Source organism: Rhizobium sp. LCM 4573, from assembly GCF_001854865.1.
In the GTDB taxonomy this organism is placed as follows: Bacteria; Pseudomonadota; Alphaproteobacteria; order Rhizobiales; family Rhizobiaceae; genus Neorhizobium.
Window position 1 is genome coordinate 1 of sequence record NZ_MDDW01000011.1, and the last position, 57,671, is coordinate 57,671.

The window sequence follows — 57,671 nt, forward strand, 5'->3', positions numbered from 1 at the left end:
GAGGTGAACAACTTCCTGGCCGACGGGCAGTATTTCTTCGTCGACATCCTGCGCGAAGGCATCGTGCTCTACGAGCTCGACGACCGGCCCCTGGCCGAGCCGAGAAGGCTTACTCCCGCCGATGCGCTCAGGGTGGCAAAGGAGCATTTCGAGAGAGTCTTCAGATACTCAACGTCGTTTGCCAAAGGCGCCAGGTTCTATCTTTCAGAGGGGGAACTAAACCTTGCAGTGTTCGAACTCCACCAATCTGTTGAATCCGCATACTCCTGCCTGCTCCTCACGCTCACCAACTACAGCCCACCGTCGCACAACCTCAAATTCCTGCGCGGCCTTGCCGAGGATCATGACCGCCGGCTCATCGAAGCCTGGCCGCGCGACCAGCACCGCTTCACCGCCTGGTACAACATCCTCAACGAGGCCTATGTGAAGGCCCGCTATTCGAAGCACTTCGAGATCACCGAGGAAGCACTCGCCTGGCTTCTCGAGCGGACGGAACATCTCCACCGCCTCGTCGAGACGATCTGCAAGGAGCGGTTGGTGGAATTGGAGCAGAAAAACGCATGAGCTGATGTCTTCGTCGCCGGGAATTCCGTTCGCTTCATAAGGACGTCACGCGACTGGTTAATAGATGCCAACGGTTCAAAAGCCGAGGAAGTATCCGATGTCCATCACATTCCCCGCCGGCATTACGCCTCCGACCCAAACCTCCCATGCTTCGTCGTTCGAGCAGAAGCTGAACGCTGCGAAATCCAGCCAGGTTCTGGTCGAATACCTGAAGGAAAACGGAAAGTCCGCGATCAATGCTCGCGAGCTCTCCGAGCTTGCGAACAACGCCAATGGAGGCGTTCCTTCCGATGTTTCGGCCGCTGCCGCCTATATGGTGCGCCATGAAGACGTCTTTGCCGCGATCGAGACCCACGACGTTGCCGGGGAGGATGGTCTTTCTGGCGTCTGGAATTTCGAATGGGCAGCCGCGGGCGGTCTTGAGGGCTCGTCCATCGAAGCCATTGCCGCCATGAGCGATGCTTTCGATCGCGCCATCAACGCCTCGGCGAAGATCACCGAGATCACCACCGAGAGCAAGACGGAACTCGACGCCACCAAACAGCGCGCGCAAAACTGATTTATCCAGAAACGGAACGCCGGCAAGGCACGAAGACCCTGCCGGCGACCCGTTCATGGACATGCCATTTCCCTTTGCGGCTATGCTGCCTAGATCTGCATGTCAGGATCGTCGAAGCCAACGATATCGGGCGTCGCGGCGACGACGTATTGCCCGTTCAAGAAAGCTAGAAGACGCTGGAATGCGCGGCCTTGCGCTTCCATCCGCGTAAAGCTTTCGAGGGCCGTCCAGTTCGCGCCCAGCATAAGTGTACTCTGACTAAGCTGGCTGAGATCGGCCAGGAAGGCGGCGCGCGGCACATCGAAACCGATATCCGTCAATGTCAGCCGCACCATCTCCAGCGACGGCCCCGATTCTTTGCCCGTTGCAGCCAGCGAAATCTGTCGAATGTCTTTGAGTGCCGCATTGCTTCCGGCGATCGATGCAAAGACGCTCCGGCTGGCCAGAAAGCGCTCATGCACATCGCGCAGTTTGCCGTCGAAGGAATAGGTCGCAAGATCGCGAACGGCGCGAAAAGCTTCCAGCCCTGTGTGTTCGAGACGCTCCAGCCGCGGCTCCAGATTGTCCAGAAAAGCCGACTGCCCCTTGAGGAAATCGATGAGCGCCTGGATCGCCTCCTCCTCGCCCTCTCCCCTCCACTTTATCCATTCGAGGCAAAGCGGGCCGGCATGGCGCAACAGGTCGGAATAGGCTTCGTCGATACGCTCGCCGAGCCGGACGAAGCCGCCGAGAAGAAGCGTCAGCAGCSCCTTCGCGCGCGATGGATTTTTGTCGCGATGGGCGAGTTGCGCCGCAATCGCCAACGCCAGCTTCGCACCCGCACCTATGCCGATCGCCTGGGCAAGGCCTGAAAAGATAGTGTTGTCGTTTGGTGTCGCCGGCGCCAGGATGACGGCGCTGATATCCTGCATCAGGCGGGTCGCCGCTGGATTGCGAGGGTCCTTGTCGATGGCGGCCGCAACCTGGGCGAGAGCCAGCGCGGTGCGCACCTCGCGCTGCCTCTCATCGATCCTGCCGCCGCGATCCTCGCCGCGGACCACCTGTTCGAAAATCGTCGCGACAAGTCCGGCTGCCCTGTCGAGCAATGCCGAGACCTGTTCAGGAGAAAGCGAGCGCATGGCCGCATGCAGCTTCTGCGCCGCGACGAAAGAACCCGATGCTGCGAGACTGTACTCGATGCCGGATGCAGCAGCTGCAATCGCCTGTCCTGATCCGGAGGCGGAAGACACAGGCGACGGCGAGCCAGGATAGGATATGGTCTGCCATTCGGCGGCGGCATTCGATGCGGCAGTCGTACGCATCTCCGCTGCCGGAGCGACCCGTGCCGGCGCTGCGAAGTCGCCCTGACCTTTCTGCTGGGACATGTCATCACGATCTTCCGTCCCGCCTACCTGAACCGGCCTGCCGGCATCGTCGATCAGGTTTTCAAACGTTGGCGGCGCGGGGTCGATCACGTCGGGCTTCGATGGCTGGACCCGTGCCAATGCATCTGCGACGACGGATGTCGTCAGCGCCGTGCCGGACAACCTTTGTCTGGCATCCGCCCCCAGCGAGCCCTGTTCCTTCTCCAGGTCTTCGATCTCGGTCCAGTTCTTCTTGGCAGTGCTGTCGAGAAAAGCGTCGCTCAGGCCTGCCAGACCATCGAGCAAGGGAAGCACCGGATTGTTCATGACGCACCCCCTCCATTCGTCACGAAGTCTCGCAGGATATCGAACGTGCCACGCAGCGCACCCACCTGGTCGAGCAGCAGCGGCACCAGGAAGATAAGGTACAATACCATCAGAAATGCGAAGAGCAGGTTTTTTACCGCCAGAGACAGATCGAAGACATGAAGCTGCGACGCCATGCGCGAYAGGAAAGCCATCATGATATCGACAATCAGGATAGCTATCACCAGCGGCGCGATGATGATGACGCCGATCTGCATGATACGGTCCAGGACACGCAGAATTCCCRCAAACGCCTCTGCGTTCAGAACGGGCGCGAAATTCGCCGCCGGCCAGAGCTGATAACTCCGGTAGAAACCGTCGAGCAGCAGCATGAAGCCGCCCGACATGAAGAAGAGCGCCAGCAGCGAAACGGTCAGCAGCGTCGCAGTGACGGAGGATTCGCCGGCCGCCAGCGGATCGACCAGCTGCGACATCGTCGATCCGCGCTGCAGGTCGATCAGGTCGCCCGCCACTTCGGCCGCCCAGAATGGGATGCCGAAGGCAAGCCCGATCAGAGCGCCCACCACCATTTCCTTGATGAGGAGGCCGGCGAGATCGAAGCTCGTCGGCTGACCGGTCACGGCAAGCTGCTGAAAGATCGGAAAGATCATTGGAAGCGAGATGGCGACGGCCACCGCCGAACGGATCATGCCCGTCAGGCCGAGCCGCATGAATGCCGGCGTCAGCATGATCATACCGAGCGCGCGGGCGACGGCGATCGAGGCGGCAACGAGCACCGGATAGGCGAATTCGGTGATCGCTGCCGTGATCGCCGCAAGGTTCATGGGCCTACCGCGTCAGCGAGGCGAAGCTGTCCAGCGAATGGCTCGCCAGAGCTGCGACCTGGACAGCGAGAAGCGGCCCCGCGAAGATAAGGACCAGCATGACCGCGACCAGCTTCACCGCCTGCGGCAATGTCTGGTCCTGTATCTGCGTCAGCGCCTGGATGAGGCCGACACTGATGCCGATGATGATCGCCACGCCAAGTGCCGGCGCCGAGACGAGCAGCACCGTCACCAGTGCGCGGTTCATTTCGTTGAGAAAGACCTCCTGCCCCATCGGCTATCCTCCATAGCTCAGGATCAGCCCGTGCATCAGGCGCGACCAGCCCTCCACCGCCACGAAGAGAAATATCTTCAAGGGAATAGAGATCAGCGTCGGCGACACCATCATCATGCCCATCGCCATCAGCACGTTGGCGACGATCAGGTCGATCACCAGGAACGGGATGTAGAGAAGGAAGCCGATTTCGAAGGCGCGTGTAAGCTCGGATGCGACGAACGCCGGGATCAGCACCACGAGATCGTCGTCGCGAAGCGCGGCGCGGGCTTCCGGCGACCAGACGCTTTCCGTCGCCTCGATAAAGAACTGACGCTCGCGCTCATTTGCAAAGCGCTTGAGATATTCGCGCAAGGGCTCAGCCAGCGTTTCTCCCACACTGCGCAACCCCTCGACGCTTTGGATATCCATCGTCCGGCTCTCGGCCGCACGGTACATGTTGCCCACCAATGGCGTCGTCACATAGACCGTCAGGATGAGCGCGATACCGTAGAGGACGAGGTTCGGCGGCGATTGCTGAATGCCGAGCGCGTTTCGGATGAGGAAGAGCACGACGGAAATCTTCAGGAAGCCCGTCATCGTGACAACCGCCAGGGGCAGAAGACCGATTGTCGAAACGACGATGATGATAGCAATCAGATTGGGCTGGAATTCGGTCATGATGTCGGGCTGCTTTATGCCGGGGCTGCGGGCAGGAGATGGAGGATACGCACGCCCATGCCGGCGCCGATCATGACGAGTTCGCCCCGCCCGATACGCCGGTTGTCGACAACGATGTCGACGCCGGTTTCGTCGAAATAGGAAAGGGGCAATGGCTGGCGCGGTTTCAGAGCATCGATCTCGCCGAGCGTCATCGTCGCACGGGCAAACTCGGCGACCATGTGCAGAACATGCGAACCGCCTTGTCCGTCGCATAGATCGGGCAGCGAACCGACCATGGCGCGGCGGCTCCTCGGGTAGAAGGGGCCATCCAGCTCGGCGCCATCCGACTGACGCCGGACGGAAGCGATCAGCTTTCCATCTACGACCACAACTGTCCTGTGGGTGGCAAGCATGACAATGTCACCAGGCCGCAAGCTCTGCAGTTCATCGATCGTCAGATCCTGCGATCCAGCCTCGACCACGATCTCGGTCCTGACCCCGGAAAGGTCCGCCGGCTCAGGTGGCTGGATGCGATCGAGAAAATCGGCGAAGACCTCGGCCAGCCGAAGCGGCAATTCCAAACGCAGCGRAAGCGGCCGTTCCTCGGCGACGAAAGCTAGATCCAGCATATACGGTAAATCCGTATCGTCGCCTTCGCCGAAGCGGATGTCTTCGCCAAGCCGGGTCTCCAGCAGGTGCAGAAGATCAAGCGCCGCCAGTTCCAGAAGCAGGGCACGCTGCGGCGGCTCCTCGTCGATCAGTGCGCCTTCCAGACCGAGCGGCTGCTGGAGCCATTCGATCAATGCCGCCGACAGGTGAGCGCGGCATTGATCGGCGCCCACGCGAACCGGGACAGCTACGGCATCTTCGACCGAAAACGGCTCTCCAAGATGGAGGCTGACTTTTCGCTCGCCGAGCAGGCATGCGATCGGCGTGCGCGGACGAGAAAGACGCTCCCGAAGGTCGGCCGGCGGCAATTCTGGCTGCGTCGCCAGCACGCTCACGACACTTGCTCCGCCGCATCCGGTTCCGAAATGGGCGCCCGTATCTCTCAGCATGTCAGCCGTGCCCGATCCGCGCTCATTTCTTCCGCGTCCTGTTCCGCTATGGCGTCGATCCTTGCTCGATCGACGTGGCGCAGCCGGCGTTCCGCCTCGGCGAGCTTGTCGCGCTCGAACAGGCGCCGGCGCCACTCCGCCTGCGCGGTGGAAAGCTGCCGCTCGCATTCGCCAAGCGCGGCAGATGCTTCATTCCGCTGGCCGATCAGGACTTCGCGTCGCTGGTCGGAAACACCGAGCAAGTCACGCCTGCGGCCGTATTCACCCGAAGGAAGGGGCTTCATCTGCATGGCTACCAGAAACCGCTGTTCCTGCTGGTCGATCTCATGGTCGTGAGCTTGGATTGCCGCCTCGGCTTCCGATAGGGTGCGCGACGCCTCCTGAAGTCGAGCCTCGGCGATCGATGCCGCAGCCTTCGCCCGCTCTTCGCGAAGAGAGCGCAGCGCCAGAAGTCGCGCGAGATCCGAAACGCCGCTCATCCGACGATCTCCTTCATCCGCTCAATTGTCGTCTGTATGTCGCAGATCTCGTCGGGAGCCTGACGCAGGAAGATTTCGATCGCATCGTGACGGGCAACAGCGGCATCCGCGCGCGCGTCGCTGCCTGCCTTGTATTCGCCGACGCGCAACAGAAGCTCGATGTCGCGATAGGCCGCCATGTTTTCGCGGATGGTGCCGGCAAGGTCACGATGTTCGGTGGAAACGACGCCGTTCATCAGGCGGCTTCGGCTTTTCAGCACGTCGATCGCCGGAAAATGGTTGCGCTGCGCAAGCTCGCCTGACAGCACGATATGACCGTCCAGGATGGCTTTGGTTTCCTCCGCCACCGGATCGAGCCCATCGTCGCCCTCGGTCAGCACGGTATAGAGCGCCGTTATCGACCCACCCTTCCCTGGTCCGGCTCTTTCGAGAAGGCGCGGCAGGGCGGCGAAGAAGGAGGGCGGAAAACCGCGCCGGGTCGGCGGCTCGCCCGCGRCAAGCCCGATCTCTCGCTGTGCGCGGGCAAAGCGCGTCACCGAATCCATCAGGAGCAGAACATTGCGTCCGCTATCGCGAAAATACTCGGCGACGGCGGTCGCGACATAGGCGGCCTTGACGCGCTCGATCGCCGGGCGGTCGGACGTCGCCACCACGGTGACTGCCTTCTTGCGCGCGCGCGCGCTCAGTTGCACATCTACGAATTCGCGCACCTCGCGGCCGCGCTCGCCAATCAGGCCGACGACGATCACGTCCGCCTCGGTGCCAGCGACAATTGAGGCAAGAAGTGATGACTTGCCCACACCCGGCTCACCGAAAATGCCGACGCGCTGGCCTCGAGCGACGGTCATCAACCCGTCGATCGCGCGCACGCCAAGCCGCAACGGATGCTCGATGATGTCGCGCTCCAGCGCATGCGGCGGATCGGCTTGCACGGGATAGGTCTCCGTTGTGGCCGGTATCGACGATCCGCCATCGAGCGCTCGTCCCAGCGGATCGATCACCCGCCCCAGCAGAGCCTCGCCGACCGGTACCCGCAAGGCCCGTCCAGTCGGGATGACTTCAGCACGCGCGGACATTCCCTCGAGATCCCCGATGGGAGAAAGGATGGCGCGCTCGTCTTCGAAACCGATGACCTCGGCGGGCACCAGCCGCCCGGTTATCGGATCGCGCAGATGGCAAAGCTCGCCGATACGCGCCTGCTGCAGGCTGGCGTGAACAATGACGCCGCGGATTTCGCGAACCCGACCGCGCGTCGGGCGCGTATCAACGGAGGAAACTGCCAGCGACAGACGCGGCAGGATGGATTCGAGATTGGGACCGCGCATCTGGTTCATGCGCCGCTCCGGCCCTGTTCGATCATGGCGGCGCGGATCGCATCGAGTTGCGTATCGATACCGACATCCATGCTTGTCGCCGGCGTCGTCACCACGCATTGCCGTGCGGAAAGATGCCGGTCGCCGGCCACACGAATGGTCATGCCCGTCGGGCCGAGCGCGGTCAAACGCTGCTGCACCTCGCCTACCAGCTCGGGCGCGACAWTCACCACGACAGCCTTTTCGTCGCGTAGCGTTTTCRGCGCCTGGCCTGCCGCACGCGCGACAAGCTCAGCGTCGCCGATTGTACCGATCACCCGCTCGACGATCTCGATCACCAGCGCTGCCACCAGAGGTTCGATTGATGCGAGGTAGCGCTGGACATCCGCCTGGGTACGCATGAGCAGGGCCGCGGCCTCGGCCTCGCCTGATCTGCGCCCTTCCTGACGTCCAGCTTCGCGCGTCTTGGCAACTTCGTCTTCGGCAGTTGAGCGAATGGCCGCCGCCTCGGCTTTAGCCCTTTCCAGGAACGCGAACCCGTCGATCCAGCTGGCTGCGTCCTCCGCCCGGATGATACGGGAGAGCGGCCGGTTCGGCATTTCCGTCATGCGCTATGGCCCGCATCGGACGCCAGGCGTCGCAAGAGAGCCGGTCCCCGTTCGATGATATCGGCATCGTCGGTCGACGGCACGGCGTGATCGTTCGGCCATTTTAGACGTACCCGCCGCGACAATGGCGCCGGCAGCGCCATGATCCAAGCGGCAAGGCACGCTTCGCCATCGTTGTTCACGGCCGCTTCCAGTCCTTCGAGATCGACCGCCTGCGGCCGATCGCCCGCAAGGTCCACATGCCGCCGGGCGTCTTCGAGCGCGTCTGCACCGAAGCGTTCGGCCAGGGCGGCCAGCACGGGACCACGGATTTCCCGAAGAAATTCCCGAGCGCGAAGAATGACGCCTGCATGCAAGGCGAGTCGTTCGAGGTCGTCGCGGGAAAGAGCGGCAAGAACCTGATCTTCGCGCATGCCGCTGCCATCGTCCATCTCGGTCAGATCGTAATGACGATAGAGCACACCCGCGAGGCGCGCGGAGAAACGGGGCTCGGCCGTCAGTCTTTTCGGCAAGCCGGCGGCGCCGACTGTGCGGAAACAAACCGCCATGCGATCCGGATGCAGACCTGCCGGCATGTCGTTCATCGGTAGCTCTCCAGCTGATAGGTTTTCTGCCCCCGCTGGCGCCAGATCACCGCTGCCAGGGCACCGGCGAACGCCACCACCAGGAATGCCAGGCCGCCGATTATCCACATCGCGCGCGATACGCTGGTTTCCAGAATCCAGAGGCCGAGGAAGGCGACCATCGGCTGCGTGGCCGAAGCCGGCTGCGAGGCAGGCGCGGCCACCGGCACGACAGACACCTTGTCATAGGAGAGGCCAGCGATACCGTTGGCGACCAGCGTCTTGATCTGCGGTACGAGCGGATCGATCTTCAGCCCCGCCTCATGCCGGATGAAGACCGAGGCGGAGGACGGCGAGGCTTCGCGGCGCAGCGGATCGTTGTCCGGCAGCACGATATGAATGCGCGCCGAGAGCACGCCGTCAATTTCCGAGACCGTTTTCGAAAGCTCTTCCGACAGCGCATATAGCATCTTGGCGCGCTCCTGCATCGGCGAGGCGACCAGGCCCTCCTGCTTGAAGACTTCGCCCATGGTGGCGAATGCCTGTTTCGGCAGCCCGGCATCCTCGAGCACGCGCACCGCTTCGGAGAAGCGGTCGCGATCGACGACCACCTTCATCTTGCCGTCTTCCTGCAGCAAGCGGCTCGCCGGAATGCCGTTCCGCTGCAGGGCCGCGACCATGGAATTGGCCTCGCGCTCGACGAGATTGGTATAGAGATCCTCCTGACAGCCGGATAGAACCAGCGCGCACAGGATGAGCGCCGCACCCATGAACCTGCGTAATAGCCCAAGAGCCATGGGAACGGCCAGGGAGCTGGTCAACCCCGGGATACGCGCGTTCATCACTGGCCGCGCAACAGCGTGTTCGCCGCGCCCGAGACTTGCGTCGTGCCGCGCACCACGAGCTGTGTCTCGATCGAGTGATCGAACATCATGCTGAGCGACTGGATCACCTTGTCCATCTGGCTTTGGTCAACCGGAATTGCCGAGTTCCGCGTCTGCGAAAGATCGGTCATGCCGGCACCCTTGGCGCCGGCGCTGACGAGCTCTCCGCCTGTCGCCTGCGGCGTGCGCTGCGTCAGGCTGCTCGCACGCTCGGCAAAGCTGCCGCTGCGTTCGAAAAAGCCCTTGAGGTTCTGCAGCACTTCCTGACCGAGCTGCGCCGGTCCAGCACCTTCCGGCAGAGCCTTGGCCTGGCTCGCGACGTGTTCAAACAGATTCTGGGTCGCCTGCGGCAACACATCCTGTACTGCTGTCGGCTGCGGCACGCCCGCAGCCACGATCGGTGTCGTCATGACTTTCGCTCCGAAAAGACCGCCTAATCCTCAGACGATTATTCGTCGGACATCGCCTCGTTGAGGATGTCGTTGGCGCGCGGCATGAGGATCATCTGGCCACCGATGGTGATGGCCCCCTCGATCATCATCTCTTCCATCTCGGGCGTCATCTCGCCGCTTTGCGCGTTGTTCACGGCCGCATCGAAAGCGGCCTCACCGCTGGACGTCGAAAACGAAACGGGGTCCACTCCGGAAACAGGGGGCGTTGCCATGCGTTGCTCCTCTTCTTTGGGCTGGGCGGCAAGCGAAACGCTTCCACCCGTCTCAAGGTCGAGCCGCCCGCACCTTGCGGGCAGCATTCTCATGGTCCGTACCGGACTGGTCGGCATCTGCCGGTCCCGTCGACACGACTTCCGTCATCACGCCGCCGCGAAACACACGCACGCGCGGGTCGTCCCCGGAGACGACTGGTTCGGGCTGCATGCGTTCCACGAGCTGTCCGACGACATTGATGTAAGCAGGTGGTCCTGACACGGTTATGACATTTCCGTTGCGTGCGGCGCGAAGCGTAAAACGCTCGTCGGCCAGACCAAGTTCGCGCATCTCACTCGCCACCACCTCGCCCCTCAGGCGACCCGCATCAAGAACGCGCGTCACGAATTCCTTGTCGGCGCTGACATGCAGCACGGAACCGTCGAAATACCAGGTCAGTCCGTTGGCCCCGGCCAGACGCTCCATGAAATCGCCGGCGGTCCTGGCTTCGATCCGCCCGCGCACTCGGCCGTTGACGGCATCGGACAGCACCAYGGGCAAACCGAGATTGCGTCCGAACTCGGTGAGCGCGACCCGTACGTCCTGATCGAGAACAACGTAATTATACGGGGAGTTGAACCATGTCGGCGCGGCATCGGCCGGCGCGGCAAAACTCGCCAGGGCAATCATCGTGCTTGCGGCGAGAGACAACCTTACGCCCGAAAAAACAGGCTTAGGCCGCCAGAAAACGGCGGCAGTCGTCTTCCACACTGAAAAAGGCGAAAACCGAAACCCCATGCCATAAGGCTAACGGATCGAACCGTCCGAATGAACCGGCCAATATGAAATTTTGATGAAATTTCACTGTCTCCGGAGACCTTAGACCATCGGGGCGAACTCAAACTTTGGGGCGCCTTCTGATATAAGATCGTGGCAGGAACCTGAACCGCGATGGTTTGATCCTGCCGCGCATGGCTCTCGAAGGAAGCTCCGCACGGATAGCCGCCTAGGTCAGGTTGGCTGTAAGCGCACTTCCGACAGTGCTAAGCTGGTAGCATGCAGTCTATAAGGGAGGCAATCAGGCGATGAGCTGGAAGTCGAAAGTGGTTGGGTGCTTTGGGAACACGGACTTTTCCTCACGCACTCTGGATGAAGGAAACACGAGAGACCTCATTCTCGAAGCGAAGATAGCAGGAGCCAGTTTCGAGGAACTCGAACGAGAGATGATCTGGAACCTATATCGCAGGGGCGCCACACGCGAACAGATGGATAAGCAGATCGACCACGCTCGCCGGCTCTGGTCTCCTTCGTGAGCGAGAGCAGGGCCGGCTTTAATCATTGAGACGTCCTGCAGGCATTCCTCCCTGCATGGCATAAATGCAGGTGCCTCGTCGCAATCAGCCGAAATCCGATAGGCGAAACGGCCGCCATAGTGAGACCCGTACCCAGTACATAACAGAACTCCCGTATTTTTTGGCTTGATCTTCCGCGGGTCTCTGTCTGGCTAGGCATCAGGGCGGACCGACAGCACCCTCTGCATCAACGCTACCTCAAAAGACCCTGTTGACTCATCCCTGAATGAGAACATAAATAGAACATTGGAGCCGCAATGCGGCGGTGCTCCCTATGAAAAGTTACAAATCAGAACGCGCTTCGGCGCGAAGGAGAGATCGTGCTGACGAGACAGCAGGAAATGGAAAAAGACGAAGCCCGCAACGCGCTGGAAGAAGTTCTTGCCTACCATGGAGGAGACGCCCTCGCCGCGGTCCAAACCTTGCTTGAGGACTGCCGCCACCTGCGTCATGAACTTGTACTTGCTGAGGGGGCGATGAGTGCCGGGATGACACGGGGCTGGCGCCCATCTTACGAGCGCAAATAATCGATGAAGGCTACACGAACCAACTCGAATAATGCCCCTCCATCCAGGCGAAAATTGCGACCAAAGTCCCACGCCAGATAAAGCATAGGTCCAACAAAGACACTCCAAGGGTTCGCGAATGGAACAGAGCTTTCTGAGAAATGTTCCAATTATAGCTTGCAGATAACTGGTTGCAAGCATGGCCAAACTCAGGAGAACGGCAATGAAAATCTTGAATACTGTTGTTGTATCTGTGCTCCTTGGAGGATCCGCACTTTCAACAACGCCGATACTTGCTCAGAGTAACTCTTCAGGCACGGAGCAAGGCGGCTCCGGAACCAAAGTCCTTCCCAAACAAGGACAAAGCGGATCGCAGACTCCTCCCGCAACGAGTCAGCCTGAAGCTCAGGGTCAAACGGGAACAACGTCACAAGGGCAAACTTCGACACCGCAGTCGGCCGAGGGCAATAGTCAGCCGAGTGAAAATCCGCAGTCTGAAACAACGACAGGCAGCGGTGGCGCTGAGTCCGGTTCTGGCGCAGCTTCCGGCTCTGGATCGGGGACAGGAACCGGTGGGAACGCTCAGCAGGAGCGATCCACGACATCGGGCAGTGAGGGGGGCACCACCGGCGCACCGGCGCAATCGGGCCAAAGCGATACCAGCTCAACCACAACAGAGACCTCCGGAAACGTGGAAATCACTACTGAGCAGAGGACGGAAATACGCAATGTGATCGTGGAGAGCGATGTTGAACCTGCAACTGTCGATTTCGATATCAATGTCGGCGTAGCGGTTCCGGAGACGGTGACGCTGCATCCGCTGCCACCTCGCATTATCGAGCTGGTTCCAGCCTACCGGAATTATGTCTACTTCATCCTTGCCGACGGTCGAATCGTCATTGTCGAGCCTTCCAGCCACAAGGTCGTTTACATCATCGCGTAGTTCTTCATCCCAATTCCCTTCGAACCTCGCTGGAACAAGCCCGAAGGGAATTGCCTCCGATCTGCTTTTCTGGACTACCTGAGATGAGAGGCTGAACACCTTTCATCGCAAAGCGATGATAAAGAGTGCGGATCCGCAAATTACCCATAGGATATTCGAGATTCATCCCGGGCTCAACGCAGCGCGTCGCTAGCTTGATCTATGTACAAGGGGCGCGATATCATTGTCTAAGAATGGCCATAGCATCTACGACTAATTGCGGAGTGCCTGCCGAAATGCTCGCCGACCACATCCAACTGCTTCAGCCGATCGAGCCGGATCAATTGGAAATATCAACGGCATAAATGTTGTAATGGGCGGGCAGATCCTCAGGAGCCACTGCCCGGCTGTTTTTGGATGCCGTCACCATCGACAACGACAAGTGGAACGGCCGCCGACACTTGGCCGTTGCTCATCCTTCGATTTCGCTTCGCCGGCCTTCCTCAGATATCCCAGTCGGACGATGCCACCGAACTGCTTGCCGCGGCCGACGCATCCTCCAGCGAGTATGCCCGGATATAGTCGACCTTGAGTTCTGCTCCGTCCTGCAGGGCAGCACCCGGAGTGCCCGCCGTACCGCCGACAGCAAGGTTCACCAGCATGTACATGGGGTCGTGCATGTCCGCCGGCGTATCGGCACGCGCGATCGCCACGTCGTCGAAATACCAGACGATCTGATCCTCGTCCCACAGCACGCCATATGTGTGGAACCCGTCCGTGCTCGGAACCTTGACGGCGCTCGTCTCGCTGGTACGCGAACCGGTCTCCTGCGTATGGACGGTGACGTGCACCGTATTCGGATCCTGGCCTCGCATCTCGACCACATCGAGTTCGGGCGGCCATGAGCCGTCCGCGGGCAGCAGCCAGAAGGCCGGCCACGTGCCCTGATCGGTCGGCATGTCGGCGCGGATTTCGAAGTAACCGTAGGTCTGGGCGAAGGAGGAATAGGTATTGAGCAGGCCGGATGTGTAGTCGTACCCCTCCACTTCCGCGCTGATCGCGTCCGGCGTCGGCGCTGCCGTGATCGTCAGCACGCCGTTGTCGACCGAGAACGGATTGACCGACGACGTCCCCGCATAGGAGGGATTGATGTACCACTGCAGCTCGCCGTTGTCGGCCAGCRTGCCGCCATGTTCGGGAGCCCACCAGAATTTCGCATCCCAGGTACCCTGGTCCCCGTTTCTCAACGACAGACTGTCGAATTCATCGGCAAATGTCAGCGAGAACCCGGAGCGGTCGAGCGTCAGCTGAAACTGGTCGGCGGTGAGCTCGGCGGCCGTCGTGTCGGCGAGAACGAGGCTTTCCCCCTCGCCCAGCGCGATCCTGAGATTGGCTCCCTCCTGGGTGGAACTGCCGACGATCTGCTCCAGCGACGAAAACGCATAGCCGTTCAGGCGGATCGTATCGTCGGCGCCGAAATCGGTGATGAGATCGCTGCCATTGCCGCGCGTGAATATGAAGGTATCGGCACCACCGCCGCCGGTCAGCACGTCGTTTCCGCCGCCACCGTCGATCGTCTGGCTTCCCGATCCGCCGGAAATGATATTGTCGATCTCGTTGCCGAAGGCGTAGCGGCCGTCACCGGTGACCCTCAGGTTCTCGAAATTCTCCGGAAGCGTGTAGCTCATCCAGGTATCGATGGTATCGACCCCGGCACCCGCGGCTTCGACCGCGCGGTTGATGTTCGAATAGAGATAGTAGATGTCGTCGCCCGTGCCGCCATACATGGTCACGTTCACGGAGCCGTCGCCCCAGATCGAGTCGTTGCCCGCCGTACCGTAAAGCTCCGGCCCGGAGCCTCTCGCGGAGAACCAGGCGCTTGAGGCGCCGCTATAGAAAAGCGTATCGCCGACGGCATTCTGTATCGATTGGGGCATTGTCTACTCCTTTGGTGATGGTCAATTTTCGAAGGCGCCCGTGCCTGCAACTTCTCCGGCACGGACGACGTTTGCGGCTATTCCTCCCTGAATGCGCGGGCCATCTGGTCGCTAAAGGGTTTGGCCAGATAGGCGAGAACCGTATGCTCGCTCGTGCGTATGAAAGCCTCCACCGGCATGCCGGGGACCGGCATCAGCTTACCGAGCCGCGACCACTCCGCCGGCGGCACCTGAACCCGGATGCTGTAGTAATTTTCGCCGGTACGCTCGTCGTTGCTCAGATCGGCCGCCACGCTCATCACCCGGCCCGTCAGCACCGGCGTGGTGGGCTGGTTGAAGGCGGAGAAGCGCAGTTCGACATCCTGGCCGACGCTCACCTGATCCCTGTCGCGCGGCGAAAGCCTGAGTTCCGGGGTCAGCGCATCGCGGTCAGGCACGATCCGCATGACGGGCTCTCCGGGTGTCACGACGGCACCGGCGGAATGGACGGCAAGCTGGTGAACGATCCCCGCTTGCGGCGAGCGGATATCGGTCTGCCTCATCTGGTCCTCGGCCGCGACCAGCCGCTCCGAATATTCCCCGGTTTCGGCCTGGGCCCGGCGAAGCTCGTCGGAGACCTCGCTACGGTGATCGTCACCGATCTGGATGATCTGCAGCTCCGTTTCGGCGATCTTTCCCTTGATTTCGGCCGCCGAGGCCACGAGGCTGCCGAGTTCGCCTTCGAGGTCTGCCGCCTCGCGTTCCAGCGCATAGACCCTGGTGCCGGGAATGACGCCCTTGGCCGCCAGCGGCCRCAGACTGGAAAGCTCCTTTTCGATGATGGTGATCGCCTTGCGCTTGCCCTCTTGCTGCGCCGTCAAGCCCTTGGCCTGCATGCCGAGCTGGCGTATGCGTTCGTCGAGCTGCGCCTCGCGGCCCTTTCGGGAGGAGCGCCGATCGGCAAAGAGCTTGCGCTCTTCCTCCATCACGCTCGCATCGGCCCCGGCCGGCGGCTCGGGGAAAGCGATCGTTTGCCTGCCGTCGCGTTCGGCGGTCAGCCGCGCGATACGCACCGAAAGCTCCCAGAGCCGTCTCGATACAATGGCGAAATTCGCGCGCATCTGCGTATCGTCGAGACGAATGAGCACCTCTCCCGCATCCACGTGGTCGCCGTTCTTGACGAAAAGCGCGGCAACCGTCCCGCCGCGCTGATGCTGGACCGGCTTCGGGTAGCTGTCGACGACGAGGGTCCCCGCGGCGATCACAGCTCCGCTGAGATTGATCGTGGCGGCGAGCCCTCCGAGAACGCCGACGAGCAGGATGATACCGGAGAGCGCCAGCATGGTCAGGCGGCGGATGGCGCGTTCAGCCAGAGGAGCGCGTGCCTTCATCATCATTCAGCCGCCTCCGCGCCGGCGCGAAGCAACCGGACTGCCGTGCCTGCGGCCTGAGCCGGCGCCGGTTTCAGCACCTTGTCCTTCGGGCCGAAGGCCTGCACCTGGCCACCGGCGAGAACCAGAACCTTGTCGACAGCGGCAAGCGCACTCGGGCGATGCGCGATCACCAGCGCGATCCCGCCGCGCGCCTTGATGCCGGCAACCGCCTGGACAAGTGCTGCATCGCCTTCCGCATCGAGATTGGCGTTCGGCTCGTCGAGAACCACGAGGAAGGGATCGCCATAAAGCGCGCGGGCAAGCGCGATCCGCTGCCTCTGGCCTGCCGAAAGTGCCGCCCCCTGCTCGCCGATCTCAGTATCGAAGCCATCCGGAAACCGGACGATCATCTCGTAGACGCCGGCCCGGCGCGCCGCTTCGATGATCTTCTCCGACGCGGCATCCGGATCGAACCGCGCGATGTTCTCGGCAACCGATCCCTGAAAAAGCGAGGCGTCCTGCGGCAGGTAGCCGATATGCTGCCCGAGTTCCTCCTCGTCCCATTGCAGCAGGCAGGCCCGATCGAGGCGAACATTTCCGCCAAGCGGCCGCCACAGACCGACGATCGCGCGTGCAAGCGATGATTTCCCCGATGCGCTGGGGCCGATGATGCCGATCGCCTCACCGGCGCTTGCCTCGAAGGAAACGTTACGGAGGATCGGTGTCTTCGAGCCAGGAGCTGCCAGGTGCAGGTTTTCGACCGAGACCAGTTCTTTCGGTCTGGAAAGAGCGACTTCCGGCCCCTTGACCTCCATCGCCGCATCGAGCGTCAGGAGCCGCAGCCAACTCTGCCGCGCGGCCACAAATCCGCGCCAGTGACCTATGGCGAGCTCCAGCGGCGCAAGCGCCCGGCTCGCCAGGATGGAACTGGCGATCATGATGCCACCTGTCGCTTCCTGGCGGATGACGAGGATCGCCCCCACCGCCAGAACCGCCGATTGCAGCATCATGCGGGCGATCCGCGAGAAGGTCGAAAGTGAACCGGTGATGTTCGTCGCGCGCAGGTGATTGACGAGATAGCGGTCGTTGATCCGCGTCCAGCGCGCGGCCAGACGATGGCCGAAACCCATGGCCGCCGCGGCGTCGCAATTGCGTTTGGCGGCTTCCGCGAAAGCGGAACGCTCGGCCGCGAATTTCGCAGCCTCCCGCGCCGATTTGCGCGACGTCACATCTGCCAGGATAGCGAGGGCGATAAGAAGCAGGGCCCCTGCCAGCGCCGTGACGCCGATCCATACGTGGAACAGAAAGCACAGGAAGAGGTAGAACGGGATCCATGGAAGGTCGAACAGAGCTGCCGGACCCGGCCCGGACAGGAAGCCGCGTAGGTCATCCATGTCCCGTATCGGCTGCAGACCCATCGAAGCAAGTCGGGCGCGCGAGGGAGCCGATGTAAGCGAGCGAAACACGGTCTTGCCGAGCCGTTCGTCGACCGACAGCCCGACCTGGGCGAGCAGCCTCAGACGGATGAGTTCCAGCGCGCCCAGGAATACGAAAAGCGTCGCAGCGATGACGATCAGCCCGGCAAGCGTGGGCATGCTGCGGCCGGGAATGACGCGGTCATAGACCTGCAGCATGAAGAATGAGCCCGTCAGGGCCAGTATGTTGATGACGGAACTCGTCAGCCCTATCCCGAGAAGCGCCGAGCGTAATGACGACAGGATGGTGAGCATGGAGGCACGGGGTGGATTTGAATCTGTTCCCGGCAATTGGGCCCTCGCTACTGATTGGTCGAAGGAACCGGATCACAGCCGTGGCGATGATCATGGCCCTGTTTCATCCTCAACCCTGCCGGCGGCAGAAGGAGAGGCTCGGGAGGCACAAGCGCGGCCAATGATGAAACAAATCCTGCCCGAGGCCAACCGCTCCATGTGCCATTCCTGGCCGTCGGCTGGACTATTGCGCTGCAGCATGAACGATAGGTGACAGTTTCAAGGCATTATGTATCGATTTGGGACGATGCTTCCAAACATCGGCAGGGAATCACCGTCCACTGAAACCGAAATGGGACGCATTTGCCGTTTACTATAATTTTTACGACCTAATTAACCTTTCGGTAGTGAATTGCCTCCGGGGGCAACGGAGATACAGCCATGCCATATGGAGCGATATTCATTGCAGCTCTCGCCGCCTGCATCCTCACCATCGCAGCGGTCAACGACGATGAGCCGATTGAACAAAAGCCTCGGGAACCCGGTGTCGCCCAATATCCCAACCCCTGATGCACCGATGATCCATCTTCCTTCCAGCGCGCTCAGCCTGGCCATGATGCTGGCGGCTTTGATGACGCCCGAGCGGGCGGCCGGTGCCCAGCCCTGCCGGGAAGAAGCCTTCGAAACGRCGAAATACGTCGTCTGCACGCTGGACCCCGCGAAAGCCGATCTGCGACTGTTCTGGAAGAATGGCGACGGCGAGCCGTACCGCCGTTTTTCAAGCCTGTCCGAAGCCGTGGCCGCCGAGGGGCGGACGCTGACATTCGCGATGAATGCCGGGATGTACCTGCCCGATTTCTCACCGATGGGACTTTACATCGAAAACGGCCGTGAGCTGCGGCCCGCCGATACGTCGGAGGTTCGGGGCTCGGCTGGCCAAATTCCCAATTTCTACAAGAAGCCGAACGGCGTGTTCTTTCTGGGTGAGACGGGCGCCGGCATAGTCGCGACGGAGGAGTTCTTGAAGCGCCGACCCAAGGCGCGGTTCGCAACCCAGTCCGGCCCCATGCTCGTCATCCGAAACAAGCTGCACCCGGCCCTCATTGCCGGATCCCAGGACAGAACCCGCCGGAGCGGCGTGGGGATCTGCGGCTCAGGCGGGGTTCGTTTCGCGATCAGCGAGGACAGGGTGAATTTCCATGACTTCGCGCGCCTGTTCCGCGACCACTTGAAATGCCCCGACGCATTGTTCCTCGACGGCGGACGAGGTGCAGGGATCTACAGCCCCGCCATGGACCGCAACGACTATTCCTGGCATGGCGGCTACGGCCCGATCTTCGGGCTCCTCGAATAAAGGCGAGACTGCGGCTAATCCCCTTCGACGCCCCGGCGCCAGTAGGACACGACCAGATGCTCGTGCTTTTGCAAACCGCGCTCGTTGCGGACATGCTTTCGGATGGCGCGGAAATCGTCGAACTCGCAACCGGCCCAGACATAGACCCTCTCTTCCCCGGAAGGGAACTCGGCTCCTTCCACGGCCGGCGGCAACAGGTTCGCCGTACCCGCCGGAATTCCCTTCCGCAACAGCCAGGTCACCTTGAGTCCGGCCGGGTGCCGGAGCGGCTGAACCTCGCCTTCGTCCGCTACTTCGATGAAAGCCGATCCCCTCGCCTCATCCGGCAGGGCCTCCAGCATCCGGCCGATCGCCGGCAATGCGGTCTCGTCGCCCGCAAAGAGATACCAGTCGGCGTCTACCAGACCGCCCCCGCCGGGCCCGGCGATCCCGATCCGGTCGCCGGGCCTTGCGCTTTGCGCCAGGCTGGACCCGGGACCCGCATCCGAATGAATGACGAAATCCAGATCCATCGTACCGGCCGTGACATCGACCGACCGCACCGTATATTTGCGGAAATCCGGACGCTTCGCCGGGTCGGGCCACTGGATGAGCCCATCGGGACCGACCGTCGGCCACTGGGGTTCCGCCGCATCCGAGCGTTGGACGAGAACGTTCAGATGCAGCGCATCCAGCGGCAAAAAGCGTTCCACTCGCTCTCCCTGAAGCGTCAGCCGGCGCATATGAGGCGTGACGTCCTCCACGGCTTTCACGGCCATGATCTCAAAATTGGGCGGACGGGAAATCTCATCGCCTGCCCCTTGCCAGGAAATGCGCGGAGACTGACCTTCGGCGAACTCGATAATGTGGGAGGCGATCGCCAGCCGGGTGAAATAGATGCCTTCCATGTCGGCCGCCTCGACATCGACCCGAATGGCCTCCCCGTCGGGAACGAAGCGTGCGCTGGAGGTCTTGAAGCGCAGCAGATGCGTGTCCCCCTCCTCCTCCAGTTCGGCATTGTGTTCCGTCATGTGCCGACAGACCGCCGCGATTACAATTTTCGGATCGGCGAGCTCGATGTGGGCCTGAGAAAAGAACCTTGCCACGTGCATCTCCGTTACTTTTGCGGCTGAGGTGTCGGCTCGACGCCGACGCAGAACGTCCCTTTCAGCGGGACGGCCAGAAAGCGGCGGTTGATCTCGTCGATTGTTCTTGCGGGATCGACATCCGTCATCGCCTCGGGATGCGCCCACTTGGCGAAGCATTCGAAGACGATGACATTCAGGGCCGAGATCGCGAGCTGATGCGAGACCGCGAAAGCGCGGCCTTCCCGCACCGCCGAGAGATTTTCGAGCAGGTTCCTGCTCGTGACACCCTGAAGCGAACGGCGCGCCGTCTCCTCATCGATGTCGCCGCCGAGAGCCAGTCCGCCCTGCGCCCCGAGATGGGGACTGCCGGTGCCGATATAGATGTCCGGATCGGAACCCACCACGAATTCCGGGCTGAGCTGGCTGTCGTAACCGGAGGCGATATCCGCGCCGATACTGTGTCCGCCCGCAAGCTCCAGATAATGGGAGATGCGATTGTCAGAGCCGGGCGTATAGCAACAGAGCGTGCCCGMATGCACGTCGATCAGAACTTTCGGCCGTTCGGCGATGCCGGCCAGGCGCTCGGCGACCTGCCGGTATTTTCCCCGCACAAAGGCGGAAAATTCGCGCGCCTGATCTTCCCTGCCGATCGCCTGGCCCAGGAGTTCCATGGAGAAGGCTGTCGCCTCCGCCGGGCCGCGCCTGGTGGTCTGCGGACTGTCGAGGAAAATCACCGGTACGCCGGCGCGCTCGAGCTGGCCGGCAATCTGCTCCCATTCCGGCTGCCAGAGACTGACAACGAAGAGATCGGGGCTGACGCCGAGGATTGCTTCAGCCGGAGCATTCGAAGGGACGACGCTGCCGACCTCCGGAATCGCATCGATTGCTGGAAACTTTTCCCGGAACGTCCGGTAGACGCCGCCGTCGATGCGACCAGGTCTTGCCCATCCGGCAATCCTGGTGACGGGATCGGGATCGATAAGGGCCAGATAATAGAGCAGCAGGCTCTCGTTGGTGACGATCCGGCGCGCCGGCGATGCGAGACGTACCTCGCGTCCCACCGCGTCCTTCAGCAGGATTTCGGCGCGCGCCGGCCCGATGCAGGCGAGCACCGCGATCACCGCCATCGTAAGCACGCTCATCGAAGGCGGGAGCGCCAGCAGCCGGCGCGCCCATCGGGAAACTGACAGGGCCGGCTGCGTTACCATGTGTATTTCAAGCTCGCGGTGATGGTCCGGCCGGCGCCGTAGTTGCAGCTTCCGCCGGTCAGGTTGAGGCAATGCGAGACATATTTCTCATCGAAGAGATTGCTGACATTCAGCTGGACCCTGGTGCCCTTGAAGGACGGATCGAGCGCGCCGAGATCGTATGCGGCGCCGATATCGACCAGCGTGCGTGCCGGGATACGCAGATCGTCCAGATAGGTGACGTCGGTCTGGTAGGACGACATGTAGCGGACACCGGCGCTGAGCGACAGGCCCTCGATCGCCGTCGGGCGATAGTTGAGCCAGAGGCTCGCCTGATGCTCGGGCAGGCGCAGAACCTCGTTGCCGACGGCGGCGGCATTGGTCGAGCGCAGAACCTCGGAGTCCGAATAGGCATAGGCGGCCAGAAGGTCGATCTCGGGCGTCAGTTCATACTTGCCTTCGATCTCGATGCCGCGGACGCGCTGCCTGCCGTCCTGGGCATAGGCGACCGGATTCGCCGGCCGCGGCCCGATCGGCGTCAGGGCATTTTCATGGTTCAGGTTGAAGAGCGAGAGCGTGATCATGCCGCGCCCCTCCGGCGGCTCGTACTTGACGCCGACCTCGAACTGTTCCGCCGTCTGCGCCTTGAAGGGATCGCCGGAGACATCCGTGCCCATCAGCGGCAGGAAGGCCGTGGAATAGCTCGCATAGGGAGCAAGCCCGTTGTCGAAGAGGTAGGTGAGGCCGGCACGCCAGGTGACAGCATTGTCCTCGGTTGCGACAGTGCGGCCATTGATCCGGTTTTCAGAACTGATATCCGACATGTCGTAGCGGAGGCCGAACGTGCCGAGCCAGCCGCCATAGCGGATCTGATCCTGCAGATAGAAACCGAGCTGGTCCTGTGTCTGCAATCCGGAGGCTGTTACCGGTGCTCTCGGATAGTCGAAGCCATATTGCGGATCGTTATAGTCGATGCCGGGAACGACGGTGCCCATGCCGGTATTGCCGAAATTGGTGCTGGAGAGGCCATGCACGTAATCGACGCCGAAAAGCGCGGTGTGGTCGGCCTCCCCCGTATCGAACCTGGCTTCGAGCTGCGTATCGACAGCAAAGGTCGACGTCCAGTCGTCGGAGATCGCCGTGACGCGGCTCAGATCGCTCGAGGGCCTGCCGGAAAAGGCGAAGGCCGGGTTGACCAGCACCAGATCCATGTTCTGGTCGGACCGGCCGTAACGAAGGTTCTGCCGCACAGTCCACGTCTCGTCGAAGGAATGTTCGAACGCGTAGCCGAGATGGAAGTAATCGCGGCGGAAGCCTCCCCAGTCCGGATCGCCGAGGAAGACGTCGCGCGGTATCTGCCCGGACGGATTGGGCAGCAGCGTACCGTAAGCGGGATAGAAGCGCGGATTGAAGACCGGATCGTCGTGCTGATAATAGCCGTAGAGCGTCAGCGACGTGTCGTCGCTCGGCGACCAGGTGAGGCTCGGGGCGATCATGAGCTGCCTGTCTCGCTCGTGATCGATCTGCGTCTGCATGTTTCTGGCCTGCCCGAGAAGGCGATAGCTCCAATCGCTCTCTTCGGCGACCGGGCCGGTAAAGTCGAAGGAGCCCTGCACGCCGCCGAAGCCGGAGGTACCGATTGTCACTTCGCGATGGGGCGTCGACTGCGGGCGCTTGCTCACCTGGTTGACCAAGCCGCCCGGAATCGTGCGGCCGTAAAGAACCGAGGCCGGCCCCTTGATAACCTCCACCCGCTCCAGTGAGTAGAGGTTGATGCTGGGCGTCGAATAGTTGATGGGATCGCCGGCGACCGGCAGGCCGTCCAGCCACATGGTTCCGTAGGCATTGAAGCCCCGGACATAGAGCCAGTCGTAGCGAAGGTCGTAGCCGTTCGGATCCGGATGGACGCCGGGAGTGTAGCGCAGCGCTTCGGCCACCGTAGTGACGCCCTGCTCTTCCATCTGGTCCCGCGTCACCACGCTTAACGCCTGGGGCGTCTCGAGAATGGAGGTATCGGTCTTGGAGGCGCTTCTGCTGCGCTTCGCAACGATCCCTTGATCGGGACCGGATGCGCCCTCGCCTTTGACGACGATCGTCTGGAGAACGGTCTCACCGCCTGCGGCCGCATCCGGCTCCTGGGCCTGAGCCGTGAAGGGCGTCATGCTGCAAAACAGCGTGCTTCCGAGAAGTGCCGCCCGCAGACGCTCCCCCGTCCACGATCCACCCGCTGCTCTCGAAGAATGCCGTTGCCCCTTGCCGTGCCCGTTTCCCACGATCTGCCACCCCGATCCATGCCAATGATAACTTGACCTGCTTCTTCAAGTTAAATACCTACTAGGACATGATCGGGGGTGGGAAAACGCCCGAACCTTTGCGGAACAACAAGAAACTTTTGTTGGACATCGAAAMAAACGAAAAATTCACCGGAACGCGGGCGGATGCCGTAGTGATATCGGCCGGTGGAGTATTGGGGCCATGAACGACAAGCTGGCGCACGGCAGGGCGGATATGCGGGCGGAGCGCGATCGCACGCGGCGCTTCCRGGTCTGCGATTTCCTGCGCAAGGACGGCGTCGCCATCGCCAGTCCCGACGACCGGCTCCTGCCGGACGACACGCTGGTGGAAGGGGATTTCCTGCATGTCGAGCTCCGGCCGGGATTGTTCCTGCATTTCAGTGACGTGACGGAAGAGCGACCGTTCACGGCGACATCCGTCCTGCCCGAGGGCTTCTCCTGCATCTTCTTCATGGACGGAATGGTCGATCTGACCCTCGGCGACCGCGGCTTCCACTTCGCCGGACAGAGAAAGAACGCGATGACCGGAACGGCCATCATGAGTGCCCGGTCGGAACGTTTCCAGCGGTCCTCCAGGCGCCGTCAGCATCTGCGCCATGTCGTGGTATCGGCCTCGCCGGAATGGCTGGATTTCGACGGATTGACGAAGTTCGCCAGCCCTGCCCAGGGAAGGCGGCTCTTGAACGATCACCTGAGCGAGCATCAATGGGTGCTGACCCCTCGCACCGTCGAGCTGGTGCGGCAGATCCTTGAGCCGAGCCCGCTTGCGCCTCAGCTCCACAATCTCTTCCTGGAAGGCCGCGCGGTGGAGATCGTGGCGGAGAGCCTGGCCGCCACGCTGCGGACGGAACCAGAACTCGATAGGTCGGCGCTTCTGACCCGCCAGGACCGCGTCAAGCTGCAGCGCGCCGCCGATCTCATTCGGGAAAACCTCGATGCGCCGCTCAGCGTCGACATGATCGCGCGTGGAGCGGGCGTCAGCGCCAGCGGCCTGCAAAGGCTCTTCCGGATATCGGAGGGCTTAAGCGTCTTCGAATATGTGCGGCAGCAGCGGCTGGAGCGGGCCTACGCGCTTTTGAAATCCAACGAGGCGACGGTGCAGGAAGCCAGCGGCATTGCCGGCTATACCAATCCCGCGAACTTCGCGACCGCCTTCCGCCGGCGCTTCGGGCTGACCCCTCGCGAGGTCGCCCGCCCGGCTGTCACGACCGAGCTTGGTTGAACCGCCAGGCTTTCTTTCAGAATGAGCCGCGACGCTCGCGGATCAGCTTCAGCCACGGGGCCGCATGGAAAACACCCATCAACAAATACATCGTGGCCATTCCGCTTAACGGCGACGAGTGCGTATCCGAGCATAGCATTTCCGCCGAGTGATCGCCGACGACACCGGTCAGCAGCGCCATGATGGCAAAAGTCGGCGAGGCTGCCAGCGGCAGCCAATCCGCCCCGCGGATCATGGTTTCATGCTCCCGTTCTGGTTCCGGAACGCCGCCTCTCCCGCGTCCGACACCTCGACCCACTTTTCGTCGGGAGCGGCATCTTCGACGTAGCTGTCGTGCCAGTTCCACCATTTGTAGGTGGGACTCTGGGGATAGCCCTGCGGCGAGTCCTCCCACACCTCCTGCCGGCCAAGCGGCGTGATGTCGAGGTAGTTCCAGGTGCCCCCCATCTGCTCGTCGCCGCGATTGTTGATGAAATAGGTGCGGAACACTCGGTCACCGYCACGGTAGAACACGTTCGTGCCATGCCACTCGTCCACACCGAAGTCCGCATCGAAGCTGTCGGTGATGGTGAACCACGGAATGTTCCAGCCCATACGCGATTTCAGCCGCCTGATGTCCTCCTGCGGCGCCCGCGAGACGAAGACCAGGGTGGTATCACGGGCATTCAGATGGGCCAGATGGGCAACCTGGTCGGYCACCATGGAGCATCCGCGGCAAGCGTGGTCGGGCCAGCCGAACACGCCAGGCTCGAAGAAGGCGCGGTAGACGATCAGCTGGCGCCGGCCGTTGAACAGGTCGAGCAGGCTTACCTTGCCCGCCGGCCCTTCAAAGGCATATGCCTTCTCCACGGCCGTCCACGGCATCCGCCGCCGCTCAGCGGCCAAGGCGTCACGGGCGCGAGTCTGAGCCTTTTCCTTCACGAGGAGCTGCTGGCGGGCCCTCTCCCACTCCTGCGACGATACGACCGGTGGCGTTTGCATGGCGGGCTGTCCGCCTTTCCGTCCGTTCCCGACTGGTGTAGTCATGATGTCGATACCTCCTGATTTCGCGAATTCCTCCTGCGACGCCGAAGCGCCTTCAGTGTGGGATAATTCTGGCATCGGAAACCGAACGGCGGGAGTAACAAGTGTGACGGGATTGCGATGGACTCTCTGATCACGGCCGCGGCTTATTCTCTCGCCGCAGGCGATCCTCTCTCCGCATTGAAGAGGGTGGCTCTGCGCGACGATGCACCCGCGCTGGCGCTGCGCGGCATCGCGATGGCGCAACTCGGCGATCTTGTTCGAGCGAAGGATCTTCTCAAGCGAGCTGCCCGGGCGTTCGGCCCGAAGGATGCGGTCTCCCGTGCACGGTGCGCGGTCGCCGAAGCCGAAATCGCTCTTGTGTCACGAGACCTTACATGGCCCGTCAAGGCGCTCGACGCGGCGCGAACTGTGCTCGAACGGCGCGGCGATCGCGCCAATGCTGCCCATGCGGGGTGTCTTATGGCGCGTCGGCTGCTGCTGATCGGCCGCCTGGACGAGGCCATGCAATTGCTCGCCGGCATCGACCCCGCAGCGCTCACCCCGGCCCTGAGAGCGACCTACGAGCTCGCCGCGGCAGGCATCGCAATTCGGCGCCTGCGAACGAAGGCCGCACGCATCGCACTCGCCAGGGCCGAGCACGAAGCGCGGATTTCCGGCATTCCCGGCTTGATGGCGGAGGTGGAGAGCCTCTCCCTGCTGATGACTGAACCGGCCGCACGCGTGATAGCAGGCGGAGAGGAACGCCATCTTCTGTTGGAAGAGGTGGAAGCACTGCTGGCTTCCCGTGCCTTCATCGTCGATGCCTGCCGTAACCTTGTAAGAAGCGATGGAACGGTCGTCTCGCTTGCAACCCGCCCGGTTTTGTTTTCCCTTGGTCGAGCGCTTGCCGAAGGTTGGCCTGGGGACGTCAGCAGGGATTTGCTCGTCAGGCGAGCCTTCCGGGCGAAACAGGCAGATGAATCGCACCGCGCTCGGCTTCGGGTGGAAATCGGGCGGCTGCGCGCGGAACTCGGGCCGCTTGCGGAGGTGACCGCCACGGATCAGGGCTTTGCCCTCTCCCCGAACCTCGCGGGTGAGGTCGTCGTGCTGGTGCCGAACGCCGAAGAACAGCATGCCGGAGTTCTCGCCCTTCTCGCCGACGGCGAAGCCTGGTCGAGCTCGGCTCTGGCGATTGCACTTGGCATCAGTGCCCGCAGCGTGCAGCGCGCACTCGAGCAGCTTTGGAAGGTCGGCAAGGTGCAGTCGTTCGGGCGGGGACGCGCCCGCCGCTGGATGAGACCTCCGGTGCCCGGTTTCCCGACAACACTGTTACTCCCCGCTCCGCTGGTGAACGGCTAGGGTCGCGGTAGTCTCATGATCCACGGAGTATCAAGATGAAGACCTCCAGTGCAGAAATCCTCCACGAATATGGCCCCTTCCCCGGGGTCGATGAGGTGCATGGCGTCAGCTTCGATGGCCGCCTCGTCTGGTTCGCGTCCGGCGACAGGCTGAACGCGCTCGACCCGGCCAGCGGAAGTGTCGTACGCTCCATCGATGTCGCCGCGCATGCGGGAACGGCGTTCGACGGCCGGCACCTGTTTCAGATCGCCGAGGACCGTATCCAGAAGATCGATCCCCAGACTGGTACTGTCCTTTCCAGCATCCCGGCACCGGGAGGCGGTGGTGATTCCGGCCTTGCCTGGGCGGAAGGGACGCTCTGGGTCGGCGAATACCGTAGCAGCAAGATCCACCAGGTCGATCCCGATAYGGGTACCGTCCTGCGCACCATCCAGTCCAATCGCTTCGTCACCGGGGTGAGCTGGGTGGACGGCGAGCTTTGGCACGCCACATGGGATGGTGGCGGGAGCGATGTCCGGCGGATCGATCCGCAGTCGGGAAGGGTCTTGGAGAAGCTCGACATGCCGCAGGATGTCGGCGTGTCGGGGCTTGAGTCCGATGGCGCCGACCGGTTTTTCTGCGGCGGGGGAAGCAGCGGGACGGTGAGAGCCATCCGGCGGCCGCGCCGTTAGCCTGATGAATAGGATGAAGCAGATGCGCAGCTAAAACTGAGCGGAGAGGTCGTCAGCACGGCTTTGCCGGGCACCGGTTCTCGATTTTTGAAGTGCATCCAAGAATGCTACCACAGCGGCAGAAAGAGACGAACAACGCGGAAAGGAGCAGCGGCGATATGGATAGATTGTTCGTACCAGTGCTTTGCCTGTTCTCCTTGGCGATGATGCTCGCCTATATGCAGCTGGAACGTGATCACGAACGGATCGACCGGGATACGGTTCTGCTCACCAATCACTGGACGAGCGAGGTACGGCGTTGCCACCGCTCGCAGAATTCCGAACTGACCTGTCGACCAACAACTTTGGAGCCGAGGCCGTGGTATCTGGCGCTCAGCCCTTTTGACAGCCCTTCGGAGCGCGCCGCAAAAAAAGACGACCGTCGCAACCCGATCATCGATATCATTGTCTACGGTAGCATCGGGCTTGCCATGCTTATCATTTTCGCCGGACCGCTATGGGATTGGCGCACAGACCGAAACAGCACCTCCAAAAACGCTGATGGCGGATCTATGTCACATGGAAACGCAGGTTCCGACGACGGTGGCGGCGGCGGAGATAGCGGCGGTGAGGGAGGTGGGGGCGGTGAATGACCTGGAAAGTTGTAGCAATAGCGTTCATATCGCGGACTTTGCGAGCTATGTTCCTTCTTGGATTTTTGACGAGGCCTTTCATGCAACATGTTGCCATTCGCGTATTTTGGGCGTTTCCGTCGGTGCTACTCTCACATCCGATCCAGCCGCCGCTTATGAACTTCCTAATGACGTTCTAGAGGCGGTGTGACTTGCGTACTTGTCGGCAGTATCCGTTTTTGTTGGTCATCCTCCTGGGATTGAGCACTTCCGCATCGAGCTTCGAGCTTCCGCGCGATCTGCCGGCACGCGAAGAAGGCCTTTGGGTCATCGATCAGATCGGAACGATAAGCGACGGCAAGACCACGTTCGATATCCAGAAGATCTGGAACATCTGCCTCGATGCCAAGGCCGATCATGCGCTCCATGAACTGGAACTGCGCGAGCAACAGGCAAGTGTTGCCAGTCACAATGAAACCTGCGAGGAACCGCAGTCCAAGCTTTCGGATAATAGCCTTTCCTGGACGATGCATTGCTCCGGCCCCTCGCCGATCGAGGATAAGATAGGAAAGACCTATATCCAGCATTCCACCACGTTCCTGGCCAGCGACGAGGCCCGCTCCGAATCCGTCATTGTCAACCGTGATAATCTCATCCAAAGCCGAGGCAGCTTCGTTACACGGATGAAGCGTCTGGGTGCCTGCCAGGACTCGTTGCAGCCGGGCGACATGATGCTGATGCACTGGCGAGTGAACGGCGAGGAAACCCTGAAGGGTCGCCAGAGCCGGAACATCTACAGCGAGATCGCCAACCATATCGAGTTCACCAAATCTCGACTGGCACAACAATAAAAGAACAGGGTGTCAGGCGCGCGGGCTTTTCCGGCTCCGTCGTCCGAACCTGCCTGTCTGGTTCCCATCAGGAGACGTTCAGCTCTCCCCCACCACTGCCGACACCTCGCATTGCCCCGCTCCAGATGCTGCCCCTGTGTAACCGGTAAGCGTCATGGAATATGAATCGATCCAGGCAAACGCTCGAGAGGAGGCTTCGTATGCCACTTCCGGAACGTGACGGATTGTTTGGATATGACCATGACGAAATGTCGGGTAAAAGCTACAGTTTGTGAAGTCGAAGGGCCTGTTTGGATGGTTGGTAATCAGAGAAAGGCCAGGTTAATCACGTGCCGGTTCGTTGAACCAGAACAGGGCAACAATTGTGCCGACAGGCATGAACCAGGACACGAGTTGAAACCAGCCGCTTCTGTTCGTATCGTGCAGTCGCCGTGTTGTGACTGAGAAAAACRGAACCATTGTAACGACCAGCAAAATCGTAACAACAAGGTCCGGGAGATTGAGCCGCGCCAGCACGAATAGCAGCAACACATAGAAAAGCATTGCATACCAGAATTCCGTACGGCTCGCCCTGCCCTTGAAATCAAAGTATCCGGTAAAGAATCTGCGCACCGCAGTCGGAAAACTGACAGGCGAAGCCGCCATACCGAAGCGGTTAGGGCCTTGTGGTTTGTTCTTATAGGAAACTACAAAAACAAAAAGCAGCGAAATCAATATGCCGAACGCGAAAATCCAAAGCATTAATCTAAAATCTCCTTTTTTCTAACAGACGGTTGGGAAGTCCATAGTAAGTCGGGGATACCGTCAAGGGACTGCCTTCACTGGCCCTCTTCGGCTACTATTTTCTCAGCTGCAAAAGTTAAACAAGCTTTTCTATCGATTAGCGGTCAGCCCGCTCTGTTTCCAGGCGGTGATCGTTTACCGCTGATTGGCCAGCTGAGAGAATTTCCGGACACCATGCAGGTAGAAGTTCAGCCCTGAGAGAGCTTTCCGAAACACTCGATGAGCCACTGGATGAAGACCTTCAGCCTGRCACTCTGATGTCTGCCGGGAGCATAGACGACATGGAACGGCAGCGGCGGATGGCTCCATTCGCCCAAGACCTCGACGAGTTCTCCCGACTGCAGATAAGGCCGGAGGAACGGTCTGAGGTTCTGGCCGACTCCCATTCCGGCCAAAATCATGGCGATCTGGCCATTGTCCTCATTGGCGGAGAATTGCAGGTCGCCGACGAGGTGCCGGTGACCGGATTTCTCGAATGCCAGCGGTTTCAGCCGGCCATCGGCGTGGGAGAAGAAGCCGACCGTGACATGATTGCCGGCAAGGTCTTCCGGAGATGCCGGCGTGCCCATCCGCTCCAGATAGGCCGGAGAGGCGCAGGTCACGAATTCCGCGTCGAACAGATGCCTTGCAATGAGGGTTTCGTCGCCGATCTCCCCTGCCCTGATGGCGCAATCGACCCCTTCCCCGATGATGTTTGCGGGCCGATTGCCGATGCCCAGTGCGATGGAGATATGCGGATACTGCCGATGGAAATCCGGCAGATGCGGGATGAGCACATTCTGCGCGAAAGTAGGGTGGGATTCGATGCGAAGATGGCCCCTTGGTGTCAGCTTTCTGCCCCGCACGGCGCTGTCGGCTTCATCGACCTCCGCCACCAGGCGCGCGGCATACCGGTAGTATTCCTCGCCTTCGGCGGTCACCACGATATTGCGGGTGGTCCTGTTCATCAGCCTTGCGCCCAGATGCCTTTCGAGATCGGTGACAAGCTTGCTGACCGTTGAACGCGGCACCTGAAGCTGGTTGGCGGCGCCCCGGAAGGACCCCGCTTCGACGACTCGCACGAATGCCCGCATCGCCAGGAGCTGATTCACGATATTCCTCTTCTGATCATTGTCCATAATTTTGGACAGAGATACTATAAATCTACTATTTTGTTCCTGTTTTCAATCACCAGCTATGTCCTGTCCCAATCCGAATTCCCGACAGGAAAGAGTGAGATCATGACAATCGACCCGAAAAACATTCTGCGGCTGAACCTGCCGCAATGGCAGGGTGGGGATCACCCCGATTACAGGATAGGCGCGCGCGTTCTTGCCGCGATTGCGCCTGAGCCGCAGGGGCCGGAGGAAACAATTGCTGTGCCCGAGGCGCCGGACGCCTCGCGGCCGGTCGAGCAGGGCATCGTTTCACGCGAGCCGCTTCTGGACCAGCTTGCCGCGGCGAGATCGGCGATTGCGCGGCACAATCCCGACGCCATCGTCACGCTTGGCGGCGACTGCCTCGTCAATCTCGCGCCCACCGCATATCTCAGTGAGCGATATGGCGAAGATCTCGCGGTTCTTTGGGTGGACGCACACCCCGACGTGATGACCGCCCAGCAGTTCCGGCACGCCCATGCACATGTGCTCGCCATGCTGATGGGGATCGGCGATCCGGACTTCGTGGCCGCCGTGCCCAAGCCCGTGAAGGGAGACCAGGTTCTTTATGTCGGCCTGACCGAAACCACCCCCTACGAAACCGATTTCATTCCGAAGCATGGAATGACGCGCCTCAGCCCAGAAGATCTGGCCGGCTCCGCTGAGCCCGTACTGCAATGGCTACGCGCTTCGGGCGCGAAGAAGGTCGCGGTGCATTTCGACCTGGATGTGCTCGATCCCTCGCTCTACGATTTCCTTCTCTCGCAGGATCCCGATGCCCGGCCGAATACATATGACGGCGTCGCGAAAGGCCGGATGCGCTTCGAGGAGGTGGCCAATATTCTGAAGGCCGTGGACGCGGAAGCCGAGATCGTGGGGCTGGCGATCGCCGAATATATGCCCTGGAGTGCGATCAAGCTTTCGAAACAGTTGCGGACGCTCCCGCTCCTCGGCAATCGGTGAACGGGCCTGGAATGCCGGCGATCTTTCGACGTCCGCCGGTATTCCAATCCATCCGCGCCTCAGATATTGCGCCGCTTGCCCTCGATGAGGTCGAGCACCTTGTTGGCGGCATCCAGCACATTGGTGCCGGGGCCAAAGACGGCGGCGACGCCGTGTTCCATCAGGTAATCGTAATCCTGCCGCGGAATGACGCCGCCCACCACGACGATGATGTTTTCCCCGCCTTTTGCCTTCAGCGCCTCGACGAGCTGGGGGCCGAGCGTCCGGTGGCCGGCGGCAAGCGACGACATGCCGATCACCTGAACCTTCTCGCGGATCGCCAGGTCGGCCGCCTCTTCCGGCGTCTGGAAGAGCGGGCCGGCAAGTACATCGAAACCGATATCCCCGAATGCCGAGGCGATGACCTTGGCGCCGCGATCGTGCCCATCCTGGCCGAGCTTGGCGACCATGATCTTCGGCTTGCCGGAAGCCTTTGCATAATCGGAGAGCCGGGTAACGACCGATTTGTATTCAGGGTCATCCTCGTAGGCCGGGCCGTAGATATCACTCACCACTTCCGGCAGGGCCGAATGGTCGCCAAAGGCTTTGCGCATCGCATCCGAAATTTCACCCACGGTGGCGCGGGCGCGCGCCGCCTCGACCGCTGCTTCCAGAAGATTACCCTTGGCCGAACGGGCGACCTCGGCCAGGGCAGCAAGCGTTTGCTCGACCCGCCTCGGATCGCGCTGCCGGCGCACCTCCTCCAGCCGCCTGATCTGGGCATTGCGCACGGCGGTGTTGTCGATGGCAAGGATATCGAGCTCGTCCTCGTTCTCCAGCCGGTACTTGTTGACGCCGACGATGATCTCCTCGCCACGATCGACCCGCGCCTGACGAAGCGTTGCCGCCTCCTCGATCATCCGCTTCGRCAGGCCTTCCGCGACCGCTTTCGTCATGCCGCCCAAGGCCTCGACCTCCCCGATCAGCGCCCAGGCCTTCTCGGCCAGTTCGTTCGTCAGGCTTTCGACATAGTAGGAACCGGCGAGCGGATCRACCACCCTGGTCACGCCCGTTTCGTGGCTCAGGATGAGCTGCGTATTGCGGGCGATACGGGCGGAAAAATCCGTCGGCAGGGCCATGGCCTCGTCCAGCGCATTGGTGTGCAGGGACTGTGTGYCGCCGAGAACGGCGGACAGTGCCTCATAGGCCGTGCGGATAACGTTGTTGTAAGGGTCCTGCTCCTGCAGCGAGACGCCTGATGTCTGGCAGTGGGTGCGCAGCATAAGCGAGGAAGCCTTCTTCGGCTCGAACTCCTCCATGATGCGCGACCAGAGGAGACGCGCGGCGCGGAGCTTTGCCGCCTCCATGAAGAAATTCATGCCGATCGCGAAGAAGAAGGAAAGCCTGCCGGCGAAATCATCGACGTTCAGGCCCTTGGCGAGTGCGGCACGCACATATTCGCGCCCGTCGGCCAGCGTGAAGGCGAGTTCCTGCACCAGCGTCGCGCCGGCCTCCTGCATGTGGTAACCGGAGATCGAGATCGAGTTGAAGCGCGGCATTTCCTTCGCGGTGTATTCGATGATGTCGGCGACGATCCGCATCGAGGGTTCCGGCGGATAGATATAGGTGTTGCGGACCATGAACTCCTTCAAAATGTCGTTCTGGATGGTCCCGGAAAGCTCGGCGCGCGAGCAGCCCTGCTCCTCGCCGGCGACGATGAAGGAGGCAAGGATCGGGATCACCGCGCCGTTCATCGTCATCGAGACGGACATGTCCTTGAGCGGAATGCCGTCGAAGAGGATCTTCATGTCCTCGACCGAATCGATCGCCACGCCCGCCTTGCCGACATCGCCCTCGACACGGGGATGATCGCTGTCATAGCCGCGATGGGTGGCGAGATCGAAGGCGACGGAGAGGCCCTTCTGGCCGGCGGCAAGGTTGCGGCGGTAGAAGGCGTTGGAGGCTTCGGCTGTCGAAAAGCCGGCATACTGGCGGATCGTCCACGGCCGGCCGGCATACATGGTGGCGCGCGGACCGCGCACGAAGGGCTCGAAGCCGGGAAGCGAATCGAGGTGACCGATCCCTTGCAGGTCCTCGGCCGTATAGAGCGGCTTGATCTCGATGCCTTCCGCTGTATGCCAGGTGAGCGTTTCCGGCGAAGCCTTCAGCTCCTTTTCGGCAAGCCGCTCCCAATCTTTTATGCTCTTGTCGGTCACCCGTTTCCTCCTCGATGCGCCTTTAGACACGCGCGCCGCCGACGCCGTGTTTATTTATAGTGTTCGGACAGGGCGCTGAAAGCTGCCTCTTGTATCATAAAAAAGTAGCACCTCTCAGCGCCCCGTTCGGCGGTTTATGCCCGCGACTTCGCTCTCTCTGCCGTGGCCGCGCAAGGGACATTAAGGCGAAGAACTTGCCGTTTTTAGGCCGAACCTTCTCGCCACCCATTCACTGACGCCACCATGTGTGCCGCACAGGCACGCCCGGCGCGCTCTTTCGGGCATCAGAGGCGGCTGGCCGGTCCGTAAACCAAATCCGCTTCCCCCGTGTCGCCGGAGGGAGACCATTTTCCGCGGACCCGGATCATGAGGTTTTGCGTCTTGCCCTCATGACCCGCGCCGGTTCCGCCTCGCCGGGACGCCTCCCGGTGTATCCGTGACGGAACGGACAAAGCATGGCAGAGGAAATGGACGCGGGGACGATGGGAGATGAAATTTTTCGCAAGTCCCTGATTTGCCTTGACCCGGACCTGATTTGTTTCCCCGTCTTCCAGATTAACCGAAGTGCTACCCAGTAGTATTCATGCCTCCATGAAGGAGTGGCTCTCATGTCGGTTAAAGCCTCCGTCTCCATTTCAGATCAGCAGGAATCCTTCGCACGAAAGCTCGTCGAAGAGGGCCGTTATGCGAGCCTGAGCGCCGTCGTGCAGCGCGGGCTGGAACTCGTTCGCGAAGAGACGGAGTTGAAAGACGCGGAACTGGCAGCGCTGCGAAATCTACTTGCACGCCGCGCCGAAGGCGAGTTCGTGACGATGGAAGAGAGCCACCGGCGTATCGAAGCGACGATCGCGGCCAAAAAGGCAACCTATGGCCTATGAGATCGTGCGCTCGACGGCGATCGATCTCGATCTCAGCCTCATCCTCGGCCATCTCGTCGTTTCCTACGTAACTCTCGGCGATCCTCCCGCGCATGCTTTCGAGCGTGCTGCTGAGCGAATCCGTGCGATTGAGGCAGATATGGAAACCTTAGCGCGCACGCCGCACGAGGGAGCGCTCTGGCCGCAGATCGCACCTGGATTGCGGCACGTCACGAAAAACAGGACCATATTTTATTTCGATGTCGACGACCCAAATCGTATCGTGCGCGTGCTCGCCATTTTCTTCGGCGGCCAGGACCATCAGCGTCATATGTTGAAGCGGTTGATCATGCCTGAAACCTGAGGGGCCGTTCACCCGCCACGCGTCATCGCAATGATGGCATCGGTATCCAGGCCCTTCCCGGCATGACCACGGAGCCTTTGAAAGCGGCTGGCCGGCTTCTTCTTGTCTGCCCTTATCAGGACAACGCTCCCATCAGGCGCCCAATGGAAATCCACTTTGCTGCCGGGAGCAAGCCCGAGCAGATCCCGAGCCGCCTTCGGGATTGTGATCTGTCCCTTTGCCGTAACCGTCGTCGCCATTGTTCCGACCCTATAACCGGATGAAGTATTACCCGGTGGAGAGCGAGGAGCAAGAACTCGCGGCATCATCCAATAAGCTTGAATACCAAGCCATCATGTGCCATCTTGATGGCGTAACCCCTGCATTATCTTCTCCAGAAGGAGGCAGATATGGCCGAGCCACAGCTTTCCGTCCGCAGCTCGAAGGCACGCGACCTTGCACATCGGCTTGCCCGCCGTGAAAACCGGTCGATCGCCGATGTTGTTGAACGTGCGCTCGAAGCATATGAGATTCGTGAAGCGGGCCGTGAGCCTGCTTCTACCTTCTATCGTCGGCTGGCCGCGCAAGCCGGCACCGACATCGATCTCGAAGCAGCCATTCGCGAAAATCGTCACCCTCATAAGGGCGTCGATCTTTGATTTTCCTCGATACCAACGTTGTTTCCGAGACTTTGAAAAAAGAGCCGAGCGACGCAGTGATCGCTTGGTTGGTTCGATACGATGCCGAACTGGCACTGCCTACCGTAACGATCGCGGAGATCGCGTTCGGCATCCAAAAGATCAGACCCGACCAACGCGCGGAACGGCTGGATCAAGGGTTGTCAGACTGGCGGCGTCGATTTGCCGATCGAATTTTCGGCCTGACTGAGGAGGCCGCGCTGGCCTATGGGGATATCATGGGCGCTGCTGTTCGTCAGGGACGCGGGATGTCTGCGCCTGACGGCATGATTGCTGCGATTGCACGGGTCAACGGTGGCCGCTTGGCTACCCGCAACCTGAGAGATTTCGAGACAACAGGGCTCAATCTTATATGTCCCTGGGACTTCTGACACCTCAACCGCCCTATTCGAACTCCATGATCAGCTCGTCGACAGCTAGGCTCTGGCCGGCTATGGCTGCGACGCGCTTGACCACGCCCTGTCTCTCGGCCTTCAGGACGTTTTCCATCTTCATCGCCTCGACGGTTGCGAGCGTCTGGCCGGCCTCGACCTGATCGCCTGCCTTCACCGCGACCGAGGTAATGACGCCCGGCATCGGGCAAAGCAGCATTTTCGAGGTATCCGGCGGCAGCTTGACAGGCATCAGGCGCGCAAGCTCGGCGACGCGCGGGGAGCGGATCCGCGCCGTTACATCCATGCCGCGCCAGCGCAGCCTTATCGCGGTGCCGACGAGATCGACCTTCACGCTCATCGCCTCGCCATCCAGCTGGAAGGCCGCATGGCTCTGGCCCGGTAGCCAACCGGTGGCGACCGAAATGCGCGCGCCGTCCGAGAACGTGACGGACGTGCCATCGGGAGAAATTTCGAGATCGGCGGCCAGTTCGAAGTCCGCAAGCGTGACCACCCATTCCTTTCCCACGACGCGGCGATGATTGCCGATCGTGCCGGAAATTTGGACCGCGCGCTCCTGGAGCACCTGGTTGATGAGGACAGCGATGGCAGCGAGCTTGCGGGCGGCGGCCTCATCCGGGTGCGCACCAGAAAAGCCTTCCGGGAATTCTTCCGCGATGAAGCCGGTCGTCAGCCGGCCGGCGCGGAACCGCTCATGTTCCATGACGGCCGAGAGAAACGGCAGATTGTGGCCGATACCTTCCACCTCGAAATCGTCAAGCGCCGTCGCCATGGCATCGATCGCTCCCAATCGATCGGGAGCCCAGGTGCAGAGCTTGGCGATCATCGGGTCGTAATACATGGAGATCTCGCCGCCCTCGAAGACGCCGGTATCGTTGCGGACCACCGTGCCGTCTTCCTGTCGGCCTTCGGCAGGCGGGCAGTAACGGGTGAGCCGGCCGATCGAGGGCAGAAAATTGCGGTAGGGGTCTTCGGCGTAAAGCCGGCTTTCGATCGCCCAGCCGGTAAGCTTCACCTCGTCCTGGCCGAAAGACAGTTTCTCGCCGGCGGCGACACGGATCATCTGCTCCACGAGATCGATGCCGGTGACGAGTTCGGTCACCGGGTGCTCGACCTGAAGGCGGGTGTTCATYTCGAGGAAGTAGAAGTTCCGGTCGCCGTCTACGATGAACTCTACCGTGCCCGCGGAAAAATAGCCGACCGCCTTCGCGAGCGCCACGGCCTGCTCGCCCATGGCCTTGCGGGTCGCTTCGTCGAGGAAGGGCGACGGCGCCTCCTCGATGACTTTCTGGTTTCGCCGCTGGATGGAGCATTCGCGCTCGCCGAGATAGAGCGTGTTGCCGTGCTTGTCGCCCAGCACCTGGATTTCGATATGACGGGGCTCACTGACGAATTTCTCGATGAAGATGCGGTCGTCGCCGAAGGAGGACTTCGCTTCGTTCTTCGAGGACTGGAAGCCTTCGCGGGCCTCGGCATCGTTCCAGGCAATCCGCATGCCCTTGCCGCCGCCGCCGGCGGACGCCTTGATCATCACCGGATAGCCGATGGAAGAGGCGATCTTCACCGCCTCCTCGGCATCCTCGATGAGGTCCATATGGCCGGGCACGGTGTTGACGCCGGCACCGGCTGCGATCTTCTTCGAGGTGATCTTGTCGCCCATGGCCTCGATCGCCTTGACGGGCGGACCGATGAAGGCGACGCCTTCCTTTTCAAGCGCCGCGGCGAAGGCGGGGTTTTCCGAAAGGAAACCATAGCCGGGATGGACGGCATCGGCACCGGTCCTTCGGATCGCATCAAGGATCTTCTCGATGACGATATAGGACTGGCTGGAAGGGGCAGGCCCGATATGTACCGCTTCGTCTGCCATGCGCACATGGAGCGCATCGCGGTCGGCATCCGAATAGACGGCGACCGTGGCGATGCCCATCTTCTTCGCCGTTCTGACGACCCGGCAGGCGATTTCACCACGATTGGCGATAAGGATTTTCTGGATCGCCACCGTTACACCTCAACACGTCTTCGAACGATTCCGGAAAGCTCTGGCGTGCGACCTTTTCGTCGATCATCAGCAGCGCCTCATAGGACAACGGATCGAAATCCTTCTCCGCGGCCACGACCTCACGGCCGAAAAGCAGGTTCAGCCGGGCGGCATCGAGATTGCCGCGCTCGAAAGGCTCGGCCCCGAAATGATGCCAGAGCGCATGCAGGAAGGCGGCATCGATGCGATGTTCCTTGGTATCGGGCCGGGCACGTCGAGGCAGAGCCTTGATCGGCGTCACGCCCTTCGGATTGGCGCGGCGGATGGTGAACTGGATGCCCGTGCCCGGCATGCCGGAGGGAAAACCGCGATGTTTGGTCATCTCGGGAAGATTTGCCATCGGTTACGCTCCTTCCCTCACAACGGTATCGTGTCGTGCTTTTTCCAATGCGTCGTCACCTGCTTGTTCCTGAGCGAGGCGAAGGCGCGGGCGATACGGCGGCGCGAGGAATGCGGCATGATGACCTCATCGATGAAGCCGCGCTCGGCCGCCACGAAGGGATTGGCGAAACGCTCCTCGTATTCCTTTGCGCGTGCGGCGATCTTTTCCGGATCGGAGAGTTCCGAGCGGTAGAGGATTTCAGTCGCGCCCTTGGCGCCCATCACCGCGATCTCCGCCGTCGGCCAGGCATAATTGATATCGGCGCCGATATGCTTGGAGGCCATCACGTCATAGGCGCCGCCATAGGCCTTGCGGGTGATCAGCGTCACCATCGGCACGGTCGCTTCCGAATAGGCGAAGAGGAGCTTGGCGCCGTGCTTGATAACCCCGCCATATTCCTGCGCGACGCCCGGCAGGAAGCCCGGTACATCGACCAGTGTCAGGATTGGGATCGAGAAGGCGTCGCAGAAGCGCACGAAGCGAGCGGCCTTGCGGGATGAGTCGATATCCAGGCAGCCGGCGAGCACCATGGGCTGATTGGCGACGACGCCGACCGTTTGGCCCTCGATGCGAATGAAGCCGGTGATGATGTTGCGGGCGAAGGCTTCCTGGATCTCGAAGAARTCGCCCTCGTCGGCGATCGCATGGACAAGCTCCTTCATGTCGTAGGGCTTGGCTGCACTATCGGGGATGAGGCTGTCGAGGCGGTTTTCGAGACGGGCCGGATCATCGTGGAAAGGGCGGACGGGTGGCTTTTGACGGTTGTTCAAGGGCAGGAAGTCGAAAAGACGGCGTACCGCTTCCAGCGTCTCGATGTCGTTCTCGTAGGCCGCATCGGCGACCGAGGATTTCTTCGTATGCGTGCCCGCGCCGCCGAGTTCCTCGGCCGTGACGATCTCGTTGGTGACCGTCTTCACCACATCCGGTCCGGTGACGAACATGTAGGATGAATCGCGCACCATGAAGATGAAGTCGGTCATCGCCGGGGAATAGACCGCGCCGCCGGCGCAAGGCCCCATGATCACGGATATTTGCGGGATGACGCCGGAGGCCTCGGCATTGCGGCGGAAGACTTCCGCATAGCCTGCGAGCGAGGCGACACCTTCCTGGATGCGGGCCCCTCCGGAATCATTAAGCCCAATCACCGGCGCACCGACGCGCACGGCCATATCCATGATCTTGCAGATTTTCTGGGCGTGGGTCTCTGAGAGCGAACCGCCAAGCACGGTGAAATCCTGGGAGAAGACGTAAGTTTGGCGGCCGTTGATCGTGCCCCAGCCGGTCACGACGCCATCGCCCGCCACCTTCTGGCCTGCCATGCCGAAATCGACCGCGCGGTGGGTGACATACATATCGAACTCCTCGAAGGAGCCTTCGTCGAGCAGGACCTCAATGCGCTCGCGCGCCGTCAGTTTTCCCTTGGCATGCTGCGCGGCGATGCGCTTTTCGCCGCCGCCGAGCCTTGCTTCCGCCCGCCGCTTCTCGACCTCACCCAGAACTGCGCGCATTGTTCCTCCTCAAGATTCCCGATCTTTTAGCGCTTCACCCCGGCGGAGAAAATCGCTGAACGAGCATATTCGCGAAAGTATAAGAACTCAGATCAAAAATCGCCGAATTGCAAGCGGGCGGCGTGGGCGAGTGAGATCGCCGCGGATCAGATCACGCCCCAGGCCCGAAATCTCCCCCTCCCCGTCAGCTCCCTGAGGTTCAGCGCACCGGCGATCTTAAGCGCGCCCTGCGGCGTCACGCCAAGCGCCTCGGCGATCATCCCGGCAGAGACCATCGGCTTCGAAAGAACGAGATCGACCAGTTGCGGGAGCTTTGAGGAGGCACGGCGTCCGGCGAGTCGGTGCCGCATCTGTTGGCGGACCAGAAGGAGCCGGTCATGCTCCTTCAACCCCGCCTCCGCACCTGCAGCGATCCCATCGAGAAAGGCGAGCAGCCGGTCGTTGCGGTCACGGCTGGCCCGGCGCTCGCGCGGGATGGCTTTCAGCCCGAGATTAATCGTTGCGAGATGCGCAATGGTAATGCCGGCCTCACGCAGCATGGCTGCGGCAAGCAACCGGCCGAGCCACGGGGCGTGCTGCAGTACCTGCAATTGGTTCCAAGCGTCGAGCAGAAGCACGGCGCGCAGCATTGGCGGTAGGCCTTCGGTTTCAAGAAGCACGGCGCGCCATTCCTCGATGCGTGCATCCTCATCCCAATCCGGCTCGTAGACCAGCGGATCGCGCTCCCGCGGGGCCGATGGCGTCGGTGGGGCCGCAGCCAGCGAAAGCAGGGCTTCGCTTCGRGCGAGCACGGCGTCGATCTCGGCTAACTCCCTGGCGAGCGGATCATCGTCCTCCTTGTCCCCGGTTCCCGCTTCTTCCGCAATCAGCGGCGCGACCTCTTCGACCGCAGCCAGCGGAGCACTCGATCCGATATTCCCGCGGCCACGCAGCTGCCGCAAACCTTCGGCGCTGAGGGCCCAGCCGGGAGGATGGACCAGAATGCGCCGACGGGTTCTGAGCACATCATGAGCAATGGTCAGCTCATGCGTCGGCGCACGAATGCCCATGCCGGCATCGTGGAGGACGATATCCTCCAGATGCACGAGTTCTCCATCGATCCACAATGAGGCGCAGGCATCGGCGAAATCGGCTCGACTGATACAGCCTTCGCGCAGATCGGTTCGGTTCAGGCGCTCATCAAGCCGCGCAAGCGCGGCCGTCGTGGCCGCCACCGGTGAAATCAGGCTGTGCAGGGGCAATTTCGCAAGATCGTAACGCATTGAAGTTGTTGTAACTGATTTGCGTTATGAAAGCGAGCGAGCGGTTTTGTTTCGTCACCGCACGTTAACCATGTCTGGCCTTTATAGCTACGATTGCTAGTTTATCGGGCTCTACGTGCCACCCTTGCTGGAGATCAGCAACTGCCGGTCGGCAGGAACAGGGGCGCCGCTGCAGGCGCGAATCTGCATGCTCGGATTATAGACCAGGCGCATCGCTTCCGCCATAGCCCCGGCATCGCCCTCCCCTCTTCCCATCCCGATGAGCGGAAACCGGTTCGCCGAACGCACCGGCGCTAAGGGCCGTGATAGCTGCGACCGATCGTGAAGACAGCTCGTCGGGCTTGTCGCGTGGGTTAAGCGGGAACATACGTCAATCTGATCACGTCCCTGCCAAATCGATCGCTCGTCACGAGGCGCWGCGGCGGCCGCGGGCCGGCGAAGTAGGGCTTGCCACCGCCAAGCACGACGGGATGGACGTACAGCCGATATTCATCGACAAGGCCAAGGTCGGCAAGGCTTCGCGCCAGTTCCGGCCCGGAAACTTCAATCATCCCATCCAATCGTGCCTTCAGGCCGCCTATCGCCGCTTCGATGTCATCCGCGACAAGAGTGGCGTTCGGACCGACGGACTTCAGTGAGCGCGACACGACCCATTTCGGCTGGCTTCGCCACGCCGCCGCATACTCATGCTCCTCCTGGCCCCACTCGGGATGATCTTCGTCCCAATACCGCATCACCTCGTACATGCGGCGACCGTACACGCTTCCGGCCAAACCGCGCACGTCATCGATGAAATGACGAAAGAGCGCGGGTTCGGGCGCAAATGCCATGTGATCGACATACCCATCCAGGGATTGGTTCAAGGCATACACGAGCTTCGCCACAGCAGGTTCTCCTCCCCACATCCCAAAGGCTCGAGCCGATGCTACGCAGAAATGAAGTTGGTTACAATCCGGCCTCCTTCTTCGTGGCCGAACTCTTCTGGTCTTCCCGGTACCCGAAGCCGTGGCTTGATGCCGATCGATGACCAGTGTTCTCAGAGCATGGTCGGCTCATTCCAAGCATGAGCAGAACAGCGCGCCGCGCGGCGGAGTTGCCACCTGGCAACTCGCCGTTCAGCAATGACAATACGCGGCTGATGATGGCGCTCTACTTCATCCTCGTCACGATCGGCTGGGGCTATACCGAGCTCTTCAACGGCCGGGCCGCCTTCTCCCATCTCGGAGCCTTCACCGCGACGATCATGTCGGCCAACTCCAGTCGCGTCACTCGACACATCTTCTCGAAGACGCGTCCGGCATCAATGGGCGAAAGGGCGCAGTACGGCTCGGCCGGGAATCCTTCTGCAAAAAGACGCACGACTGCCGGTCGCCGAGGCAATCGAAGGACCACTGCCATGATGACCTTGCAGCAGCAGTTGCCAGGTGGCAACTTTCTGACTTTGTCGCTTCAATTGCCGACAAAAAATCAAAACTTACGAAGAAGGGAAGAGTGGCCCGGGCGGCACATACCCCACCGCACCCGGTTATCAAATGAAGGGACGCGCGACGACAACGCGCCGAAAGAACAGCGGTTCTCTTGCGGTGCTTGAGAAAGCGAGACTGCTGGTCGGCGCTGGTATTTTCAGGCGAGCAGGGCAGTCTAGTCACACTTGAAAATCCCTTTCGGGATGGTTAACCTTTCATTAACCCTAATTCCCTTGCCAAGAATCGCGACTCGCGGCATCTTCCCTACGAAATATTCATCCATTACGGAGAATTATCGTAGTTATGGCGAAGGCTCGTAGTCAGTTCTCCCCAACACTTGCACCAAAGCGTTCGATGACGGAGGTCATTGCCGGCGACGGCGCCGCTCTGTCCCAGGAATTGCAGGCCATGCGTCAGGCGCTCTTTCCGCCAGTATCGCAAAAGACGCTGCGGTCCTTCTCATCCGTGGAATCGGCCAAGCTGATCGGCATCGCCGATGCCTATCTTCGACAACTCTCGCTCAATGGCAAGGGGCCGCAGCCAGCCATCAGCCCCGGTGGACGACGCTCCTACACCCTCGACCAGATCAACGAGATTCGTGCAGTCCTCGATGAGAATTCCAAGGGCAAGCGCTACGTCCCGCACCGCCGCGGCGATGAACATTGCCAGGTCATGGCCGTGCTCAATTTCAAGGGTGGCAGCGGCAAGACCACGACCGCTGCACATCTGGCGCAATATCTCGCCCTTCAGGGCCACCGCGTGCTTGCCGTCGATCTCGACCCGCAGGCTTCTCTGACTGCGCTGCACGGCTATCAGCCCGAATATGATATCGGTTCCAACGAGACCATGTATGCGGCCGTGCGCTATGACGAGCAGCGCCGCCCGCTGAGCGAGGTGGTCCGCAAGACCTATATTCCGGGTCTCGATCTCGTTCCCGGTAATCTCGAACTCATGGAATTCGAGCACGACACGCCCCGCGCGCTTGCCGAGCGTTCCGCCGAACCCTTCTTCGGCCGCGTGGCTTCCGCGCTCGGCACCGTTTCCGACAATTACGACGTGATGGTGCTCGATTGCCCGCCGCAGCTCGGTTTCCTGACGCTCGGCGCGCTTTGCGCCTCGACCGGGCTCCTGATCACCGCCCACCCGCAGATGCTGGACGTCATGTCGATGTGCCAGTTCCTGCTGATGACATCCGACCTCCTGAGCGTCGTCCAAGATTCCGGCGGCGACCTCGACTACGATTTCATCCGCTACGTGGTAACGCGCTACGAACCTTCCGACGGACCGCAGACGCAGGTGGTCGGCTTCATGAGATCCTTGTTTCGCGAGCGCGTCTTGACCAACCCCATGCTGAAATCCACCGCTATTTCCGATGCCGGCCTTTCCAAGCAAACGCTTTACGAGGTCGGGCGCGAGAACTTTTCCAAGAATACCTATGACCGCGCCATGGAATCGCTCGACGCGGTCAACGGCGAAATCGAAAGCCTCATCAGGCAGGCCTGGGGGAGGACGGCATGAGCCGGAAAGACACTCTGAAAGCAATGTTATCCCGGCGGGAGCAGGAAGAGTTGCCAGCTGGCAACTTGAACGATGCCGCGTCCCGGACCGACCCTCCGGAAAAATCGCTGCAGCACATTCGTTCCGGCGCGGTCGGGGCCATGAGCCGTTCTCTCGGCCATATAGCCAACGCCGCCGATCAGGCGAGGGCATTGATCGCCTCTGGTTCGGCCGTGGTGGAAATACCGACCGAAAAGATCGAAGGCTCCTTCGTTTCCGACCGCTTGCCTGATGAGGGCGAAGACTACCAGCGGCTCGTCGAGGCCATTCGGGAATCCGGACAGAAGAGCCCTATCCTCGTCAGGCCTCACCCTTCAATGCCGGACAGATACCAGATCGCCTTCGGTCATCGCCGCGTGCGGGTGCTCGCATCGCTCAACCGCCCGGTCAAGGCCGTCGTCCAGAACCTGACGGATGAAGAGCTTGTCGTCATCCAGGGCCAGGAAAACGCTGCCCGTTCAGATCTCAGCTATATCGAGCGTGGGCTTTTTGCGCTTGCTCTCGAAGAGCGCGGCTTTGACCGGCGCGTCATCATGTCCTCGCTCGGAATAGAGAAAACCCAGCTTTCGAAGCTGATGAGCGTCGCGCATTCGCTGCCGCGCGCATTGATCGAGGCGATCGGCCCGGCGCCGAAGGCAGGCCGCCCCAGATGGATGGCACTCGCCGAGCGTCATGCGGAAGGGAAGAACGAAGCGGCGCTCACGGAACTCCTGCGAAGCTCCCGGTTCCGGGACGCAGATTCCGACAGCCGCTTCAGCCAGGTCATGGCTCTGCTCACCGTTCGAGGCGCAAAGCCGAAACCCGAGACGATCAAAAGCGAAGCGGGAGCAAAGCTCGCGTCCGTCGAACGGAGCGGAACCAAGATCAATCTCATTTTCGATGATCGGGCAGCACCCGCTTTTGCCGATTTCGTCGCCTCGCAGCTCGAGCAGCTGCATCGCGATTACCTTCAGAGCCGTTCGGTCCCAAGGGACTGAGACGCCGTAGTCAAACGCGTTCAACCCGCAAAGGAGCAACCCGCAAAAGAAAAAGGCCCCCAAGCGACCGAAGTCGTGGAAGCCTTCCTCTGATTTGTAGCAAGATCGAGAATCGCATTTCCACGAATCACAGTCAAGAGTCTTTGGCACCGTTTTGGTGAGCGAATTTCTTTTGCCTATGCATAGGTGAAGGAAAATGGAGAGTGGAACTGTCACGACGCCTTTCGGGCGGCGGCCGATATCGCTTGCCTTCCTGGCAAGTCAAATCCAAGCCGGGGATATCGAGCCTGGTTTCCGGCGCAACAAATGGAAGCTTTTCAGGGCGGTCTGCGAGGCACGCCCATCTCTCGGCGTAACCGATCGGGCGCTGACCGTTCTCGACGCGCTCTTGAGCTTCTACCCCGATGAGGAACTTTCCACAGAGCGGGGCCTCGTCGTCTTTCCCTCGAATGCACAGCTTTCGCTTCGTGCACGGGGCATGGCCTCAGCCACGCTGCGGCGCCATCTGGCCATTCTCGTCGGCGCAGGGCTGATCATCCGCAAGGACAGCCCGAACGGAAAGCGTTATGCGCGACGCGACAGGGCAGGGGAGATCGATGAAGCTTACGGCTTCTCGCTTGCGCCGCTTCTTTCCCGCGCCGGCGAAATCGAAAACCTCGCCGCGCAGGCTGTCGCCGACCGGCAAATGCTCCGAACAGCCAAAGAGCGCCTGACGATTTGCCGTCGCGACCTGACCAAATTGATTACCGGTGCCCTCAACGAAGGCCTTGCAGGCGACTGGCTCAGCCTCTCGAGGGAACTCAACAGCCTCATCGAACGGTTTCCGCGCGTTGCCAAGCTCGACGCCCTGACGCCGATCCTCGCCCAAATGGAGGAACTTCGCGACAGAGTGCTCAAGCTTTTGAATGAACAACTAAAAACGGAAAAAATGAGCGGCAATGAGTCCCAGAGTGAGCGCCACAAACAGGATTCAGAATCCTATTTCCCTTCTGAATCTGAACCGGTCCGCAACATGGACAGACCACCTTCCACCCGAGAGCTTCGCGCCTCCTCCCCCGAAGAACCGGATGTGGCCAACGATACTTCCCTCGATGACGAGCGCCCCTCTTCCGGAAAAGTACAAGACTTCAAATTCTCTCTCGAAACCGTCAATCGGGCATGCGCGGAAATACAGGCCTATGGTCCGGGCGGCGAAATCCGCAACTGGCGGGATCTCGTCGCGGCGGCGGCGGTCGTWCGCTCGACACTGGCGGTGAGCACATCGGCTTACGAGGAGGCAAGTTCGATCATGGGAGCGCAGGCAACCGCCATCGTCATGGCCTGCATCCTCGAAAGAGGAGAATGCATCGGTTCGGCCGGTGGATATCTAAGGCACCTCACGCGCCGGGCGGCCAAGGGAGAATTCGCTGTGGGTCCGATGCTGATGGCATTGCTGCGCAGGCAAGCTCCGGCGAAAGTGCTCTCATGAGGATCGAATGATATCCATGGGCAATCGATGCCGAAAATAGCGGTCATGCGGTAATGAAACCAAACGCTCTTCTGAGTTTCAGATGCGTAACACTCGCCAATGACATCAATGGAATATGATTTCATCATTTCGTGATTCCATACCATTGCTGCCGGAGTTAAAAGCGGCCTCTTGGCCTTTATTCGGATCTCGATTGAAGAGAGAGTCCGAAACCTCGGCACACACACCACTTCATCTTGGGTGGGGCGAGCCGTCAAAAGGAGGCCAGTGCGCCTGCAACCAACGCACTGAGAATGACGAAGGCTGCCGTGATGGAAGCGAAGAAGGCGCCCAAAAGCCTGCGGCAGGTTTGCGCATAACTGGATCCTCCTTAGGAGCGAAATAACAACAAATCGAATGGACTATAAGTTTCATCATCAGAGACACTCCAGAGTGCTGGAAGGCGTGACCATTTGGCCAAGCTGGTCTGGTGTCCAGCGACGGTGCCGGTGGATCATCCGAAAGTTAGTCGGGGCACGAGTTCGTCCTGGTTGAGAAGCGCGATGCGGCTGCGGCAGGGATGGGCATAGATTCCGGAATCGTATGCCTTGGGGAGGAGACCTCAGTCGCGAGCCGAACAGTTTCATCGCGCGACTGACGCTTCGAAGGCTTCGCGGTCTCGGCGATGGCCACAATCTCCCGGCGAAGCGCTATCTTCTCGATGCTTGAACGCCATTAGCAGCGCGCCGGTGTAAGCGCTCGCGCTGCGTGTTCCCATAAGCTCAGTGTTCCGAGTAACTGCGAAGCATCATGATTGCCAAGTTCTTATCTTCGCCCTACCTCGATGAGGTCAGTTGACCGGCTCCAGTTTGGCGACTTGGAGCCTGGGGTCAGGAGGCCATCTTGCAAAATGAGCCCGGCGGCCCTCGTCGCCTCTATTCCATTCCGCCGTCGGCACCATCGCGGCTGCCGGCCTTTGCGAGCGTGCTTGCAGTCATTGCTATCCTCTATTTTGCGAAGGAAGTACTTCTTCCTCTTGCAATCGCGGTGCTGTTGACATTTGCGCTCGCTCCCATCTCATCGCGACTCCGAAGGCTCGGACTTCCGCGAATCCTGGCGGTAATCACCACCGTCGTGCTTGCCTTCCTTGGCCTGACCCTATTCGCTCTTGTGGTGGCCGGACAGGTCGCTGAGGTTGCACAAAACCTACCCGCCTACCAAGGCAATATCATCGGTAAAATCAGAGCCCTCCAGGAGAGCGGAACCGACAATGGCATCGTGCGGCGTCTGACCTCGGTCGTCGAGAGCGTCGGTCGAGAAATCAACGATGCGGGGCAGAGCCGGGCTACTCCAGGCGGAACTACGGGATCAAGAGAACCGTTGCTCGTCGAGATATTCACGCCGAGCCGGCCGATCGAAACGCTTACAAGTCTCATTAGCCCCCTGCTTGGTCCGATTGCCTCTCTAGGTCTCATCATCATCGTCGTCATCTTCATGCTCCTGGAGCGAGAAGATCTCCGTGATCGCTTTATCCGACTTGTTGGCTATGGAGACCTACACCGCACGACCGAGGCGCTCCAGGAGGCGGGCAGCCGCGTTGCGCTCTATCTTCTTATGCAGTTGGTCGTAAACTGTGCCTATGGAATACCCTTGGCACTAGGGCTTTGGGTAGTGGGTATTCCCAATGCCGTGCTGTGGGGGATGCTCGCCATCGTTCTAAGGTTCGTGCCTTATATCGGGCCGGTGATTGCGACAGTACTGCCACTTTTTCTGGCATTCGCAGTTGACCCAGGATGGAGCTTGGTGCTGTGGGTCGCAGCGATATTCCTGGTGCTGGAACTGACCAGYAATAATATTGTAGAACCGTGGCTCTATGGTTCCCGCACCGGGCTCTCTCCGCTGGCCATCATTGTAGCCGCTATTTTCTGGGCATGGCTCTGGGGCCCGGTGGGCCTTATCCTATCGACGCCACTGACCGTGTGCCTGGCGGTCCTGGGTCGGTATGTGCCGCAGTTCGAATTTCTCGAAGTCCTATTCGGCAGCGAACCGGTCCTTGATCCGAAGGAGCGCCTCTACCAAAGGCTGTTGGCGGGTGATCCTGACGAGGCGACCGATCAGGCGGAGGAAATTCTCGAGGAGGACTATCTGGAGGATTATTACGGCAAGATTGCCATTCCCGCCCTTCTGCTCGCGGAGCGGGACCGTCGTCGAGGCGTCCTGACATCCGGGCAGATGGAGCAGGTATACGAAACAGCCACTACCTTGGTCTCAAACTTGGAAGAGATCGCGCAGGAAGAAGAACAAGAGGAAGAAGACGGGGAGGAAGCCAAAGCACCCAATGGTGGATCGGTAATCGCTACCAAGGAGAGGAACGCGGATGACGAGGAATTGCCAGACGGCACCGGTAAAACCGTCGCATGCCTTGGGGGCAGAGGCCYTCTTGATGACGCTTCCGCGGCGATGCTGGCTCAGGTGCTTCGGGTGCAAGGAGCGGAAGTCGTGATGGCAAGGCACCTTGATATCGCCAATCGCCGAAGCCGCGATCTCATTCCAAAAGAAGCGAATGCCATCGTTGTTTGCTTCCTGAACGAAGATTCAGCCAAGCATGCTGGCATACTGGTGCGTAGGTTCAAGCGAGCCTATCCTGGCTCACGAGTGGGGGCAGTGCTGTGGTCCGACAGCGAGGACCAGCGACCATTGTCGACACATAAGGAAGCAGACTTTACAGCCTCCACGTTGACTGCTGCTGCCCGTGAGGCGCTCTCAGAGGCCCCGTTGATCCCTGTGGCAACTCCTCGAAAGCTCCATATCCGCACTCGACGGTCTGCAACACGGCCGCCGGCTCCATCCGCCGACGCAAAGACATAGGTGTGGATGCATCCGAGCCGCCTCGCCGACCTGCCCGTCTCAAGGCGGCAGTCGGTTGCCCGGCGTCGAGCGATGTGTATCTCAAGGCTATTGAATGGCGAGGGCAACGCATTGCCCGATAATAGATTCATCTGCTTGTAAGCCTTAGTTCTGTCGAAAGGGGTCTTTTTCTCGGCATTAGGTAGCAAAGACCACCAAAAGCAGCTTAGACATCTGAATTGCTACAGAAATTACCGGCGTTATGGAGCAAGTGCCACATGCGTCAGGCGGCGTTAGAAGTGGCAATGCGCCCACGTTGTCGCCTCTACCGACCCGGTTTTACCAGTGTTTCTGGGGTTATCAGATGCAGCCGCTCGTCTTCTTGCGCCAAACTCTCGACATCGCTTGAAAAACCACTTCTACTGAAAAACAGGTAGTGCCTGCCCGTCGCTCCTTCCCCGTAAGTCGTTTTCTCGGATCGCTCACGCAACAATCGGACGTGGCCAAGGTCGATCACGCGCGATCGCCATTTGCATTCGCCATAGAAAAATGCACCATCCAACAATCGCCCCGCGAGATCGATGTCGAAATCGGCGTGACCCCAAATCTGGCCAACCTCCTGCGTCGGAACCGCAAGGACCTCCTGCAGATGAAGCCTTGCAAATTGAAGGGCGATCGGTTCGAACGCAACCCCCATATATTCGGAGAACCGAGGCTCCACGACGCGGTCGTAAACCTCCTCGCCAAACCCGCTGCTGATCGCGCTCAGGTTTGGTCGCACGAAACGATGCCAGAACGACATCAGGCTGTCTGCAACGCGATAGCGGCGGTTTCGGCCCTTTTCGTCGGCATCCAGCGATTTCGAATTATCGATCAAATCAAGCGCGAGCAGTTTTGCCAGGTACGGTCCAATACCGTCCGCTTTGACACCCAGTCGATTTGCGATCTCCGACTTAGTGTTGCAACCGTCAGACACAGCCGCAACCACGCTTGAGTAAAAGGACGGCTCTCTGAGTTCGGTCTGCAGCAGCGTGTTCGGTTCGTCGATCAGCGTGCCTGTCTCTGTGAGCAAGAGTTTGATGACGTTGTTGCGGAGCGGTTCCTGAGCGTCGCAAAGCTGAAGATAGTAGGGAATGCCGCCGAAGATCGCATAGGTTCTGATAATGTCGTTGGCCGTGTACTCCGGGAAAAACTTGGCGACATCGACAAGGGGCARGGCTTTCATGTCGAGCGACAGGGTTTTTCGCCCGTAAAGCGGGTTCCGTTCCGCCAACAGGTCTTCCATTTGAGAAATGGCAGAGCCGCAAAGGATCAGTTTCATCGCCCCATCTGCAAGCGCGCCGGAATCCCAGAATTTCTGCACGATCGATGGCAGTGTTGGCTCGTTATCAAGCAGATAGGGAAATTCGTCGATCGTGACGATCAATCCCGGATGCTCGCCGGCACGCTCGGCAACATAGTGCAGTACCCCCTCCCAGCTTGACAGGGCTTCGAGCTGTGGCTTTGATCCGATTGCCTTTCCGACCTCGGATTTGAACTGCTCCAGGTTCAAAAGTGATGAGACGCGGGTAGCCTGAAAGTAGATTTCCGGGCGGTTCTTGGCGGCCTCCCTGAGGAATCGCGATTTGCCGATACGCCGTCGGCCAAATACGATGATGAGGGAAGGTCGTTGCGAGTCCAATTCGGTCCGCACCAGCTTGAGTTCACGTTCGCGCCCGAGAAACTGCATATGCTTGCCTTTTGGTAAATATAATTACCTTAATCGTGATTACCTTAATCGTGATTACCTTAGTTGCGACCCCATTGTCAAGTTCTGCGCGCTACGGGCTCTCCAAGCCTTCTCCAGAATGTCAATTTTTCCTCAGGCAGCAGGCAAGCCTATTCTCTTTGAAACCCGGCTGTTGATCTCGTAGGCAGAAAGAGGCCCCCAAGTCTGGTGGTTTGTGCTACCTAATTCCGCTTTTTCTCGCCCTCAAAAGCTACGCCAATCCCATGATAGGGCACGCGCTTAGCCTGCCGAGTGGAAGACCATTCCGGAGGCTTGGGTGGCGACGGTCATCTCTCAATGGTTGTTAACGCTGGAACTTTCCAGCCAGATTTAAGTTGAACTGCGCTACTCACAATCTGGAGGACCCAACGGTGGCAGCGACCAAAACTCTCGATGACCTGTTCCTTGATACTCTCAAGGACATCTACTTTGCCGAAAAGCAGATTTTGAAGGCGCTCCCGAAGATGGCGCGAACGGCGCAGTCCGAGGAAGGCAAAGCGGGCTTTCTGCAGCATCGGGATGAAACGCAAGGTCAGATCGAGCGTCTCGAACAGGTGTTTGAGCTTGTCGGGAAGGCGGCACGCGGCAAGACCTGCGAAGCAATTCAGGGCCTCATTGCCGAAGGCGAAGAAATCATGGAAGAATTCAAAGGGTCTCCGGCTCTCGATGCGGGGCTGATCTCATCCGCCCAGGCCGTCGAGCACTATGAGATTGCGCGGTACGGCACCTTGATTGAATGGGCAAAGCAGCTCGGCCTAAAAGGGGCTGTGCCGCTGCTGCAGGCGAACCTTGCCGAAGAAGAAGCGACCGACAAGAAGTTGACGAAACTTGCGAAGGCTTCCGCAAACGTCAAAAGCACAAAAGCGGCCTAACGATGCTGTAGCTATCAGAAAATCATATGAGCTGGATGCGCGGCAGAATCGATATTTTTTCGTGCCGCGCTAGGTATGATTTTATGAGCCTCCTTAGGGTATTTCCAAAAGGGGCAGCCTAGGGATCCGCCAATGCAACTAGCAGACGTGCATTCGCGCCGCCAATCAGACGAGGGACTTCTGCAATGGGGATAATCTGGACCATCATCATTGGCTTTGCCGCCGGTATCGTGGCTAAGCTCATCGTGCCTGGCGAAAACGAGCCGAAGGGTTTCGTCCTGACGACGATCCTTGGCATCGTGGGAGCTTTCGTGGCTTCCTATCTGGGGCAGGCATTGGGGTGGTATAACGCCAACCAGGGCGCCGGATTCATCGGTGCCATCGTCGGCGCCGTGATCGTTTTGCTCGTATGGGGTGCCGTCACCCGGCGCGTTTGAGGGTTCAACAAGCAGAAAGGAACCGACAATGGCTTCATCTCGCAACACTATGCCCTCGCTTGCGGCGCTACTGGGTCTATTGGCAGTCGCTGGTTACCAGAATCGCGATAAGCTCGGACAGATCTTTCAAGATGCGAAAGCGGGTGCCCAGAACGGGGGCGGCATAATCGGCGAAATCGGCAAAATGTTCGGCGGCTCCGAACAGGGTTCACTCAGCAAAGGCTTGGGGGAACTTGTTGATGCATTCAAAAACGGCGGAAACCATGAGGAAGCGGACTCTTGGGTAAGCGCTCAAAAGCCGTCTAGAGGCATCTCGCCAGAGCAGGTCGAATCGTCGATCGGCAAAGATACCCTCGAGGAATTGGCCGCAAAGACCGGCCTGGAGTATCATGAGCTGCTGAAGCGCCTTTCGACCTCGATTCCAGACGCCGTCGATAAGATGACTCCAAACGGTCAGTTGCCGCAAACCGATGAGGAAGTCTTCGGCCGATCTGCTGGCCCCGCCTCCGCATAGCGGAGCCGCATACGAACAGTCTCCGAAGGCACTGGACTTGCAGGGGCGGTCAGGGCCTTGCCTTTCATTGTGACTATAACCTTGTTGACGCGCTTGTCCGTTGCGCTCTGCCTGTGTTCGACTAAATCGAGACTTTTCGTCAGCGRCAGCCTACTCAGCGCCTGGGATCATATATGTATGATCTTATTGGGCTCGCGTTGAGCCCTCGGCGAGTTCAGAAGCTTTTCGCGCTCGCCGCAGGGCATCCGTCATCTCGCTCCGGGCAACRCCGATGAGCTGCTCCATCGCGTGGCGGGCTGCTTCCGGTCGCCGCATCCGGATGGCTTCGAGTACATCCTGATGGGTGAGTATYGCCTGCTCGTGCGATTGGCTGGCGCGGTTGGTCAACCGAAAGCTTGCGAGCAGGGCCGCGCGGATGGCGCTGGCGAACTGGCGATAGACCCAGTTTCCGCTGGCGTTGATGATTGCCGTATGGAATTCAAGGTCGGCGCGGCTCCAGGCCTCGTTGTCGCGTGAGTTTGCCTCCACCATGTCCTCGAAGGCCTTGGAGATCTGGTAGAGCTGCCTCGCATTGGCGTTTGCGGCCGCCTGGGCGGCGGCGGCGGGCTCCAGCAGCTGTCTCGCGTCGATCAGCGAGGAATAGAAGGCATCGTCGGCGCCGATCGCCAGCATCACGTCGAGTACGATCGGATCGAGATAATTCCAATTTTCGCGCGGCAGCACGATCGTCCCGGCCCGGGTGCGGGACCTCACCATGCCAAGTGCCGAGAGATATTGCATGGCCTCACGCAGGCTGGTGCGGCTGACGCCGAACCTTTCCGTCAGCTCTGCTTCATTGGGGAGCGTGGAGCTTTCGGGGAAAGTGCCGGAGACGATCATCTCCACAAGCTGCTGAAGAAGCGCCTCCCTCACGCTGCGTTTGCCGCGCTGGGCGATGGGCGTACCGTGCTCCGTCAATATTCGCGTCATGGTTATGCTCTGTTCCCCTTGCTTATTCACGCATCCGGCGCGCGCGACCCGCAAAGTTTCCTCGACCCAAGATCACCATCTGCACCGGACTGCAATCGGTAATATGAATGATCCGGCATTTTCGATCAAATCGAAAAATAAATCGTATTTATATTGACATTTGTCGGACGCCTCTTAATCTGGCCGGCGTTGAAACCGATAATAGGGGAGGAAGGGATGAAACTTTCAAGACAGGCAGCATTGCTGACAGCGGCCGTACTGGCCGGCGCGACAAGCGTCGCGGCACAGGAAGACCTGAAGGTCGGCGCCATCTACATGGATGCGCAGGGCTTCTATGCCGGCGTGCGCAAGGGCATTCAGACCGGCGCCGCCGAGGCCGGCCGCAAGCTCGACATCGTTGAGACGAATGCTCAGGGCGACGTAAGCAAGGAGTCGTCCTTCATCGATTCACTGATCTCCGCCGGCGTGCAGGCGATCATCGTCTCGCCGGTTTCCGCCGACGGCTCCTATCGCGCCATCCGCCGCGCCCATGACGCAGGCATTCCGGTGGTCTGCTACAATACCTGCCTCAATGAGGAGGACATGAAGGAATATATCTCGGCTTACGCGGTCGGTGATCCCTTCGAGTTCGGCCATAAGCTCGGGGATGCGGCGGCGGACTATTTCATTGCCGAAAAAAACGAGGCGCCGAAGATCGCTGTCCTGAACTGCGAATTCGTCGAGGTTTGCGTAACGAGACGCAAGGGCTTCGAGGAGGCGCTGAAGGCCAAAGTGCCGGGGGCTGAGATCGTCGCCAACCAGGAAGGCGCGGTTCTCGACAAGGCGGTTTCCGTCGCGAGCACCATGCTGTCCTCCAATCCGGATATCGATGCCTTCTTCGGCGAGGCGGGCGGCGCGACGCTCGGGGCGGCGCGTGCCGTGATGAGTCAGGGCAAGACCGGCGAAGTTGTCGTCTTCGGCGGCGACATGACGACCGAGATCGCGCAGGAGCTTGCCGATTTCTCGATCATCAAAGCGGTCGTCGACATTTCCGGCCAGGGCCTCGGCAAGCTGGCGCTGGCGCAGGCGATCAAGTCGATTGACGGCGAGCCTCCGGAAGGAATCAAGGTTCCCTACGATATCGACGTCTACAAGTCTTCCACGGATGGAAAGGCCTGGCTCGAGGCGCATGCCGACGGCATCCCCTGATCGCCGGCAGGTCTCGCCGGGGCTTGCATGCCCCGATCAACATGGAAAGAGGTCGCCGGAAGTCCGGCGGCATCTCTCGCGACGGAAAGACCGATGACTTCTGTTTCTGAGATAGGGCGGGCTACCGCACCCGCCGTCGCATCCGTGAACGGATGTACGCGCCGCTATCCCGGTGTACTTGCCCTCGACAACGCCACTTTCGAAGTGGCGCCGGGCGAAGTGAGGGCATTGCTCGGCAAGAACGGCGCCGGCAAGTCGACACTTATCCGAATGTTGACGGGCGCGGAAATTCCCGACAGCGGAACGGTGCTGATTGACGGCGCCGAGCTTACTCACACCGGCTCCGGGCGGGCGCAGGAATCCTTCGAGAAGGGCGTGCGCGTCGTCTATCAGGAACTCAGCCTTGTGCCCGGCATGACATTAGCCGAGAACCTTTTCCTCGGGCGCTGGCCGCGCAAGGGTGGCGTCATCCAGTATGCGGCCATGGAAGCGGAAGCTTCCGAGGCGATGGCCCGGCTCGGTCTCGACCTGCCGCCCGGCCGGCTGGTGGCGGGTCTGAGCCCTGCTGAGCGACAGCTGCTCGAGATCGCCCGCGCCATGCTCGGGAGACCGAAGCTCGTCATTCTCGACGAGCCGACGAGTTCGCTCGCCGCCGCCGAGGCGGAAAAGGTGATGGCGGCTGTGACCCGGGTGGCTGCGCAGGGCATCGCGGTCATCTATGTCAGCCACCGGATGAACGAGATCCGTCAGATCGCGCATTCGGCGACGATCATGCGCGACGGCCGGATTATCGACACGGTCGATGTCAAGGGCGCCGATACCCGCGAGATCGTCCGGCTGATGCTGGGCACGGAAGCCTCCCAGGCGGCCGTGCTGGAAGACAGGAGCCTTTCGGAAACGGTGCTCGAGGTGAAGGATCTCGCGCTTGTCCCGAAACTCTCTTCGATTTCCTTCTCGCTTAAAAAAGGGGAGGTGCTCGGCATTGCTGGCCTGCTCGGTTCAGGCCGAACGGAACTCCTACAGGCGATCATGGGTGTGCGCCGCTTCGACGCCGGCGACATTCTGGCCGACGGGAAATCGGTCAAGTCCTCCGGCTACAAAGAGATGGTGCACCGCGGCTTTGGCTATACGCCGGAAAGTCGCAAGGAAGAGGGCATCGTGCCGCTGCTCGGCGTCGACGAAAACACGCTCTCGACGAACTTTGCCGGCGTCAGCACGAACGGCGTTCTTTCCGCCAGCCGCATGGCAGAGGCGACGCGCAAGATCATCGAGCGGCTTCATATCAAGACGGCCCGGACCGATACGCCGATCGGCACGCTTTCGGGCGGTAACCAGCAGAAGGTCGTGATCGGCCGCTGGGTCTATGCGGGAAGCCGCGTCCTGCTGCTCGACGAACCGACCCGCGGCGTCGATATCGAGGCGAAGGCGCAGATCTACGCGATCATTCGCCAACTCGCCGCAGAAGGGCGCAGCATCATCTTCGTCTCCAGCGAGATCGAGGAACTGCCGCTCGTCTGCGACCGCGTGCTCGTCCTGAGGGATGGCGCACTGCAGGAAGAATTCAAATCACCCAATATCGATCAGGACAGCT

56 protein-coding genes and 1 pseudogene (1 of these 57 running past the window's edge) are annotated in these 57,671 nt (G+C 60.6%); 25 read left to right on the top strand and 32 right to left on the bottom strand.

Going from position 1 to position 57,671, the window contains the following annotated elements; translation table 11 throughout:
* A partial coding sequence (locus LCM4573_RS15715; protein WP_116285534.1) for a HEPN domain-containing protein occupies positions 1-564 on the top strand: 564 nt, incomplete at its 5' end.
* 97 nt (positions 565-661) lie between these two features.
* Complete coding sequence (locus LCM4573_RS15720; protein ID WP_071007329.1) at positions 662-1,123, top strand: hypothetical protein; 462 nt, start codon at positions 662-664, stop codon at positions 1,121-1,123.
* 89 nt (positions 1,124-1,212) lie between these two features.
* Here the strand turns inward: LCM4573_RS15720 and LCM4573_RS15725 are convergent, their stop codons facing one another.
* The 13 genes from LCM4573_RS15725 to LCM4573_RS15785 are packed head-to-tail and all read right to left on the bottom strand — an operon-like array spanning position 1,213 to position 10,793.
* Positions 1,213-2,793: a hypothetical protein gene (locus LCM4573_RS15725; protein WP_071007333.1), complete on the bottom strand. Its 1,581-nt coding sequence runs from the start codon at positions 2,791-2,793 to the stop codon at positions 1,213-1,215.
* Positions 2,790-3,617 carry a type III secretion system export apparatus subunit SctT gene (sctT, locus tag LCM4573_RS15730; RefSeq protein WP_071007334.1) on the bottom strand — a complete coding sequence of 276 codons (828 nt, stop codon included), beginning with the start codon at positions 3,615-3,617 and terminating at the stop codon, positions 2,790-2,792. The genes LCM4573_RS15725 and sctT overlap by 4 nt, the downstream gene beginning before the upstream one ends.
* Before the next feature lie 4 nt (positions 3,618-3,621).
* Positions 3,622-3,891, bottom strand: coding sequence for an EscS/YscS/HrcS family type III secretion system export apparatus protein (locus LCM4573_RS15735; protein WP_071007335.1), 270 nt, complete (start codon positions 3,889-3,891; stop codon positions 3,622-3,624).
* A 3-nt stretch (positions 3,892-3,894) separates the two neighbouring features.
* Positions 3,895-4,551 carry a type III secretion system export apparatus subunit SctR gene (sctR, locus tag LCM4573_RS15740; protein ID WP_071007336.1) on the bottom strand — a complete coding sequence of 219 codons (657 nt, stop codon included), beginning with the start codon at positions 4,549-4,551 and terminating at the stop codon, positions 3,895-3,897.
* A gap of 14 nt (positions 4,552-4,565) precedes the next feature.
* Complete coding sequence (locus tag LCM4573_RS15745; protein ID WP_071007337.1) at positions 4,566-5,591, bottom strand: FliM/FliN family flagellar motor switch protein; 1,026 nt, start codon at positions 5,589-5,591, stop codon at positions 4,566-4,568.
* The gene (locus LCM4573_RS28295) at positions 5,585-6,070 is read right to left on the bottom strand and encodes a hypothetical protein (protein WP_071007338.1); all 486 of its coding nucleotides are present in this window, start codon (positions 6,068-6,070) and stop codon (positions 5,585-5,587) included. Before LCM4573_RS28295 ends, LCM4573_RS15745 begins: the two co-directional genes overlap by 7 nt.
* Complete coding sequence (locus LCM4573_RS15755; RefSeq protein ID WP_071007339.1) at positions 6,067-7,404, bottom strand: FliI/YscN family ATPase; 1,338 nt, start codon at positions 7,402-7,404, stop codon at positions 6,067-6,069. The genes LCM4573_RS28295 and LCM4573_RS15755 overlap by 4 nt, the downstream gene beginning before the upstream one ends.
* Positions 7,401-7,991, bottom strand: a complete 591-nt coding sequence (gene sctL, locus LCM4573_RS15760; protein WP_071007340.1) for a type III secretion system stator protein SctL — start codon at positions 7,989-7,991, stop codon at positions 7,401-7,403. Before sctL ends, LCM4573_RS15755 begins: the two co-directional genes overlap by 4 nt.
* Positions 7,988-8,575, bottom strand: a complete 588-nt coding sequence (locus LCM4573_RS15765; RefSeq protein ID WP_071007341.1) for a hypothetical protein — start codon at positions 8,573-8,575, stop codon at positions 7,988-7,990. The genes sctL and LCM4573_RS15765 overlap by 4 nt, the downstream gene beginning before the upstream one ends.
* Positions 8,572-9,396, bottom strand: coding sequence for a type III secretion system inner membrane ring lipoprotein SctJ (sctJ, locus tag LCM4573_RS15770; RefSeq protein WP_244505338.1), 825 nt, complete (start codon positions 9,394-9,396; stop codon positions 8,572-8,574). The genes LCM4573_RS15765 and sctJ overlap by 4 nt, the downstream gene beginning before the upstream one ends.
* Positions 9,396-9,848 (bottom strand): hypothetical protein, encoded by a 453-nt coding sequence (locus tag LCM4573_RS15775; protein WP_198539732.1) that lies wholly within the window; start codon positions 9,846-9,848, stop codon positions 9,396-9,398. Before LCM4573_RS15775 ends, sctJ begins: the two co-directional genes overlap by 1 nt.
* A gap of 38 nt (positions 9,849-9,886) precedes the next feature.
* Positions 9,887-10,102 (bottom strand): hypothetical protein, encoded by a 216-nt coding sequence (locus LCM4573_RS15780; protein ID WP_071007342.1) that lies wholly within the window; start codon positions 10,100-10,102, stop codon positions 9,887-9,889.
* A gap of 52 nt (positions 10,103-10,154) precedes the next feature.
* Positions 10,155-10,793 (bottom strand): type III secretion protein, encoded by a 639-nt coding sequence (locus LCM4573_RS15785; RefSeq protein ID WP_157895515.1) that lies wholly within the window; start codon positions 10,791-10,793, stop codon positions 10,155-10,157.
* 982 nt (positions 10,794-11,775) lie between these two features.
* On the opposite strand from LCM4573_RS15785, the gene LCM4573_RS27350 reads away from it, so the two are divergent.
* Positions 11,776-11,961 carry a hypothetical protein gene (locus tag LCM4573_RS27350; protein ID WP_083347484.1) on the top strand — a complete coding sequence of 62 codons (186 nt, stop codon included), beginning with the start codon at positions 11,776-11,778 and terminating at the stop codon, positions 11,959-11,961.
* Between the two features lie 202 nt (positions 11,962-12,163).
* Positions 12,164-12,883 (top strand): DUF1236 domain-containing protein, encoded by a 720-nt coding sequence (locus LCM4573_RS27355; RefSeq protein ID WP_083347479.1) that lies wholly within the window; start codon positions 12,164-12,166, stop codon positions 12,881-12,883.
* Between the two features lie 482 nt (positions 12,884-13,365).
* On the opposite strand, the gene LCM4573_RS15810 is transcribed toward LCM4573_RS27355, so the two are convergent.
* The 3 genes from LCM4573_RS15810 to LCM4573_RS15820 form a co-directional block, all read right to left on the bottom strand.
* Complete coding sequence (locus LCM4573_RS15810; protein WP_071007348.1) at positions 13,366-14,799, bottom strand: family 16 glycosylhydrolase; 1,434 nt, start codon at positions 14,797-14,799, stop codon at positions 13,366-13,368.
* A 77-nt stretch (positions 14,800-14,876) separates the two neighbouring features.
* Entirely contained in the window at positions 14,877-16,172 is a 1,296-nt protein-coding gene (locus tag LCM4573_RS15815; protein ID WP_071007415.1) for an HlyD family type I secretion periplasmic adaptor subunit, read from the bottom strand.
* Positions 16,172-17,881: a type I secretion system permease/ATPase gene (locus LCM4573_RS15820; protein WP_071007349.1), complete on the bottom strand. Its 1,710-nt coding sequence runs from the start codon at positions 17,879-17,881 to the stop codon at positions 16,172-16,174. Before LCM4573_RS15820 ends, LCM4573_RS15815 begins: the two co-directional genes overlap by 1 nt.
* A 556-nt stretch (positions 17,882-18,437) precedes the next feature.
* Here LCM4573_RS15820 and LCM4573_RS15825 point away from each other — a divergent pair.
* Positions 18,438-19,214: a phosphodiester glycosidase family protein gene (locus LCM4573_RS15825; protein WP_071007350.1), complete on the top strand. Its 777-nt coding sequence runs from the start codon at positions 18,438-18,440 to the stop codon at positions 19,212-19,214.
* 14 nt (positions 19,215-19,228) lie between these two features.
* On the opposite strand, the gene LCM4573_RS15830 is transcribed toward LCM4573_RS15825, so the two are convergent.
* From LCM4573_RS15830 to LCM4573_RS15840, 3 genes are read right to left on the bottom strand one after another with little or no spacing between them, the layout of a single operon-like run.
* The gene (locus tag LCM4573_RS15830) at positions 19,229-20,305 is read right to left on the bottom strand and encodes a siderophore-interacting protein (RefSeq protein ID WP_071007351.1); all 1,077 of its coding nucleotides are present in this window, start codon (positions 20,303-20,305) and stop codon (positions 19,229-19,231) included.
* 5 nt (positions 20,306-20,310) lie between these two features.
* Positions 20,311-21,489 carry an ABC transporter substrate-binding protein gene (locus LCM4573_RS15835; RefSeq protein ID WP_071007352.1) on the bottom strand — a complete coding sequence of 393 codons (1,179 nt, stop codon included), beginning with the start codon at positions 21,487-21,489 and terminating at the stop codon, positions 20,311-20,313.
* The gene (locus tag LCM4573_RS15840; protein ID WP_071007353.1) at positions 21,483-23,630 is read right to left on the bottom strand and encodes a TonB-dependent siderophore receptor; all 2,148 of its coding nucleotides are present in this window, start codon (positions 23,628-23,630) and stop codon (positions 21,483-21,485) included. The genes LCM4573_RS15835 and LCM4573_RS15840 overlap by 7 nt, the downstream gene beginning before the upstream one ends.
* A gap of 313 nt (positions 23,631-23,943) precedes the next feature.
* Here LCM4573_RS15840 and LCM4573_RS15845 point away from each other — a divergent pair, with 313 nt between their 5' ends.
* Complete coding sequence (locus LCM4573_RS15845; RefSeq protein ID WP_071007354.1) at positions 23,944-24,984, top strand: AraC family transcriptional regulator; 1,041 nt, start codon at positions 23,944-23,946, stop codon at positions 24,982-24,984.
* A 16-nt stretch (positions 24,985-25,000) separates the two neighbouring features.
* Here the strand turns inward: LCM4573_RS15845 and LCM4573_RS15850 are convergent, their stop codons facing one another.
* Entirely contained in the window at positions 25,001-25,219 is a 219-nt protein-coding gene (locus LCM4573_RS15850; RefSeq protein ID WP_071007355.1) for a hypothetical protein, read from the bottom strand.
* Positions 25,216-26,010 (bottom strand): DUF899 domain-containing protein, encoded by a 795-nt coding sequence (locus LCM4573_RS15855; RefSeq protein WP_071007356.1) that lies wholly within the window; start codon positions 26,008-26,010, stop codon positions 25,216-25,218. The genes LCM4573_RS15850 and LCM4573_RS15855 overlap by 4 nt, the downstream gene beginning before the upstream one ends.
* A gap of 117 nt (positions 26,011-26,127) precedes the next feature.
* On the opposite strand from LCM4573_RS15855, the gene LCM4573_RS15860 reads away from it, so the two are divergent.
* The 4 genes from LCM4573_RS15860 (at position 26,128) to LCM4573_RS15880 (ending at position 29,481) form a co-directional block, all read left to right on the top strand.
* Positions 26,128-27,348 carry a DNA-binding protein gene (locus tag LCM4573_RS15860; protein WP_071007357.1) on the top strand — a complete coding sequence of 407 codons (1,221 nt, stop codon included), beginning with the start codon at positions 26,128-26,130 and terminating at the stop codon, positions 27,346-27,348.
* Positions 27,349-27,383: 35 nt separating this feature from the next.
* Positions 27,384-28,019, top strand: a complete 636-nt coding sequence (locus LCM4573_RS15865) for a glutamine cyclotransferase (protein WP_071007358.1) — start codon at positions 27,384-27,386, stop codon at positions 28,017-28,019.
* A gap of 158 nt (positions 28,020-28,177) precedes the next feature.
* Positions 28,178-28,651, top strand: coding sequence for a hypothetical protein (locus tag LCM4573_RS15870; protein ID WP_131818967.1), 474 nt, complete (start codon positions 28,178-28,180; stop codon positions 28,649-28,651).
* A 218-nt stretch (positions 28,652-28,869) separates the two neighbouring features.
* On the top strand, positions 28,870-29,481 hold the full coding sequence (locus tag LCM4573_RS15880) for a DUF3617 family protein (protein ID WP_131818968.1): 612 nt from the start codon (positions 28,870-28,872) through the stop codon (positions 29,479-29,481).
* A gap of 321 nt (positions 29,482-29,802) precedes the next feature.
* On the opposite strand, the gene LCM4573_RS15885 is transcribed toward LCM4573_RS15880, so the two are convergent.
* Both LCM4573_RS15885 and LCM4573_RS15890 read right to left on the bottom strand, forming a co-directional pair.
* Complete coding sequence (locus LCM4573_RS15885; protein ID WP_071007362.1) at positions 29,803-30,222, bottom strand: DUF805 domain-containing protein; 420 nt, start codon at positions 30,220-30,222, stop codon at positions 29,803-29,805.
* 230 nt (positions 30,223-30,452) lie between these two features.
* Positions 30,453-31,355 carry a LysR family transcriptional regulator gene (locus tag LCM4573_RS15890; protein WP_071007416.1) on the bottom strand — a complete coding sequence of 301 codons (903 nt, stop codon included), beginning with the start codon at positions 31,353-31,355 and terminating at the stop codon, positions 30,453-30,455.
* A gap of 129 nt (positions 31,356-31,484) precedes the next feature.
* Here LCM4573_RS15890 and LCM4573_RS15895 point away from each other — a divergent pair, with 129 nt between their 5' ends.
* Positions 31,485-32,363, top strand: a complete 879-nt coding sequence (locus LCM4573_RS15895) for an arginase family protein (RefSeq protein ID WP_071007363.1) — start codon at positions 31,485-31,487, stop codon at positions 32,361-32,363.
* Between the two features lie 59 nt (positions 32,364-32,422).
* Here LCM4573_RS15895 and scpA read toward each other — a convergent pair whose 3' ends face one another.
* Positions 32,423-34,558, bottom strand: a complete 2,136-nt coding sequence (gene scpA, locus LCM4573_RS15900; protein WP_071007364.1) for a methylmalonyl-CoA mutase — start codon at positions 34,556-34,558, stop codon at positions 32,423-32,425.
* 608 nt (positions 34,559-35,166) lie between these two features.
* On the opposite strand from scpA, the gene LCM4573_RS15905 reads away from it, so the two are divergent.
* Both LCM4573_RS15905 and LCM4573_RS28300 read left to right on the top strand, forming a co-directional pair.
* Complete coding sequence (locus LCM4573_RS15905) at positions 35,167-35,436, top strand: type II toxin-antitoxin system ParD family antitoxin (protein ID WP_071007365.1); 270 nt, start codon at positions 35,167-35,169, stop codon at positions 35,434-35,436.
* Positions 35,426-35,779, top strand: coding sequence for a type II toxin-antitoxin system RelE/ParE family toxin (locus tag LCM4573_RS28300; RefSeq protein ID WP_071007366.1), 354 nt, complete (start codon positions 35,426-35,428; stop codon positions 35,777-35,779). The genes LCM4573_RS15905 and LCM4573_RS28300 overlap by 11 nt, the downstream gene beginning before the upstream one ends.
* Before the next feature lie 8 nt (positions 35,780-35,787).
* On the opposite strand, the gene LCM4573_RS15915 is transcribed toward LCM4573_RS28300, so the two are convergent.
* Positions 35,788-36,018, bottom strand: a complete 231-nt coding sequence (locus LCM4573_RS15915; RefSeq protein WP_071007367.1) for an AbrB/MazE/SpoVT family DNA-binding domain-containing protein — start codon at positions 36,016-36,018, stop codon at positions 35,788-35,790.
* A 150-nt stretch (positions 36,019-36,168) separates the two neighbouring features.
* Between LCM4573_RS15915 and LCM4573_RS15920 the strand changes: the two genes are divergently transcribed.
* Positions 36,169-36,417 (top strand): type II toxin-antitoxin system VapB family antitoxin, encoded by a 249-nt coding sequence (locus tag LCM4573_RS15920; protein WP_071007368.1) that lies wholly within the window; start codon positions 36,169-36,171, stop codon positions 36,415-36,417.
* On the top strand, positions 36,414-36,827 hold the full coding sequence (locus LCM4573_RS15925) for a type II toxin-antitoxin system VapC family toxin (RefSeq protein WP_071007369.1): 414 nt from the start codon (positions 36,414-36,416) through the stop codon (positions 36,825-36,827). The genes LCM4573_RS15920 and LCM4573_RS15925 overlap by 4 nt, the downstream gene beginning before the upstream one ends.
* Before the next feature lie 13 nt (positions 36,828-36,840).
* Here the strand turns inward: LCM4573_RS15925 and LCM4573_RS15930 are convergent, their stop codons facing one another.
* The 5 genes from LCM4573_RS15930 to LCM4573_RS15950 form a co-directional block, all read right to left on the bottom strand.
* Complete coding sequence (locus LCM4573_RS15930; protein ID WP_116285539.1) at positions 36,841-38,847, bottom strand: acetyl/propionyl/methylcrotonyl-CoA carboxylase subunit alpha; 2,007 nt, start codon at positions 38,845-38,847, stop codon at positions 36,841-36,843.
* Complete coding sequence (locus tag LCM4573_RS15935; protein ID WP_071007370.1) at positions 38,810-39,226, bottom strand: hypothetical protein; 417 nt, start codon at positions 39,224-39,226, stop codon at positions 38,810-38,812. Before LCM4573_RS15935 ends, LCM4573_RS15930 begins: the two co-directional genes overlap by 38 nt.
* A 17-nt stretch (positions 39,227-39,243) precedes the next feature.
* Positions 39,244-40,776, bottom strand: a complete 1,533-nt coding sequence (locus tag LCM4573_RS15940; protein ID WP_071007371.1) for an acyl-CoA carboxylase subunit beta — start codon at positions 40,774-40,776, stop codon at positions 39,244-39,246.
* A 146-nt stretch (positions 40,777-40,922) separates the two neighbouring features.
* Positions 40,923-42,038: an RHE_PE00001 family protein gene (locus LCM4573_RS15945; protein ID WP_071007372.1), complete on the bottom strand. Its 1,116-nt coding sequence runs from the start codon at positions 42,036-42,038 to the stop codon at positions 40,923-40,925.
* 353 nt (positions 42,039-42,391) lie between these two features.
* Complete coding sequence (locus LCM4573_RS15950; protein ID WP_071007373.1) at positions 42,392-42,922, bottom strand: dihydrofolate reductase family protein; 531 nt, start codon at positions 42,920-42,922, stop codon at positions 42,392-42,394.
* A gap of 224 nt (positions 42,923-43,146) precedes the next feature.
* On the opposite strand from LCM4573_RS15950, the pseudogene LCM4573_RS27365 reads away from it, so the two are divergent.
* The 5 genes and pseudogenes from LCM4573_RS27365 to LCM4573_RS15975 all read left to right on the top strand — a co-directional run.
* Positions 43,147-43,290, top strand: a pseudogene (locus tag LCM4573_RS27365) (urate hydroxylase PuuD); the annotation flags it as partial.
* Between the two features lie 568 nt (positions 43,291-43,858).
* Positions 43,859-45,022, top strand: a complete 1,164-nt coding sequence (gene repA / locus LCM4573_RS15960; RefSeq protein ID WP_198539733.1) for a plasmid partitioning protein RepA — start codon at positions 43,859-43,861, stop codon at positions 45,020-45,022.
* Positions 45,019-46,038 (top strand): plasmid partitioning protein RepB, encoded by a 1,020-nt coding sequence (gene repB / locus LCM4573_RS15965; RefSeq protein ID WP_071007376.1) that lies wholly within the window; start codon positions 45,019-45,021, stop codon positions 46,036-46,038. Before repA ends, repB begins: the two co-directional genes overlap by 4 nt.
* 196 nt (positions 46,039-46,234) lie before the next feature.
* Positions 46,235-47,506 carry a plasmid replication protein RepC gene (gene repC / locus LCM4573_RS15970; RefSeq protein WP_071007377.1) on the top strand — a complete coding sequence of 424 codons (1,272 nt, stop codon included), beginning with the start codon at positions 46,235-46,237 and terminating at the stop codon, positions 47,504-47,506.
* A gap of 882 nt (positions 47,507-48,388) precedes the next feature.
* Positions 48,389-50,353 (top strand): AI-2E family transporter, encoded by a 1,965-nt coding sequence (locus LCM4573_RS15975; protein WP_407071743.1) that lies wholly within the window; start codon positions 48,389-48,391, stop codon positions 50,351-50,353.
* Between the two features lie 304 nt (positions 50,354-50,657).
* Here the strand turns inward: LCM4573_RS15975 and LCM4573_RS15980 are convergent, their stop codons facing one another.
* On the bottom strand, positions 50,658-52,061 hold the full coding sequence (locus tag LCM4573_RS15980; RefSeq protein WP_071007379.1) for an ATP-binding protein: 1,404 nt from the start codon (positions 52,059-52,061) through the stop codon (positions 50,658-50,660).
* 410 nt (positions 52,062-52,471) lie between these two features.
* On the opposite strand from LCM4573_RS15980, the gene LCM4573_RS15985 reads away from it, so the two are divergent.
* The 3 genes from LCM4573_RS15985 (at position 52,472) to LCM4573_RS15995 (ending at position 53,923) form a co-directional block, all read left to right on the top strand.
* Positions 52,472-52,972, top strand: a complete 501-nt coding sequence (locus LCM4573_RS15985; RefSeq protein WP_071007380.1) for a ferritin-like domain-containing protein — start codon at positions 52,472-52,474, stop codon at positions 52,970-52,972.
* Between the two features lie 185 nt (positions 52,973-53,157).
* Complete coding sequence (locus LCM4573_RS15990) at positions 53,158-53,409, top strand: GlsB/YeaQ/YmgE family stress response membrane protein (protein WP_071007381.1); 252 nt, start codon at positions 53,158-53,160, stop codon at positions 53,407-53,409.
* Positions 53,410-53,437: 28 nt separating this feature from the next.
* A complete protein-coding gene (locus LCM4573_RS15995; RefSeq protein WP_071007382.1) occupies positions 53,438-53,923 on the top strand; it encodes a YidB family protein in 486 nt (161 codons plus the stop codon).
* Positions 53,924-54,106: 183 nt separating this feature from the next.
* Here the strand turns inward: LCM4573_RS15995 and LCM4573_RS16000 are convergent, their stop codons facing one another.
* Positions 54,107-54,892, bottom strand: coding sequence for a FadR/GntR family transcriptional regulator (locus LCM4573_RS16000; RefSeq protein ID WP_071007383.1), 786 nt, complete (start codon positions 54,890-54,892; stop codon positions 54,107-54,109).
* 216 nt (positions 54,893-55,108) lie between these two features.
* Here LCM4573_RS16000 and LCM4573_RS16005 point away from each other — a divergent pair, with 216 nt between their 5' ends.
* A complete protein-coding gene (locus LCM4573_RS16005) occupies positions 55,109-56,080 on the top strand; it encodes a substrate-binding domain-containing protein (RefSeq protein ID WP_071007384.1) in 972 nt (323 codons plus the stop codon).
* Positions 56,081-56,173: 93 nt separating this feature from the next.
* Positions 56,174-57,671, top strand: partial view of a sugar ABC transporter ATP-binding protein gene (locus LCM4573_RS16010; protein ID WP_071007385.1) — the 5' portion only. The gene runs 29 nt beyond the window's last position; only the first 1,498 of its 1,527 coding nucleotides appear in the window; the start codon lies at positions 56,174-56,176; its stop codon lies off the right edge, out of view.

What these genes read in the sequence shown, in the direction of transcription:
- LCM4573_RS28295 (WP_071007338.1), bottom strand. Translation starts at nt 6,070, where the DNA reads ATGAGCGGCGTTTCGGATCTCGCGCGACTTCTGGCGCTGCGCTCTCTT.
- LCM4573_RS15870 (WP_131818967.1), top strand. Translation starts at nt 28,178, where the DNA reads ATGGATAGATTGTTCGTACCAGTGCTTTGCCTGTTCTCCTTGGCGATG.
- LCM4573_RS27355 (WP_083347479.1), top strand. Translation starts at nt 12,164, where the DNA reads ATGAAAATCTTGAATACTGTTGTTGTATCTGTGCTCCTTGGAGGATCC.
- LCM4573_RS27350 (WP_083347484.1), top strand. Translation starts at nt 11,776, where the DNA reads ATGGAAAAAGACGAAGCCCGCAACGCGCTGGAAGAAGTTCTTGCCTAC.
- LCM4573_RS15765 (WP_071007341.1), bottom strand. Translation starts at nt 8,575, where the DNA reads ATGAACGACATGCCGGCAGGTCTGCATCCGGATCGCATGGCGGTTTGT.
- LCM4573_RS15735 (WP_071007335.1), bottom strand. Translation starts at nt 3,891, where the DNA reads ATGGGGCAGGAGGTCTTTCTCAACGAAATGAACCGCGCACTGGTGACG.
- LCM4573_RS16005 (WP_071007384.1), top strand. Translation starts at nt 55,109, where the DNA reads ATGAAACTTTCAAGACAGGCAGCATTGCTGACAGCGGCCGTACTGGCC.
- LCM4573_RS15840 (WP_071007353.1), bottom strand. Translation starts at nt 23,630, where the DNA reads ATGACGCCCTTCACGGCTCAGGCCCAGGAGCCGGATGCGGCCGCAGGC.
- LCM4573_RS15905 (WP_071007365.1), top strand. Translation starts at nt 35,167, where the DNA reads ATGTCGGTTAAAGCCTCCGTCTCCATTTCAGATCAGCAGGAATCCTTC.
- LCM4573_RS15850 (WP_071007355.1), bottom strand. Translation starts at nt 25,219, where the DNA reads ATGATCCGCGGGGCGGATTGGCTGCCGCTGGCAGCCTCGCCGACTTTT.
- LCM4573_RS15780 (WP_071007342.1), bottom strand. Translation starts at nt 10,102, where the DNA reads ATGGCAACGCCCCCTGTTTCCGGAGTGGACCCCGTTTCGTTTTCGACG.
- LCM4573_RS15915 (WP_071007367.1), bottom strand. Translation starts at nt 36,018, where the DNA reads ATGGCGACGACGGTTACGGCAAAGGGACAGATCACAATCCCGAAGGCG.
- LCM4573_RS15830 (WP_071007351.1), bottom strand. Translation starts at nt 20,305, where the DNA reads ATGCACGTGGCAAGGTTCTTTTCTCAGGCCCACATCGAGCTCGCCGAT.
- LCM4573_RS15820 (WP_071007349.1), bottom strand. Translation starts at nt 17,881, where the DNA reads ATGCTCACCATCCTGTCGTCATTACGCTCGGCGCTTCTCGGGATAGGG.
- sctJ (WP_244505338.1), bottom strand. Translation starts at nt 9,396, where the DNA reads ATGAACGCGCGTATCCCGGGGTTGACCAGCTCCCTGGCCGTTCCCATG.
- LCM4573_RS15990 (WP_071007381.1), top strand. Translation starts at nt 53,158, where the DNA reads ATGGGGATAATCTGGACCATCATCATTGGCTTTGCCGCCGGTATCGTG.
- LCM4573_RS15895 (WP_071007363.1), top strand. Translation starts at nt 31,485, where the DNA reads ATGACAATCGACCCGAAAAACATTCTGCGGCTGAACCTGCCGCAATGG.
- LCM4573_RS15935 (WP_071007370.1), bottom strand. Translation starts at nt 39,226, where the DNA reads ATGGCAAATCTTCCCGAGATGACCAAACATCGCGGTTTTCCCTCCGGC.
- LCM4573_RS15920 (WP_071007368.1), top strand. Translation starts at nt 36,169, where the DNA reads ATGGCCGAGCCACAGCTTTCCGTCCGCAGCTCGAAGGCACGCGACCTT.
- LCM4573_RS15720 (WP_071007329.1), top strand. Translation starts at nt 662, where the DNA reads ATGTCCATCACATTCCCCGCCGGCATTACGCCTCCGACCCAAACCTCC.
- repB (WP_071007376.1), top strand. Translation starts at nt 45,019, where the DNA reads ATGAGCCGGAAAGACACTCTGAAAGCAATGTTATCCCGGCGGGAGCAG.
- repA (WP_198539733.1), top strand. Translation starts at nt 43,859, where the DNA reads ATGACGGAGGTCATTGCCGGCGACGGCGCCGCTCTGTCCCAGGAATTG.
- sctR (WP_071007336.1), bottom strand. Translation starts at nt 4,551, where the DNA reads ATGACCGAATTCCAGCCCAATCTGATTGCTATCATCATCGTCGTTTCG.
- LCM4573_RS15775 (WP_198539732.1), bottom strand. Translation starts at nt 9,848, where the DNA reads ATGACGACACCGATCGTGGCTGCGGGCGTGCCGCAGCCGACAGCAGTA.
- LCM4573_RS15995 (WP_071007382.1), top strand. Translation starts at nt 53,438, where the DNA reads ATGGCTTCATCTCGCAACACTATGCCCTCGCTTGCGGCGCTACTGGGT.
- LCM4573_RS28300 (WP_071007366.1), top strand. Translation starts at nt 35,426, where the DNA reads ATGGCCTATGAGATCGTGCGCTCGACGGCGATCGATCTCGATCTCAGC.
- LCM4573_RS15860 (WP_071007357.1), top strand. Translation starts at nt 26,128, where the DNA reads ATGGACTCTCTGATCACGGCCGCGGCTTATTCTCTCGCCGCAGGCGAT.